At 62.5% G+C, this 56,802-nt stretch carries 49 protein-coding genes and 10 pseudogenes (1 of these 59 only partly in view); 21 read left to right on the forward strand and 38 right to left on the reverse strand.

Going from position 1 to position 56,802, the window contains the following annotated elements:
* From H2O14_RS24355 to H2O14_RS28100, 5 genes are all read left to right on the forward strand, one after another.
* A partial coding sequence (locus H2O14_RS24355) for a sugar-binding domain-containing protein (protein WP_281410063.1) occupies window positions 1-259 on the forward strand: 259 nt, incomplete at its 5' end.
* Window positions 256-1,482: a sugar ABC transporter ATP-binding protein gene (locus H2O14_RS24360; protein ID WP_246697785.1), complete on the forward strand. Its 1,227-nt coding sequence runs from the start codon at window positions 256-258 to the stop codon at window positions 1,480-1,482. The genes H2O14_RS24355 and H2O14_RS24360, both read left to right, overlap by 4 nt.
* The gene (locus H2O14_RS28095; RefSeq protein WP_246697786.1) at window positions 1,461-1,748 is read left to right on the forward strand and encodes a hypothetical protein; all 288 of its coding nucleotides are present in this window, start codon (window positions 1,461-1,463) and stop codon (window positions 1,746-1,748) included. Before H2O14_RS24360 ends, H2O14_RS28095 begins: the two co-directional genes overlap by 22 nt.
* Window positions 1,741-2,604, forward strand: coding sequence for an ABC transporter permease (locus tag H2O14_RS24365; RefSeq protein WP_246697787.1), 864 nt, complete (start codon window positions 1,741-1,743; stop codon window positions 2,602-2,604). The genes H2O14_RS28095 and H2O14_RS24365 overlap by 8 nt, the downstream gene beginning before the upstream one ends.
* On the forward strand, window positions 2,580-2,738 hold the full coding sequence (locus H2O14_RS28100) for a hypothetical protein (protein ID WP_246697788.1): 159 nt from the start codon (window positions 2,580-2,582) through the stop codon (window positions 2,736-2,738). Before H2O14_RS24365 ends, H2O14_RS28100 begins: the two co-directional genes overlap by 25 nt.
* 162 nt (window positions 2,739-2,900) lie before the next feature.
* Here H2O14_RS28100 and H2O14_RS24370 read toward each other — a convergent pair whose 3' ends face one another.
* From H2O14_RS24370 to H2O14_RS24405, 8 genes and pseudogenes are all read right to left on the reverse strand, one after another.
* Window positions 2,901-3,791 carry a LysR family transcriptional regulator gene (locus H2O14_RS24370; RefSeq protein WP_182829953.1) on the reverse strand — a complete coding sequence of 297 codons (891 nt, stop codon included), beginning with the start codon at window positions 3,789-3,791 and terminating at the stop codon, window positions 2,901-2,903.
* 418 nt (window positions 3,792-4,209) lie between these two features.
* Window positions 4,210-4,674: a nuclear transport factor 2 family protein gene (locus H2O14_RS24375; protein WP_182829954.1), complete on the reverse strand. Its 465-nt coding sequence runs from the start codon at window positions 4,672-4,674 to the stop codon at window positions 4,210-4,212.
* Between the two features lie 88 nt (window positions 4,675-4,762).
* Window positions 4,763-5,289: pseudogene (locus tag H2O14_RS24380) on the reverse strand (carboxymuconolactone decarboxylase family protein); the annotation flags it as partial.
* A 135-nt stretch (window positions 5,290-5,424) separates the two neighbouring features.
* Window positions 5,425-7,488, reverse strand: a pseudogene (locus H2O14_RS24385) (pyridoxamine 5'-phosphate oxidase family protein).
* A 58-nt stretch (window positions 7,489-7,546) separates the two neighbouring features.
* A complete protein-coding gene (locus tag H2O14_RS24390; protein WP_182829955.1) occupies window positions 7,547-8,161 on the reverse strand; it encodes a glutathione S-transferase family protein in 615 nt (204 codons plus the stop codon).
* Window positions 8,162-8,246: 85 nt separating this feature from the next.
* On the reverse strand, window positions 8,247-8,717 hold the full coding sequence (locus H2O14_RS24395; RefSeq protein ID WP_182829956.1) for a hypothetical protein: 471 nt from the start codon (window positions 8,715-8,717) through the stop codon (window positions 8,247-8,249).
* A gap of 91 nt (window positions 8,718-8,808) precedes the next feature.
* Window positions 8,809-9,284, reverse strand: a pseudogene (locus H2O14_RS24400) (AtaL-like protein).
* Window positions 9,285-9,316: 32 nt separating this feature from the next.
* Window positions 9,317-10,186, reverse strand: a complete 870-nt coding sequence (locus H2O14_RS24405; RefSeq protein ID WP_182829957.1) for an NmrA/HSCARG family protein — start codon at window positions 10,184-10,186, stop codon at window positions 9,317-9,319.
* Between the two features lie 105 nt (window positions 10,187-10,291).
* Between H2O14_RS24405 and H2O14_RS24410 the strand changes: the two genes are divergently transcribed.
* Entirely contained in the window at window positions 10,292-11,182 is an 891-nt protein-coding gene (locus tag H2O14_RS24410; RefSeq protein WP_182829958.1) for a LysR family transcriptional regulator, read from the forward strand.
* Window positions 11,183-11,261: 79 nt separating this feature from the next.
* Here H2O14_RS24410 and hydA read toward each other — a convergent pair.
* The 5 genes and pseudogenes from hydA to H2O14_RS24435 form a co-directional block, all read right to left on the reverse strand.
* A pseudogene (gene hydA, locus H2O14_RS24415) lies at window positions 11,262-12,688 on the reverse strand (dihydropyrimidinase).
* 22 nt (window positions 12,689-12,710) lie between these two features.
* Window positions 12,711-13,976 carry a cysteine desulfurase-like protein gene (locus tag H2O14_RS24420; protein WP_182829959.1) on the reverse strand — a complete coding sequence of 422 codons (1,266 nt, stop codon included), beginning with the start codon at window positions 13,974-13,976 and terminating at the stop codon, window positions 12,711-12,713.
* 30 nt (window positions 13,977-14,006) lie between these two features.
* Complete coding sequence (locus H2O14_RS24425; protein WP_182829960.1) at window positions 14,007-14,756, reverse strand: amino acid ABC transporter ATP-binding protein; 750 nt, start codon at window positions 14,754-14,756, stop codon at window positions 14,007-14,009.
* Entirely contained in the window at window positions 14,756-15,427 is a 672-nt protein-coding gene (locus H2O14_RS24430) for an amino acid ABC transporter permease (RefSeq protein WP_182829961.1), read from the reverse strand. The genes H2O14_RS24425 and H2O14_RS24430 overlap by 1 nt, the downstream gene beginning before the upstream one ends.
* Window positions 15,428-15,489: 62 nt before the next feature.
* Window positions 15,490-16,287, reverse strand: a complete 798-nt coding sequence (locus H2O14_RS24435; protein ID WP_182829962.1) for an ABC transporter substrate-binding protein — start codon at window positions 16,285-16,287, stop codon at window positions 15,490-15,492.
* 153 nt (window positions 16,288-16,440) lie between these two features.
* On the opposite strand from H2O14_RS24435, the pseudogene H2O14_RS24440 reads away from it, so the two are divergent.
* From H2O14_RS24440 to H2O14_RS24450, 3 genes and pseudogenes are all read left to right on the forward strand, one after another.
* Window positions 16,441-17,138: pseudogene (locus tag H2O14_RS24440) on the forward strand (FadR/GntR family transcriptional regulator).
* Window positions 17,139-17,354: 216 nt separating this feature from the next.
* The gene (locus H2O14_RS24445) at window positions 17,355-18,236 is read left to right on the forward strand and encodes a Ku protein (protein WP_182829963.1); all 882 of its coding nucleotides are present in this window, start codon (window positions 17,355-17,357) and stop codon (window positions 18,234-18,236) included.
* 15 nt (window positions 18,237-18,251) lie between these two features.
* Complete coding sequence (locus H2O14_RS24450; protein WP_182829964.1) at window positions 18,252-19,061, forward strand: Ku protein; 810 nt, start codon at window positions 18,252-18,254, stop codon at window positions 19,059-19,061.
* Window positions 19,062-19,084: 23 nt separating this feature from the next.
* On the opposite strand, the gene H2O14_RS24455 is transcribed toward H2O14_RS24450, so the two are convergent.
* The 4 genes and pseudogenes from H2O14_RS24455 to H2O14_RS24470 form a co-directional block, all read right to left on the reverse strand.
* Complete coding sequence (locus H2O14_RS24455; protein WP_182829965.1) at window positions 19,085-19,594, reverse strand: DUF4334 domain-containing protein; 510 nt, start codon at window positions 19,592-19,594, stop codon at window positions 19,085-19,087.
* A gap of 55 nt (window positions 19,595-19,649) precedes the next feature.
* Window positions 19,650-22,280, reverse strand: a pseudogene (ligD, locus tag H2O14_RS24460) (DNA ligase D).
* Between the two features lie 2 nt (window positions 22,281-22,282).
* Complete coding sequence (locus H2O14_RS24465; protein WP_182829966.1) at window positions 22,283-22,591, reverse strand: hypothetical protein; 309 nt, start codon at window positions 22,589-22,591, stop codon at window positions 22,283-22,285.
* Window positions 22,592-22,764: 173 nt separating this feature from the next.
* Window positions 22,765-23,856 carry an aldo/keto reductase gene (locus H2O14_RS24470; protein WP_312858726.1) on the reverse strand — a complete coding sequence of 364 codons (1,092 nt, stop codon included), beginning with the start codon at window positions 23,854-23,856 and terminating at the stop codon, window positions 22,765-22,767.
* A 94-nt stretch (window positions 23,857-23,950) separates the two neighbouring features.
* Here H2O14_RS24470 and H2O14_RS24475 point away from each other — a divergent pair.
* Window positions 23,951-24,837: pseudogene (locus H2O14_RS24475) on the forward strand (LysR family transcriptional regulator).
* 60 nt (window positions 24,838-24,897) lie between these two features.
* Here the strand turns inward: H2O14_RS24475 and H2O14_RS24480 are convergent.
* The 3 genes from H2O14_RS24480 to H2O14_RS24490 all read right to left on the reverse strand — a co-directional run bounded on the left by H2O14_RS24480 (window position 24,898) and on the right by H2O14_RS24490 (window position 26,954).
* Window positions 24,898-25,356, reverse strand: coding sequence for a DUF1330 domain-containing protein (locus H2O14_RS24480; protein ID WP_246697789.1), 459 nt, complete (start codon window positions 25,354-25,356; stop codon window positions 24,898-24,900).
* The gene (locus H2O14_RS24485; protein ID WP_182829967.1) at window positions 25,344-26,033 is read right to left on the reverse strand and encodes a YafY family protein; all 690 of its coding nucleotides are present in this window, start codon (window positions 26,031-26,033) and stop codon (window positions 25,344-25,346) included. Before H2O14_RS24485 ends, H2O14_RS24480 begins: the two co-directional genes overlap by 13 nt.
* Window positions 26,034-26,198: 165 nt before the next feature.
* Entirely contained in the window at window positions 26,199-26,954 is a 756-nt protein-coding gene (locus tag H2O14_RS24490; RefSeq protein WP_182829968.1) for an SDR family NAD(P)-dependent oxidoreductase, read from the reverse strand.
* Between the two features lie 483 nt (window positions 26,955-27,437).
* Between H2O14_RS24490 and H2O14_RS28105 the strand changes: the two are divergent.
* The 4 genes and pseudogenes from H2O14_RS28105 to H2O14_RS24505 all read left to right on the forward strand — a co-directional run bounded on the left by H2O14_RS28105 (window position 27,438) and on the right by H2O14_RS24505 (window position 30,745).
* A pseudogene (locus H2O14_RS28105) lies at window positions 27,438-27,859 on the forward strand (AraC family transcriptional regulator).
* A 169-nt stretch (window positions 27,860-28,028) separates the two neighbouring features.
* Window positions 28,029-28,208 carry a helix-turn-helix domain-containing protein gene (locus H2O14_RS28110; RefSeq protein ID WP_246697790.1) on the forward strand — a complete coding sequence of 60 codons (180 nt, stop codon included), beginning with the start codon at window positions 28,029-28,031 and terminating at the stop codon, window positions 28,206-28,208.
* A gap of 1,285 nt (window positions 28,209-29,493) precedes the next feature.
* On the forward strand, window positions 29,494-29,703 hold the full coding sequence (locus tag H2O14_RS29645) for a helix-turn-helix domain-containing protein (protein ID WP_409526977.1): 210 nt from the start codon (window positions 29,494-29,496) through the stop codon (window positions 29,701-29,703).
* Window positions 29,704-29,845: 142 nt separating this feature from the next.
* On the forward strand, window positions 29,846-30,745 hold the full coding sequence (locus H2O14_RS24505) for an EAL domain-containing protein (protein ID WP_246697822.1): 900 nt from the start codon (window positions 29,846-29,848) through the stop codon (window positions 30,743-30,745).
* Here H2O14_RS24505 and H2O14_RS24510 read toward each other — a convergent pair.
* The 17 genes and pseudogenes from H2O14_RS24510 to H2O14_RS24590 form a co-directional block, all read right to left on the reverse strand.
* The gene (locus H2O14_RS24510) at window positions 30,718-31,419 is read right to left on the reverse strand and encodes a response regulator transcription factor (protein ID WP_210275615.1); all 702 of its coding nucleotides are present in this window, start codon (window positions 31,417-31,419) and stop codon (window positions 30,718-30,720) included. The genes H2O14_RS24505 and H2O14_RS24510 overlap by 28 nt on opposite strands.
* Window positions 31,420-31,502: 83 nt before the next feature.
* Entirely contained in the window at window positions 31,503-31,853 is a 351-nt protein-coding gene (locus H2O14_RS28120) for a response regulator (RefSeq protein ID WP_246697792.1), read from the reverse strand.
* A gap of 98 nt (window positions 31,854-31,951) precedes the next feature.
* A pseudogene (locus H2O14_RS24520) lies at window positions 31,952-33,121 on the reverse strand (ATP-binding protein); the annotation flags it as partial.
* A 116-nt stretch (window positions 33,122-33,237) separates the two neighbouring features.
* Window positions 33,238-33,522: a circadian clock KaiB family protein gene (locus H2O14_RS24525; RefSeq protein ID WP_281410064.1), complete on the reverse strand. Its 285-nt coding sequence runs from the start codon at window positions 33,520-33,522 to the stop codon at window positions 33,238-33,240.
* Window positions 33,523-33,628: 106 nt separating this feature from the next.
* Complete coding sequence (kaiC, locus tag H2O14_RS24530; protein WP_182829974.1) at window positions 33,629-36,091, reverse strand: circadian clock protein KaiC; 2,463 nt, start codon at window positions 36,089-36,091, stop codon at window positions 33,629-33,631.
* Between the two features lie 22 nt (window positions 36,092-36,113).
* The gene (locus tag H2O14_RS24535; RefSeq protein ID WP_182829975.1) at window positions 36,114-36,362 is read right to left on the reverse strand and encodes a hypothetical protein; all 249 of its coding nucleotides are present in this window, start codon (window positions 36,360-36,362) and stop codon (window positions 36,114-36,116) included.
* Window positions 36,362-36,826 carry a chemotaxis protein CheW gene (locus tag H2O14_RS26895; protein WP_210275616.1) on the reverse strand — a complete coding sequence of 155 codons (465 nt, stop codon included), beginning with the start codon at window positions 36,824-36,826 and terminating at the stop codon, window positions 36,362-36,364. Before H2O14_RS26895 ends, H2O14_RS24535 begins: the two co-directional genes overlap by 1 nt.
* Complete coding sequence (locus tag H2O14_RS29115; RefSeq protein WP_210275617.1) at window positions 36,823-39,132, reverse strand: chemotaxis protein CheA; 2,310 nt, start codon at window positions 39,130-39,132, stop codon at window positions 36,823-36,825. The genes H2O14_RS26895 and H2O14_RS29115 overlap by 4 nt, the downstream gene beginning before the upstream one ends.
* The gene (locus tag H2O14_RS24550) at window positions 39,129-39,500 is read right to left on the reverse strand and encodes a response regulator transcription factor (RefSeq protein WP_182829976.1); all 372 of its coding nucleotides are present in this window, start codon (window positions 39,498-39,500) and stop codon (window positions 39,129-39,131) included. Before H2O14_RS24550 ends, H2O14_RS29115 begins: the two co-directional genes overlap by 4 nt.
* The gene (locus tag H2O14_RS24555; protein ID WP_182829977.1) at window positions 39,497-40,354 is read right to left on the reverse strand and encodes a protein-glutamate O-methyltransferase CheR; all 858 of its coding nucleotides are present in this window, start codon (window positions 40,352-40,354) and stop codon (window positions 39,497-39,499) included. Before H2O14_RS24555 ends, H2O14_RS24550 begins: the two co-directional genes overlap by 4 nt.
* On the reverse strand, window positions 40,351-40,947 hold the full coding sequence (locus H2O14_RS29120) for a HEAT repeat domain-containing protein (protein ID WP_210275618.1): 597 nt from the start codon (window positions 40,945-40,947) through the stop codon (window positions 40,351-40,353). Before H2O14_RS29120 ends, H2O14_RS24555 begins: the two co-directional genes overlap by 4 nt.
* Before the next feature lie 61 nt (window positions 40,948-41,008).
* Window positions 41,009-42,064 (reverse strand): chemotaxis-specific protein-glutamate methyltransferase CheB, encoded by a 1,056-nt coding sequence (cheB, locus tag H2O14_RS24565; RefSeq protein WP_246697794.1) that lies wholly within the window; start codon window positions 42,062-42,064, stop codon window positions 41,009-41,011.
* Between the two features lie 47 nt (window positions 42,065-42,111).
* Window positions 42,112-43,653, reverse strand: a complete 1,542-nt coding sequence (locus tag H2O14_RS24570) for a chemotaxis protein CheW (RefSeq protein ID WP_182829979.1) — start codon at window positions 43,651-43,653, stop codon at window positions 42,112-42,114.
* Between the two features lie 12 nt (window positions 43,654-43,665).
* Window positions 43,666-45,552 (reverse strand): methyl-accepting chemotaxis protein, encoded by a 1,887-nt coding sequence (locus tag H2O14_RS24575; RefSeq protein WP_246697795.1) that lies wholly within the window; start codon window positions 45,550-45,552, stop codon window positions 43,666-43,668.
* A gap of 283 nt (window positions 45,553-45,835) precedes the next feature.
* Window positions 45,836-47,152: a methyl-accepting chemotaxis protein gene (locus H2O14_RS24580; protein WP_182829981.1), complete on the reverse strand. Its 1,317-nt coding sequence runs from the start codon at window positions 47,150-47,152 to the stop codon at window positions 45,836-45,838.
* 23 nt (window positions 47,153-47,175) lie between these two features.
* The gene (locus tag H2O14_RS24585; RefSeq protein ID WP_182829982.1) at window positions 47,176-47,544 is read right to left on the reverse strand and encodes a response regulator; all 369 of its coding nucleotides are present in this window, start codon (window positions 47,542-47,544) and stop codon (window positions 47,176-47,178) included.
* Between the two features lie 260 nt (window positions 47,545-47,804).
* A complete protein-coding gene (locus tag H2O14_RS24590; protein ID WP_182829983.1) occupies window positions 47,805-48,797 on the reverse strand; it encodes an AraC family transcriptional regulator in 993 nt (330 codons plus the stop codon).
* Between the two features lie 118 nt (window positions 48,798-48,915).
* On the opposite strand from H2O14_RS24590, the gene H2O14_RS24595 reads away from it, so the two are divergent.
* The 3 genes from H2O14_RS24595 (at window position 48,916) to H2O14_RS24605 (ending at window position 52,091) form a co-directional block, all read left to right on the forward strand.
* Entirely contained in the window at window positions 48,916-49,686 is a 771-nt protein-coding gene (locus tag H2O14_RS24595) for a 3-hydroxyacyl-CoA dehydrogenase (RefSeq protein WP_182829984.1), read from the forward strand.
* 10 nt (window positions 49,687-49,696) lie between these two features.
* Window positions 49,697-50,887, forward strand: a complete 1,191-nt coding sequence (locus H2O14_RS24600) for an acetyl-CoA C-acyltransferase (RefSeq protein WP_182829985.1) — start codon at window positions 49,697-49,699, stop codon at window positions 50,885-50,887.
* A gap of 85 nt (window positions 50,888-50,972) precedes the next feature.
* Complete coding sequence (locus H2O14_RS24605) at window positions 50,973-52,091, forward strand: branched-chain amino acid ABC transporter substrate-binding protein (protein WP_182829986.1); 1,119 nt, start codon at window positions 50,973-50,975, stop codon at window positions 52,089-52,091.
* Window positions 52,092-52,152: 61 nt separating this feature from the next.
* Here H2O14_RS24605 and H2O14_RS24610 read toward each other — a convergent pair whose 3' ends face one another.
* A complete protein-coding gene (locus H2O14_RS24610) occupies window positions 52,153-53,010 on the reverse strand; it encodes a LysR family transcriptional regulator (RefSeq protein WP_182829987.1) in 858 nt (285 codons plus the stop codon).
* A gap of 99 nt (window positions 53,011-53,109) precedes the next feature.
* On the opposite strand from H2O14_RS24610, the gene H2O14_RS24615 reads away from it, so the two are divergent.
* The 4 genes and pseudogenes from H2O14_RS24615 to H2O14_RS24630 all read left to right on the forward strand — a co-directional run.
* Window positions 53,110-54,447 carry an aspartate aminotransferase family protein gene (locus H2O14_RS24615; RefSeq protein WP_182829988.1) on the forward strand — a complete coding sequence of 446 codons (1,338 nt, stop codon included), beginning with the start codon at window positions 53,110-53,112 and terminating at the stop codon, window positions 54,445-54,447.
* A gap of 12 nt (window positions 54,448-54,459) precedes the next feature.
* Window positions 54,460-54,921, forward strand: a complete 462-nt coding sequence (locus H2O14_RS24620) for a cobalamin B12-binding domain-containing protein (RefSeq protein WP_182829989.1) — start codon at window positions 54,460-54,462, stop codon at window positions 54,919-54,921.
* The gene (gene meaB / locus H2O14_RS24625) at window positions 54,918-55,910 is read left to right on the forward strand and encodes a methylmalonyl Co-A mutase-associated GTPase MeaB (protein WP_182829990.1); all 993 of its coding nucleotides are present in this window, start codon (window positions 54,918-54,920) and stop codon (window positions 55,908-55,910) included. Before H2O14_RS24620 ends, meaB begins: the two co-directional genes overlap by 4 nt.
* Window positions 55,831-56,802: pseudogene (locus tag H2O14_RS24630) on the forward strand (methylmalonyl-CoA mutase family protein) (it continues 806 nt past the right edge of the window). Before meaB ends, H2O14_RS24630 begins: the two are co-directional and overlap by 80 nt.

The following is a 56,802-nucleotide window of genomic DNA, read 5'->3' on the forward strand; positions in this document are numbered from 1 at the left end:
CCGCCTCAAGGATCTCAACTCGGTCGGCGACATCATGGGGCGCTTCGTCGACGCCAAGGGCCGCATCGTCGACCGCCAACTCGACGACCGCACGATCGGCTTGCGGCTGAACGCGCTGGCGCGCAAGGAGCGGGTCATCGCGGTCGCCGCCGGCGAAGACAAGCATTTTATCGCCGCCGCCTGTCTCAAGGCGCGCTACATGACCGACCTCGTGACCGACGAGGGCACGGCGCGGCGTATTCTGGAGGAGGCGGCATGACCGACCATGTTCTGGAGATTTCGGGGCTTTCCAAACGCTTCCCGCCCAATGTGATCGCCCTCGAACAAGCCGATCTCAATGTGCGCAAGGGCGAAGTCCATTGCCTGCTCGGCGCAAATGGCGCGGGCAAGTCGACCTTTCTGAAGCTGATCGCCGGGGCGCTCGCGCCGACCGGCGGCGATATCCGCATCGACGGCCGCCCGGTGAATTTCCGCAAGCCGTCGGAAGCGGCGGCGGCCGGGATTTCCATGATCTATCAGGAACTCGATCTGGTGCCACAGCTGACGGTCGCCGAAAACCTGTTCCTCGGCCACCCTCCGGCCCGTTTCGGTTTCCTTCAGAAGCGCAGTCGTCGGGCGCGCGCGGCTGAAGCGCTGGCGCGCGTCGGCGCGGGCTTTTCGCCCGACGACCGCGTCGGCAGCCTGTCGGTGGCCAACCAGCAGCTGACCGCGATCGCCCGCTCGCTGACGCGCGAGGCCAAGGTCATCATCATGGATGAACCCTCGGCGGCGCTCAACGAGACCGAGCTCGAAGCCGTCTTCCGGATCATCCGCGAACTGACCGCCCAGGGCGTCGCCATCCTCTATGTCAGCCATCGCCTGGGCGAATTGCGCGAGATCGGCGACCGAGTCACCGTGCTGCGCGGCGGGCGCACGATCGAAACCTTCGGCGTGCGCGACACGCCCGATACGGCGCTGGTCGAGGCCATTCTCGGCAACAACAGGACGCTGGTGGAGCGCCGGGACCGTCCGCCCGTCACCGGAGAGGTCGTGCTCGATATCGACAGACTGACGGGGCCGCACGGGCTCGACATACGCGATTTCCAGCTGCGGCGCGGCGAGATCGCCGGTCTGACCGGCCTCAACGGCTCGGGCCGCACATCCTTCCTGAAAGCGCTGTTCGGGGCAGATCCCTGCGCGGCGTCGATGCGGCTCTACGGCAAACCGTTCTCGCCGAGATCGCCGCGCGATGCGATCGCCGCCGGGCTCGGCCTCGTGCCGGAAAGCCGCAAGACCGAAGGGCTCATCCTCGACGCGCCGATCTATCGCAACGCGACGCTTCCGGCCATGCAGGGACGCTTCCTCGCCCGACATGGGGAGCTGAAGGCGCGCACCGTGCCGGTGCTCAAGCAGCTGTCGACCAAATACGGCGCGCCGGAGCAGAAGGTCATTCAGCTCTCGGGCGGAAATCAGCAAAAGTCGTGCTGGCGAAATGGATCATAAAGGGCGCGCGGCTCTTGCTGCTCGACGAGCCCTCGCGCGGGCTCGACATCGGGGCCAAGGCCGATCTCTACCGCCTGGTGGAGCAACTCGCGGCGGACGGCGCGGCAGTCATCGTCGCCTCATCCGAACTCGAAGAACTCTACGCCGCCTGCGACACGATCTGGGTCTTCCACGAGGGGCGCAACATCGCCCGCTTCGATCCGTCGAAGACGGACCAAGATGAGATCCTAAAGCAGCAGATCCTCGGGACACAACATCATGACTGACACAGCGACGGGAACACCGCCCATGCAGATTTCAGCACGCCGCGCGATCGATCTGGCGATCGAATATAATTTCATCCTCATCTTTCTCGTGGTCGTCGCCATTGCCGCGCTGTTGTCGCCGAGCTTCCTGACGGTGACCAACATCGCCAATCTCTTCCAGCAGGCCGCCGTCGTCGGCGTGGTCGCGATCGGCATGACCTTCGTCATCCTGACCGGAAATATCGACCTGTCGGTGGGATCGGTCACGGCGCTGTCAGGCATGCTGGCGGCGGTGATGATGGCGGCGGGCATGCCCGTCGCGCCCGCGATCCTGATCACCATCCTGGCGGGCGCCGCCGCCGGCGCAACGATCGGCCTGATCACGGCTCTCGCCGAGGTGCCGAGCTTCATCGTATCGCTGGCGGGACTGGTGTCGTTTCGCGGCGTCACCTATCTTCTGACCGACGGCGTGCCGGTGTCGGGCCTGCCGCCGAGCTTCGGGGCGATCGCCTCGACCATGGTGCCGGTGTTTCCCGGCGTCGCCGTCAGCTCTATGGGTCTGATCTTCGTCGCGCTCTGCATTCTGGCCGGCGCCCTGCTGAGGCTCACCGTCTTCGGGGAATCGGTTTACGCGACCGGCGGCAATGCGGAGGCCGCCCGCCTGTCGGGCCTGCCGACCACCCGCATCCTCGTGCTCGTCTTCACCGTTTCCGGCATCATGAGCGCGCTGGCCGGCATTCTCCTGACCTCGCGCCTGCGCATCGGTCAGCCGACGGCGGCGCAGGGACTGGAGCTCGACGCCATCGCGGCGGTGGTGCTCGGCGGAACGTCCCTGTTCGGGGGCGCGGCGGGGTGCTGGGCACCTTCTTCGCTGTGATGCTGTTGCAGGTGCTGCGCAACATCTTCAATTTGCTCGGCCTCGGCTCGTTCTACCAAATGACGGTGACGGGATTCATCATCGTCGCCGCCATTCTGCTCAACCGGTTCATCGATATTCGGCGCGGCCGCTGAGAGCGAAATTTGCGGGAAAAGGCGGCGCATGAGATGGCGCCGCCATCATTGTCCCTCAAGTGCTGCTCGGCGTGGGTTTTGCCGTGCCGCCGACGCCCACGATCCGCTGCAGCCCGGACCGCGCCTCCCTATTTTTGGCCGCTGCGCAGCAAGATCGGCCGTTCAATTCAGTAATCTGTTGTCTCTCAGGATCGGCACGGCCATGTCGATGAAGGCCCGGACCTTGGCGGGGGCGCTTCGGCCTTCGGGATACAGAAGATGGATGGGTAGCGGCGGCTCCTCGAAATCGCCGAGCACGATCTGCAACTCGCCTGCGACCAGAGCCGGGCCGATCTGGTAGTGCAGCACACGGGTGAGGCCCCAACCTCGACGCGCCGCAGTGATCGCCGCCTCGTTCGTATTGCACTGGAGCGTGGGCGTGGTCGTCACCTTGTGGTCGTCGGCGAAACGCCATTCCGGCGACGCCCAGGCGCTGGTCGCAGCGGCGATGCGGTGATCCCGCAGGTCTGCGGGCGTCGCGGGAACGCCATGCCGTTCGAAATAGTCGGGAGCGCCGCAGATCACATGCCGGACCGCTCCCACTTTGACGGCGGTAAAGCCGGAATCCGGCAGATGGCCGATACGCACGGCCACATCCATCCCGTCTTCGATCATGTTGATCGGGCGATCGACGAAGAGCGTTCGGGCGCGCGCGTCGGAATAGGCGTCGAGATAACCGATCACGATCGGCAGCACATACATTTGGCCGAACAGCGCGGGCGCGGTTACTGACAGCGTGCCGGTCGGCGTGGCATAGGCGCCGCCGGCGGTCGCCTCCGCCTCGGCGATGTCGGCGAGGATCCTCCGACAGTCGCCGAGGTAGCGACTTCCCGCCTCGGTCATCTTGACCGAGCGGGTTGTGCGCACGAACAGGCGGGCGCCGATCAGGTCCTCCAGGGACGCGATCGTTCGGGTCACCACAGGCGCGCTCATATTCATGTGTCGCGCCGCCTCGGCGAAACTCTCGGTCTCCGCCACCTTGACGAAGATCCGCATCGCCTGCCATCGATCCATGATCCGTTTCCTTTGAAACCCCGCAAGGCACATTTGCACCGATCGACCCTTCGCGCCAGCCGTAAAGCGACGCTGCCGGGCGGCGCTTCGGGCCGTCTCAGGAGCGGTCGCCCGATGAACCCGCTGCATAATCTTCGATGGCCCGGCAGTCTTGTTCATCGAGGCCGGCGCGTCGGGCGCGGCCCCGGCTTTCGGCGCCCGGGGAAATCGCCAGCCCGATCGCCCGCGAGAGGCGGAAGTCGAAGCTCGACCCGTTGTGGAGCGCATCGAGCTCCGCTCCGGTCAGGCCGAGCAGGCGGGCGGCCTGCTCTCCGCGACGCAGGCGCTCGCCGTCGCCACCTGCGGCGGCGAGAGCGATATCGATGGAGAGCTTTGTCCGATCATCAAGCCTGAATTGGCCATGGTGGAATCTCGCGCCTTAGAAGCCGAAATGGCTGAGGCCCGGATGGTCGTCGGGGCGCCGCCCGAGCGGCCAGAGGAACTTACGGTCGGCCCCGGCGATCGGTTGCTCGTTGATGCTGGCGTGGCGCGCGCGCATCAGCCCATCCTCGGCGAATTCCCAGTTTTCGTTGCCGTAGGCGCGGAACCAGTGGCCGCTGTCGTCGCGATATTCGTAAGCGTAGCGCACGGCGATGCGGTTGTCCTGAAACGCCCACAGTTCCTTGATCAGGCGATAGTCCAGCTCTTTGTTCCACTTGCGCGTCAGGAAGGCCTGCGCTTCGGCGCGGCCGACGAGAAACTCGGCGCGATTGCGCCAGCGCGTGTCGAGCGTATAGGCGAGCGCGACCTTGGCCGCGTCGCGGCTGTTCCAGCCATCCTCGGCGAGGCGCACCTTTTCGATGGCGGATTGTTCGTTGAAGGGAGGAAGAGGGGGACGGGACATCAATGTCATCCTTTGAAGGGCGAAAAAGGGAAGAGTGGCTGCGGGGGCGTAGCCACTCGTTGTGCTCAGGCGGCGAGAGCGGCGATCCGGGGAAATCGATCTCCGTGCCCAGCGCTTCGTTGACGTAGTTGGTGAAAGTGTTCAGCGCGACATGGGCGATGATCTCAAGGATTTCTCCGGGTCGCTATAGCCGGCGGCGCGCACCGTTTCGATTGCGCTTGCAGGAACCGCTCCGCGCGAAAGCGTCAGCGAGCGGGCGAATTCAACGGCCGCCGCAGCCTTTGCGTCAAGCGATGTGCCGCGGCGATTGGCGAGGATTTCGCCGTCGTCCAGCTTGGCGAATTTCGCGCCAGTATAGGTATGGGCCGAGAGGCAGTAATCGCAGCCGTTTGCTTCGGCCACGGCCAGCGCGATCCGTTCGCGGGTCGCGGGCGGAAGCTTGCCCTTGCCGAGCGCTCCCTGCAGCGCAGTTAGACCATTGAGAGCGGCCGGGCTGTTCGACACCAGGCGAAAGATGTTGGGAAGCGAGCCGATCTGCTTCTGAATGGCTTCCAACACAGGGCGAGAGGCTTCAGGCGCGTCCTCGATACGGACAGGGGTTGGGATGCGTGACATGTTTTTCTCCTTGTTTTTCAGCGGCGGAAGCGTTTCCGCGACGCATTCAAGATGTGCTTTTCCCGCTGGACCGTGAATGGCTCAAATCCGGAAGTCACCGTTGCTCGGACCGCATCAATCACGATGTCGTCGCCGTCAGAGCGCCAGTTCGATGCGGTTGGCCGCCTCGCCGTCCATGGCCGCGGGCACGGCCGAGCAGAGCAGAACCTCGCCGGCGCCGATGCTGGCGGTCGGCGCAGTGGGATAGGTTACGGCGCCGGCCAGCAATGTCGTGCGGCAGGATCCGCAAGAGCCGGCGCGGCAGCTGAAGGCTGGGTCGAGACCGCGGGCCTCGGCAAGCTCCAGAAGGCTCCCGGAACCGGGCGTCCAGCGGGCCTCCTTGAGCGACGCGGTGAACAGAACCGGCACCGGCTGTGTCGAAGCAGCGGGCTGCATCGATGGTGCGGAGCCCGGATCGGCGCGCCGCGAGAGTGAAGAGGGACCGAAGGCCTCGGCGTGGATGCGATGATCGGCGACCGCATAGCTGCGGAGCCCGTCATAGAGCGCCTGCGTGAAAGACGGGGGCCGCAGAGGTAGAAGTCGTAATCGCCGAACGGCAGGGAGCGGGTGAGAAGCGGCATATCGATGCGACCCGCCGCATCGTAATCGGCGCCCTCTTCGGCGCCCTGCGTGTCGCTCAGCACCCGGACGAGCCGGATCGCCCCACGGCCTGCGTCCACGAGCTCGTCGATTTCGGCGTCGAATGCGCGATCGTCCCGAGATCGCGCAGCCTGAAAGAGAATGACCGGACGCATGCGCTGCCGACGCAGCCCCTCGTAGACGACATGGCGCAGCATGGCGAGCAAGGGGTAATGCCGATGCCGCCCGCCAGAAGCACGGCCGGCCGGGTGGCGTGCGCATCGATGGTGAAGGCGCCGGCCGGCGCCCGCGCGTCGATTACGTCGCCGACACGCACTGTATCGTGAAGATGAGTCGATGCTAGCCCGTCGCGTCGGACACTGATCCGGTAGAGGCCATCGGAGGGGGCGGCCGAAAGGGTGTAGGTTCTGAGGGTCGGCTTGTCCATCCCGGGAATGTTCAGGCGGATCGGCAGGTGCTGGCCGGCAAGATGCGGAACGAGGCCGGCGCCATCTGCGGGTTTGAGATAAAAGGAGCGGATCGCCGCAGTCTCATCCACGATCCTTGTGACTGCGAAGGTGCGCCAGTCGTTTGAACGCGCCGCCGCTTTCAGGCGTTTTGCCGCCTGATCCCAGTCGCCGGTCATCAGCGAGCTGGGCGACCAGCCGTCCGTCTCGAAAGTCCAGCGGAGCGCGAGCGCGTTGCGCCGTCGCAGGATCCGTCGCGGCGTGAATGTCCAGAGACGTTCGGCGCCTTGGAATGCCGCGATATCAGGGGAATCGAGAATAATCTCGGCGTCACCCGTCATCTGCAACAGGTCGCCGGTTGCGAAATCGACGAAGACGAGCCCGGCCTTGCCGTTGAGGAGGATATTGCCGAGCGTCGAAAAGAACAGATTGCCGTCGAAATCCGGCACTGTCAGCACGCCGTCCTGTCCGATGCGCACGAAACCCGCCTTGCCGCCGCGATGCGAGACATCGACCTGTCGCCGCGCCTCCCGATCGGCATAGGATGCGACGAAGAAGGCGTCGGCGTCGCTGATCAGGGCTCGCGCCTCGGCGTCGAGGACTTCGAGGGTTTCCAATGCGCCGTCGGACCTCTGACCCGGAGCGCGCGAGAATGTGAAATCGCGCAGTTGGATGTAGCGCGGACAATTGCCGAAGCTCTGGTCGACTTCGACGCGTATACCGCCATCCGCGCGCGTCACGACACCGTTCATGCGATTGCGCCGGCGGGTGTGAAGTTCGATTCCCAGGAGGCCGATCGACTTGCCCGGGGAGATCCCGACCGCCGCCGGGTCCCCGGGTCGGCGACTGCGCCGATATCCAGCATGGTTGCGGATGGCGAATTCATGAAGCCGGGTCCACCTTCCAGCAGCGTCGCCCATGCGTCGTCCGCGTCGTCGACGCTGCCGACCACGATGACGGGCAATTGGGCGTAAAACGCCCGGTGCTGATCCGGCATGAAATCGCGCACCACGCGCGCGCCGACCGACGCCATGCGCTCCACGGCGCCCGCACGTTCCTGCAGGCGACGTTCGCCTTCATGCCATGTCTGCATTTCTTGGAGGTCTTCGCGCATGTCCGACTCCTGGGTTTCGACGGGGGCGGGAGCGCGCAAGCGCTCTCCGCCTGATGGCTCATGCTGCTGCAAGCCCCGCGCGGGTCTCGGCGAAGGGCACGAAGCCGGGCAGAGCCTCGACGCGGCGGAGGAAGCTGTTGACGGCTGGATAGGCGCCCAGATCGACATTTCCTTCGGGCGCGCGGGCGATATAGCTGTAGATGGCGACGTCGGCGATCGTCGGACCCTCGCCAGCGAGCCAGTCATGGTCGCCGAGACGGCTCTCGAGCCGGCCGAGAAGCGTATGCGCCCGGCCGATGACTTCCTCCGGATTGAACTTCGCGCCGAAGACGGTGATCAGGCGAGCCGCGGCCGGACCATAGGCAATTTCGCCCGCGGCAACCGAAAGCCAACGCTGGACGGCGGCGGCGGCGGCCGGCTCTTCCGGCAACCAATCCGTTCGTCCGGCCTTTTTGGCGAGATAGACGAGGATGGCGTTGGAATCGGTGACGACGACGCCGTCATCATCGAGAACCGGCACCTGACCGAACGAGTTGAGGCTCAGGAATTCGGGCTTCTTGTGGGCCCCGGACGCCAGATCCACCTCGATCAGGTCATGCGGCAGCTCCAGCAGGGACAGAAACAGACGCGCTCGATGCGCGTGCCCGGACAAGGGATGATGATAGAGTTTCATGATGCGCTCCTGTGTGTCAGTCGGGTTGAGCCCCGATCCGCGATTGAGAATGATCAAAATCAGCGTTTCTGAGAACGCGCGACCTTCACAGTTCACTGTTTCGGAAAATGAAACAGTCCAGGCTTGCCGCGCATTTCCTTTCCGCGCTTTCATGAATGTGATCGAGCTGCGATCTCAAGCGGCGCTCGGCCATGAAGTGAATGCTGCTCAAGAAAGCCTCGGCTGCGTATGCGGCGACAGGTGGAGCGGACATGACGCGCGCGGTCGAGAAATTTATCCGCATCACCATCGGCCCTCCCTCCGATTGCGAGAGGCCGTGCCGCAGGCGTTTGCGGGCGACCGCGGCGAGATTGCTGAGGGACCGCTGGAACGGAGCTGAGAGACGATGCTCGATCTTCGCGACAGGATTCGCCTCTGATCGTTGACGCCTGCTTGACGGAGAGATTGCCGAATGGCGGGTCAGCGCAGCTCCTGGACGCGCCAGCGAACGAATATTGATCCGGCTGATGACGTCGGCGAGCAGGCCGGCCGCCGGAGAGGACAAATCGATTTCCATCGTCTCATCATCCTCCGAACAGGGCGGCCGCTGGGTCGGATCGCGTCGATCGAGCCCAACCGGTCGCCCTGCCATGGATTGATTGTGGTGATCAGAGCCGGCCCTGTGCGAGCAGCTCGCGAGTCCGTTTCAAAGTGGACAGGAGGGCCGATCTGTAGCCCTTGTCACTGTCGAACTGCATCATCTGTTCGGCCTGCTCCTCGGGACCATTCGGCTGCTTGTCGCGGAGGCCGAGATAGCAATAGAATTTCAGCTTCAGGGCTCCGTCTTCATCCTCGAACAGCTCGTTGATGATGGCGCCTTCGCGGGGGCCCGTTGCTTGGAAGAAGGTGACCTTGCTCTGCGGCTCGAGCGTGATGATCTCCTTATGGCGGAACCGGCGATCGTGGCGTCGCGCACGAAGTGGGTCGCGGTCTCTTCCACGACGTCGCATCGGGTGCAGAGGCCGGGCGGGAGAAACAGGCGTGCATCGCGCGCCTTCAGCTCAAGGCCCTTCCAGACCTGATCCCGAGTGAGCTTCGTTTCGCCTTCCGGGTTTACCAAGACTGTCGCGGTCGAATAGATCATGTTGTTTTTCCTTCTTTGAAATGTGCAGCGTCTCAGGCGGAGGCGGCAATCTGCGCGGCGAAATCGCGATAGGAGTGAAGCGGCCGACCGAGAAGCGTGGTCAAACGCTCGACATCACCGCCTTCGGGCAGCATGCCGTCGGTCAGGAACCGATCGCCCATCATACGCATGTCGTAAGCCATCCAGGGCGGCATGAACTGCTTCAGATTCTGCTCGAACGCGGCTGTGTCGCCGCCGCCATAGCTGACCGGGCGAGCGAGCACATCCGACCAGATGGCCGCAATGTCGGCGCCTGTGAGCGTGTCTGGACCGACCAGATTGAGGCGGGTCGGCGCGAGTGGCCGTGCGGCCTGCTCACGGCGCAGCAGTTCAAGGGCGGCGATCTCCGCGATATCGCGCACGTCGATCATCGCCAAACCTTTTTCACCGACCGGCATCGGATAGACGCCATGACCGGTGACGACGTCCTTGATCGACAGATCGTTCTGGATGAAATAGGCCGGGCGGAGGATGGTGGCGTTCATGCCCATATGTTCGATCATTCGCTCGACGCCGAACTTGCCGGCGAAGTGCGGAACGTTCACATAGACGTCAGGATGGATCACCGACAGATAGACGATGCTTTCGACGCCGGCCGCGCGGGCGACGTTCAGCGCGATGAGCGCCTGAGTGAATTCGTCGGATACGACGGCATTCAGCAGGAACAGCGTGGACACTCCGTCGAAGGCGACGCGTAGCGAGTCGACGTCGAGGAAGTCACCTTTTGCGACGCTTACGCCTGCCGGAAAGCGGGCTTTGGAAGGATCTCGGACGAGCGCGCGAACGTCTGCGCCGCGCTCGACGAGATGCTGGATGACTTGGCTGCCGATATTGCCTGTGGCGCCGGTAACGAGGATCGTCATGGGATTGCTCCGAGGTTGGAATTGCTTGACACCCTCACTATGTACGGCTCAATATCGATCCAATAGTCCGCAAATCTAGACGCTTCGTCTCACTGGTGGAACGACATGGATCTCGTCGCACTTGCCGATTTCAACCTCGTCGCCCGACATGGCGGCTTCGGAAAGGCGGCGCGCGCGACCGGGCGGCCAAAGGCGACGCTGTCCAGACGCGTTACGGAATTGGAGGCTGCGCTTCAGCTCCGACTGTTCGAGCGTGGCGCACGCGACCTCAAGCTCACGGAGGAGGGGCGCGCCCTTCATGAACGGACGACGGCGCTGCTCACGGAGATCGACGAGACGGCCGCAGCCATCGCCTCCGGTGCAGAGAAACCGCGTGGCCGTCTTCGGATCAGTGCGCCGCTTCTCCTGTCACAGACCGCCATGGGAAAAATAGCCGCCGGCTTCGCGCTCAGATATCCCGAGGTGCGGTTGGAAATCACCACCGAAGACAGGGCGGTAGACATGATCGAGGAAGGCTACGATCTGGTCATTCGCGTCAATCCGGAACCGGACGAGACCCTGGTGGGTCGAGCATTTCTGCATGATCGACTGGTCGTCGCGGCGAGCCCCGAGCTGCCCCGGCCAGTCGGCGACCGGCCGGCGCCAGGCGTCGTGCGGGGAGGCGGCGGTTCGCAGACCTGGAAGGTCATAAAGGCCGAACAAACCGCCACTATAAGGATCGAGCCCGTCCTCGTTTTGTCGTCGCTGATCATGGTTCGGGACGCCGCCAGGGCGGGCGTCGGCGCGGCCAGCCTGCCGATCTCGTTGGTGAGCCACGACCCAGCCGACGGCGCGTTGGTTCACTGGGGCGATGTAGAGGGATCGGAGATCGCTTTATGGGCGCTTTATCCGTCACGGCGCCTGTTGAGCCCGCGCGTGTCTGCCTTTTTGGACTTCCTCAAGCAGGCATTCCCCGGCGGAACGCCCGATGAATTGGCTGCATACATCGCCAGATGAGCGGCGCTGCCCGATCTGGGTCCTGAATGACGGAGCTTCCCGGCAGCGCTTGCGCGGTATTTTCTTTTGGGGCGAGCGCTTAAGTCGTTTTGCGGCCACCAGCGCCGTTCCTGGTCAGGTTCGACCGCTCGCGGCTCTGGTAGCGGCCTGTCGCCGGCTCCACCAGCGCGCCGCGCTCCATGACGGTCTTGCCGCGAACCAGAAGGCGCACCGGCCAACCTGTTATGTCCAGCCCCTCATAGGGGTGTAATCGGCCCCATGCTGCAGCATGTCGTTGGTCAGAGTCATCTGCGCGGTCGGATCCCAAAGAGCAATATCGGCGTCCGAGCCGATGGCGATCGTCCCCTTCTGCGGATAGAGGCCGTAAAGCTTGGCGTGGTTGGTCGATGTGACAGCGACGAAGTGGTTGATGTCGATCCGGCCTTTCATCACGCCTTCGGAGAAAAGGATCGGCAGCCGGGTGCCTACGCCGGGAATGCCGTTCGGGATCCAGCGGAAATGCCGCTTGCCCTTCTCGTTCAGTTTGCCTTCGGGATCGTCGAAACGGAAAGGGCAGTGGTCGGAGGAGAACAGGTCGAACACGCCCTGTTCGATGCCTTCCCAGCAGGCGTCCTGGCTGGCCTTGTCGCGCGGCGGCGGCGAGCAGACATATTTGGCTCCCTCCAGGCCTTCCAGATCGAGGTCGTCTGCGGTGAGCATCAGATATTGCGGGCAGGTCTCGCCGGCGATCTTCTGACCGCGCTGGCGCGCGCGCCGGATTTCCTCCATCGCCTCGCGGTTGGACACATGGACGATGACGATGGGCACGTCGACGATTTCGGCGAGCGACAGGGCGCGGTGGGTCGCTTCACGCTCGGCGGCCGCGGGTCTGGTCGACGCGTGGTACTTGGGCGCGAACTTGCCCTCTTCCTCATGCCGGCCGATCAGGTAGCGGATCGCGTCTTCATTCTCGCAATGAACCATCACCAGCGCGCCGGTGCGTCGCGCCGTATCCAGCGTCGCCAGAATCTCGTCGTCTCGGAGGCGCAGGCCCTCATAGGTCATGAACACCTTGAGCGAGGTGTAGCCATCCTCGACAAGCGCCGGCAATTCCTGGCCCAGCACCTCGGCGGTGGGATCGGTGATCACGAGATGGAAGGACACGTCGACATGGCATTTTCCGTCGGCCTTGGCGTGATAGACCTTCAGCGCCTCGCGCAGGGACTGGCCTTTCTCCTGCATGCAGAAGGCCAAAACCGTGCTGTTGCCGCCGATGGCCGCCGAACGCGTGCCGCTGTCGAAATCATCGGCCATCACGATGCCGTCACCCGACGGCTGGTCGAGATGAACATGACTGTCGATGCCGCCGGGCAGCACGAACAGGCCGCTGGCGTCGATCACCTCGTCCGCGTCGTCGAGCCCGGCTGCCAGCGCTGCGATCCGGCCATCCTTGATGCCGACATCGCTCGGGAACGTATCGCTCGCCGTCGCCACCGTTCCATTGCGGATCACCGTATCGAAGCGCATCAGCCCATCCTTTTCGTTGTGTTCAGCTCGCCTTGGCGAGGCCGGCGTCCCCGGCGAGGATCCGGTCGAGCGCCGCGGTGAAACGATCGACTTCCTCGATCGTGTTGTAATGGACCATGGACACACGCAGCATGCCGCCATGGTCGGTCAGGCCGAGATATTCGGCGAGCCGGCGCGAGTGGAAATCGCCGAAGCGCATGGCGATTTTTTCCTGGTCCATCGCCTTGCAGAGATCGGCCGCCTCGCGCCCGTCAAAGCGGAAGGCGACGGTCGGCACGCGGCTTCCGTCGCGGTTGACGGGCTGGCCGACGATCCGGCAGTCGTTACGCGAGCGGAGATAGACGAGCAGCCGCTCGGTCAGCGCATTTTCCTGGATCGTGATGGCGGCGAACGCGGCTTCGATCTTCTGGCGCGCCCCGCCCGTTTCGCCGGCCTGTTCGCCGAGGCGCATCAGGTAGTCGACGATCCCGCAGGTGGAATAAGCAAGTTCGTAGTTGGGATTGCCCGGCTCCAGCTTGCCCGGCACTTTGTCTTTGCCGTAGAAATAATGGTAGAGCGTATCGAGCTCCAACAACAGGTCATAGCGGCCATACATCAGCGCATAATGCGGGCCGTAGGTCTTGTAGAGGCTGAAGACATAGTAATCGACGTCGAAGGCCTGCACGTCGACGGCGCGGTGCGGCGCATAGGCGACCGCGTCGACGCAAATTTTGGCGCCATGGGCATGGACGAAATCGGCGATCTCGCGGATCGGATTGATCGAGCCCAATATGTTCGAGCAGTGTGTGACGCAGACGAGTTTCGTCCGCTCGGTCATCAACGGCGCGAGATCGGCGAGATCAAGCGTCAGCGTCTCCTTGTTCAACGGCCAGATCTTGAGCGTTACGCCCCGTTCCTGCAGGCGATCCCATGGGCCGATATTGGATTCGTGGTCAGAGACGGTGATGACGATCTCATCGCCCGGCGAGAGTTGGCTCTGCATGGCGCGGGCGAGGTTTTGTAGAAGAGCGGTGGTGGAGTTGCCGAAGACGATTTCTTCGGGCCGCGTCGCGTTGACGAGATGCATGGCGGCCGTGCGGGCCTCATGGAGCGCGGCTGCAGCCGCCTGCGAGACTTCGTAGGAGCCGCCGATCTGGACGTTTTTTTCAAACAGGAACGTGTTGATCCTCTCGACGGCGCCTTTGAGGATCTGGGAGCCGCCGGCATTGTCGAAAAAGGTCCAGCCGCGGGAGAGGCCTGGAAACTGGCTGCGCACGAAATCGAGGTCGAGCGCCTTGGGAGTGGGCATTGCGGTGTGTCCTCCGGTTCTTGTTTTTGTTCAATGATTGAGGACCGCGCGCAGAAATCCGCGCGTCCGCTCATGTTTCGGGGCGTCGAAGATCTCCGCCGGCGCGCCGCTTTCGACCAGCCGCCCGCCATCCATGAAGATCACGCGATCGGCCACCTGGCGGGCGAAACCCATTTCGTGAGTGACGACGACCATGGTGACGCCGGAGCCGGCGAGCCTGCGCATGACATCCAGCACCTCGCCCACCATTTCCGGATCGAGCGAAGATGTCGGCTCGTCGAACAGCAACACACGCGGCTCCATGGCGAGCGCGCGGGCGATCGCGACCCGCTGCTGCTGGCCGCCCGAGAGATGACCTGGGAATTTCTCCGCCTGTTCGGCGATGCCGACGCGGGCCAGAAGCTCGCGCGCCTTCCGTTCGGCGTCAGCTTCCGCCACGCCGCGCACCCGCATGGGGGCGAGCATGACATTCTTGAGCACAGTCATATGGGGAAAGAGATTGAAAGACTGGAAGACCATGCCGACTTCGGCGCGGACCTTGGCGAGCGCCGGGCCGGGTTCGACGCGGATGCCGTCGACGATGATCCGGCTTTCCGCCGCAAAGGCTTCCAGATGGTTGATGCAGCGGATCAGCGTCGACTTGCCGGAGCCCGAGGGGCCGATGACGCAGACGACTTCGCCTTCGGCGATGTCGAGATCGATGCCGTGCAACACGGTGAAAGTCCCGTAGGCCTTGGTGAGGCCGCGAATGGAAATAAATGGCGTGCTCGGCTGTGACATCAGCGCTTTCCTCGGCTGTAGTGTTTTTCGAGGCGCGAGACGACGCCGACCATCGGCCAGAGCAGGGCGATATAGATCAGCGCAGCCCCGATCAAAGGCGTCGGATTGGCTGCGAGCGCCTGGGCCTGGGTCGCCTGTTTGAGCAGATCCGGCATGGCGACGACGGAAGCGAGCGCCGTGTCCTTGAGCACGTTGATGCAGTTGTTGGTCAACGGCGGGATGACGATGCGGATCGCCTGCGGCAGGATCACGTCCACCATCGTGTCGCGGTTGGACAGACCCAGAGCCGCCGAGGCCTCGAACTGCCCATGCGGGATGGCCTCGATGCCGGCTCGGAAGATTTCCGCGGTGTAAGCCGCCGACACCAGCGACAGGGCCGTGACCGCCGAAAGAAACGGCGACAGCCGGATGCCGATGAAGGGCAGGGCGTAATAGACGACGATCAGCAGCACCAGAAGCGGGATCGAGCGGAAGATGTCGATATAGATCTTGAGAAGAACCTTGACCGCGGACGGCGCATAAAGCCGCGTCACCGCAAGGAACAGTCCGCCGGCGAGACCGACAAGAATGCTGGTCACTCCGATCTCGAGGGTCACGAGCAAGCCCCAGAGCAGGGCCGGCAGGCTCGTCGCCAGGACATCGAGGTTGAAGAAGGTGTTGATGAGTGTCATGCCGCGGCGGCTCCGGGACGGGCCGGCGGAACCAGATCGTTCCGCCGGTCGCGTTTTGACGGTTACTTGCCCTTGGGCATGTCGAGCACGGTGACGGTCGAGGTCGTGTCCTCGGCCTTGGCGCCGAACCAGGTCTCATGCAGCTTGGCGATGAAACCTTCCTTCTTGAGTGTGGTGATGACCGTGTTGACTTCAGCGGCGAGCGGATCATCCTTGTTGAACATGATGGAGTATTTTTCCCCGGTCGGGATGCGCTCGACCACCTTCAGCTCGGGCTTGTCCTTCACATAGTAGAGAAGCGCCGGAATATCGGAGATATAACCGTCGACGCGGCCGGCGACGAGATCGAGCATGGCCGGCTGCAGGCCTTCGAAACGACGGATCTCGCCGAACTTGTACTCCTCCTTGTGGCCCTCCGCCCACATGTCGCCGGTCGAGCCGGTGTCGACGCCGACGACCTTGTCGCCCATGTCCTTCAGGCCGGTGATGCCGGAGGCCGCAGTTACCGTCAGCGACTGGTCGCTGTCGTAATAGGGCTGGGCGAAGGACACGGATTGCAGGCGATTCTCCGTGATGGTGATCGACGAGACAGCCATGTTGATGCGGCCGGACTGAACGGCCGGGAAGAGGCCGTTGAAGGGCGTGTTGACGAACTCGACGCTTTTGCCGAGACGCTTGGCGATCTCGTTGACGAGATCGACCTCGAAGCCCGTAACTTTGCCGCTGGCGTCTTCGAATTCCCAGGGGACATTGCCGATATTGGCGCCGACCGTGAGATCGGCGGCATGGGCCGCAGTTGTGGCGAAGACGCCGAACAGGCCGGCGAATAGCGTCGTCTTGAGCATGGACAGGCGTGTCATGAGAGTTCCCCTTGTTTTTGAACGTGACTCAATCTACATTGGTCTAACTGGTCAGACCAGTCAGGCCAAACAAGCATGCTGCTTTGTACTTGGCAAGGGGCTGGTGGAAAAAATAGATTGCGCATCGAAGCACGCCGCCAGAGAAGGGACCGCATGTTCAATAAGACGCTTGTTCCGCAATCTGTTGCGCGCGAGATCCAGACCATGATCCAATCCGGTCAGTTGAAGCCGGAGAGAAAATCCCGTCGCAACGGGAGTTTTCCCAGAAATTCGGCATCAGCCGCGCTTCCTTGCGCGAGGCGCTGCTGACCCTGGAAACGCTGGGCCTTCTGAAAACCGAGGCAGGGCGGGGCACTTTCGTCTCCGGTCCCGCCGCGCCATCCTCCGGCGCCCCGGGCCATATGGCGCCCTGGCGTTATTCCGACAGCTATTCCGTCTTCGACGTCTTCCAGACCCGCATCCTGCTCGAAGGCGAGATCGCACGGCTGGCGGCGGGGCGCCTGACGCAGTTGCAGCTCGACAAGATGGAACAGGCGACACGGACGATGGAGGAGTGCTGGGCAAGCCAAGACCTTTTGGCCAATGTCGAGGCCGATCTCGAATTTCACGCCGCCATCGTATCCGCCTGCTCCAACGCCATGCTCAAGGCGCTCTACCAGACGGTGCGCGATCAGGTGACGGAAACCCAGCGTCAGCCCATCCCGATCACCGATCCGGAGCGCATGCGGGATTCGATCGCCGAACACCGCAAGATTATCCGCGCGCTCCGCGCCAATGACGGCGCGCAGGCGAAGCACGAGATGGAGGCGCATATCCGCAATACTGCGCGTTGCGCAGGCCTGGAGCCGTGACACACGGGCAAATTGCCGCTCAGAACACGCCAGTTCGATGTCCGCCGATGAACCTGTGGCGGTAGGAGCAAAATCCACTGCTGCTTCTCGACCGGACACCGGATCTAGACGCCACGTGCTCCCGCCGGCGCAGGAGGGGCAACAAACTCACTCTCGTTCGGGAACGATCTCGCTTGTGCCTACTTGATTGACGAGTTCAGTCTGGAGGGTTGTCGCATGCCGGGTCACCGAGCGAATTGGAAAGGACATATCAGGTTTGGCGACGTGAGTTTTCCGGTCGCGCTGTATACGGCTGCGTCGACTGCCGAACGGATCGCCTTTCACACGCTCAACCGCAAGACCGGTAATCGAGTTAAACGCGAATTCGTGGACAGCGAAACGAGCGCGATCGTCGACCGTGAAGAGCAGGTGAAGGGCTATGAACTCGACAGCGGCGACTATGTCGTCCTCGAGCCGGAGGACGTTGCGGCGGCCGTGCCGGAAAGCGACAAGACGCTGGCGATCGAGGCATTCATCCCCTGCTCGCAAATCGACGCCGCCTATATCGACAAGCCCTATTACCTCGCGCCCGACGACGTTGGCCGCGACGCCTATGTGTTGCTCCGCGACGCCATGCAGAAGGAGGGCGTCGTGGCGATCGCCCATACGGTGCTCTTTCGTCGAATGCGCACCGTGCTCATCAGGGCGCATGGGCGGGGGCTGATCGCCTCGACGCTCAATTCCGACTATGAGGTCCGCTCGGCCGAAACGGCGTTCGAGGATTTGCCCGATCTGAAGATCGAAGGCGAGATGATGGAGCTGGCCAAGCATATCATCGGGGCCAAGACAGGGCGCTTCGACGCCAGCGCCTTCGACGATCGCTACGAGGCAGCGGTGGCGGATTTGGTCCAGGCCAAGATCGAGGGTCGCGCTTTGCCGAAAAGAGCCGCGCCGGTCGCTTCCAAGCCCGGCGATCTGCTTCAGGCGCTGCGGGACAGCGCAGGCTCCGACGTCAAAAAGCCGAAGCTCAAGCGCGCCGCAAACGCCAACAAGAAGGCGGTCCGGAAGAAGCAGGGCGAGGACAAGAAAGCCGCGACGCCCGCACGGCGCGCTCGTTGACCGAAGGAGCCGACTATGGCGCAACGCCCCTATTGGAAAGGCTATCTCAAGTTGTCGCTGGTGACCTGTGCGGTGCAGATGACGCCGGCCACCTCCGAAGAGGAGAAAGTCCGGTTCCACACACTCAATCGCAAGACCGGCAATCGCGTCCTCAGTCGATATGTCGACAGCGTCACCGGCAAGGCCGTCAAGCAAGAAGACGAAGTCAGAGGCTATGAGCGGGCCGAGGACGAATATGTCGTTCTCGAAGACGAGGAACTGGAAAATGTCGCGCTCGAAAGCGCGAGAACGCTGGACATTTCCCTGTTTGCGCCGCGCGACAGCATCGGATGGATCTGGCTCGACAAACCCTACTACCTGTCCCCCGACGCATCCATCGGGGAAGAGGCGTTTTCCGTCATTCGAGACGCCATGGCTGCGGAAAACATGGTCGGCATATCGCAATTGGTGATCGCCCGGCGCGAACGGGCCGTCATGCTCGAGCCGCGCGGCAAGGGCATCGTCGTCTGGACCCTTCGCTATGGCGACGAGGTCCGTGGGGAGGGCGAGTATTTCAAGGACATCGGCGACGCCAGGGCCGATCCCAAGACGATGCCGCTGATGCGCAAGCTCATCAAGAAGCAGACGAAGGAATGGAGCCCCGTCATGGTCGCCGATCCGGTCCAGGAGCGGCTGCTGGACATCATCGACGCGAAGAAGAAAGCCCGAAAGAAACCCGCCAGGGGCAAGGCCAGGACGCAGCCGGCCGCCGAGCCGACCAATGTCGTCAACATCATGGACGCGCTGAAGAAATCGATCGCCGCCGAGACGCGGAGCAGGCGGTGAGCGGCGGCTTGCCGGCTGCCGCCTCAGCTTTCCTCGACGCGCTCCAATTCGAAGAAATAGAAAAGATTTTCGTCGGCCACCATCATCGCTCCCATGATCCTGCGGTCGTCGATGCGTCTGAAGTGATCCGTGATCGGCTGCCGGTCATAGATCATGGCGGCACTTTCGACGCCGTGGAACGTCCGGATACCGATGTCAGCGACCGGCCCTCTCGCCCGAAGCCGACCCTGCAGATAGGAAAACAGATTATATGCCATGCGTGTCCGGCCCAACGCCTGCAAGCGCATAGCCAGATGCAGCGGGATCCATTTGGGATCGACGGCGACCAGGCGCCGATCGCCGGCGCGAAACAACAGGGCGTCGGCCCGCATATCTGGTCGGAACCGCTTGCCGAACCAGCCGAGATTTTCAAGCACCCCATCCAGCGGATGACCGGCGGCGATGCCGCGACCTGCCCAGAGACCGATGAGATCCCGGCGCGCGACAGCGTCCAACTTTCGAAATTCTTCCAACCGCCTTTGCTGGTCTGGCATGTAAACATCCCCCGCAACGCCGTGACAACTCATTGCCGGCATTTCCTGTAAAGCGTCACCCGGCGTCTTTCATCTTGGCGAGACGTCTGATCGCCTGTTCGAGCGAACGTTCAGCGTCCGGATAATCCTGCCATGCTGATGTTTTTCCATCAACTTGGGGACGGTGCGGATGGTGAAACGCTTCGGATCGAGGGCTGATGTGACCTGCGTCCAGGAAAGCGGCATGGATACGGTGGCGCCCGACCTTGCTCGTGGCGACAAAGGCGCAACCGCCGTGGCCATACGGTCGTTGCGGAGATAATCGAGAAAGATCCTGCCTTGGCGCAGACTCTTGGTCATCTTGATCAGGTAGCGATCGGGGTTGTCGCGCGCCATTCTCTCCGAAAGGTCATGGGCGAAAGCCTTGGCGACATCCCATGTCAGGGACTTGCGCCTTTCCGCGGCGAGCGGAACGACCACATGCAACCCCTTGCCGCCGGTCGTCTTGCAGAAGCCGATCAGGCCGAGATCGTCCAGTCGATCGCGCAATTCGCGGGCGGCCTCGACCACCTTGCTGAAAGGGACATCGGGACCCGGGTCCAGATCGAACACCAGACGACCGGGTATCTCCGGTTCGCCCGGCCGGCAATTCCAGGGATGCAGTTCCAGCCCGCCGATCTGCGCGATCGCCGCCAGGCCTTCGATCCGGTCGACCTGCAGATATGGTTTCCTGTCGCCTGCGACCTTTACCAATTCGACGAGGTTGGAGGTCCCGGACATCGCATGGCGCTGAAAGAACTGCTCGCCGCCGATGCCGTCGGGCGCGCGAATGATGGAACAGGGCCGCCCCCGGATATGGTCGAGGAGCCAGGCACCGACGCTTTCGAGATAGCGCGCCAGATCTTCCTTGGCGACGGGCTCGCCATCCCCCGCATCCGGCCACAGGGCTTTGTCCGGATTGGAGATCAAGACGCCCATGACCTCTGCTTTCGCGCCCTTGCGTCGGGCGGGTCTGGTATCGGCTGTCGTCTCCAGTTCGGGGGTTTCACCTGCGCCGGCGCCGCCGGCTCATCGGCCCGCGCCTCCTGCGCAGGTTTGTCGTCGCGGAGGCCCTTGAACGCCGCCTGCCGGACGAGCCCGTCGGTTGTCCATCCTTCGAATTCGATTTCGGCGACGAGTTCGGGCTTCAGCCACACCACCTCGGCCTGCTGCTTCGGCGCGCCCACTCCGGTGAATGGCGATCTATCCGCCTCCATCGCCTTCAGTCTCGGCATGAGCATCTCGACCATGCGAGCGCCGTAGCCGGTTCCGACGCGACCGACATAGATGAACTGCTCTCCGCGATGCAACCCGACGAGGAGGGATCGGAATTTGCCATTGGTCTTGGCGTAGCCGCCGATCACCGCCTCATGCCCCGACCGGCACTTCGATTTCACCCAGGCGTCGCTGCGTCCGGAGTGATAGGGCGCGTCGTTCTGCTTGGAAATGACCCCCTCCAGATTGAGCTTGCAGGCGGATCGAAGCACGGCGTCTCCGCCCGTCTCGAAATGCTCGACATAGCGGATCGCGGGAGTATCGACTGCATCGGCGAGGCGTTTTTGCAGGCGCTCCTTTCGCTCCATCAGAGGCAGAGCTCGCAAATCTTCCGCTCCGTCGAAGAGAAAATCGAAGGCGAAATAGACCAGGCCGCCGCTGTCGCCGTCCGACAACGCCGCTTGCAAAGCCCCGAAATCAGGCGCGCCGCGCTCGTCGAGCGCACAGATCTCGCCGTCGATGATGCAATCCGGAAGATCCGCGGCGAGGCGGGCGATGTCCGCGAACTTCGAGGTCCAGTCGAGGCCTTTGCGCGTCTTGAGCGTGACGGCGCCGGCTTCGACCCGCATCTGAATTCGGTAACCGTCGAACTTGATTTCATGCAGCCAGTTCTTTCCCGTCGGCGGGCGTGTGAGACGTCCGCATAGCTGCGGCGCGATGAACTGTGGAACGGTCTTCGACGTCGGCGTTCCATTCTTACGAACTTTTTTCCTTCGTTTTTCCGCCGCCAGGCCTTGTGCGCTGTCCCACATCGCATCCGCAGCGACATCCGCCTTGGCGGTCATGAAGGGCGCGGCCTGCGGCCCCGGCCTTCGGCGATTTCCTCCATGCTACGGCCAGAGGCGACGGATGTGGCGTTTTCATCCAGGATCCTGGCGCCGTCTGTTGTAACCGCATGGTCGTCGCGATGCTTGATCAGGAGCCAGTTGGTTCTCTTGCCACTTTCGCGATCCCGGCGCATCCGCGCCAGGACGAAGCCGCCGCGCAGCCGCTTGCCCTGAAGCGTGAACTTGAAATCGCCTTTCGCCAAGGCTTCTTCGGGCGACAGGCCGCCCTCGGGCCGCCAGTAACCGCGATCCCACAGCATCACCGTGCCGCCGCCATACTGGCCCTTGGCGATCGTTCCTTCGAAATCGCCGTAATCGAGCGGGTGATCCTCGACCTCCACCGCAAGACGCTTGTCGTGCGGGTCGAGCGAGGGGCCGCGGGTGACGGCCCAGCTCTTGAAGACGCCGTCGAGCTCGAGCCGCAGGTCGTAGTGAAGTCTTGTGGCGTCATGTTTCTGGATCACGAAGCGCAGCCGTTTGGATGGCTTGACGGATGCCTCGCCCTTGGGCTCGCGCGTCTTTTCGAAATCGCGCTTGCTTCGATAGGTCGAAAGCCTATCGGCCATCGTCATTGATCCGACAGTTCGACCGCGCCCGCTTCCTCGAAGCTACGCCGCACGGCGGCGAGCTGTTCCGGCGCGATGTCCGCCGACACTTCGATGTCGCCGCGGAGCGGCGCATCGCGCCTTGCCCCGTCCGCATGGGATGCGTCCCCTCCCGAGGGCGCTGATCCCGCGCTGTTCCGATCGCTCACGGGTTGGATGAACACATCGGGCCGCGATACGCCATATTGTTGCACGAGGCGTTCGACGGCGAGTTCGGCCGCCTCGCGCGTTTTGAAAGTGGCTTGGATTGTCGTCGTGCTGTCGTCGGCCATCGGAACGCTCCTGATCATGAGGGATACAGGCGGTAAACGTATCCGGCGGACAGTGGTTGCCGTCGGAAATGCCCGTCTTCGATCCAGATCATTCCGATGACGAGATCGGAAAGCCAGGCCCTTGCTCTTCCGGACGTTGACGCATGAGCCGCAGCGCCGATCTGCTGTTGTCGTCAGTTGACCCGACGGCCGAACAGGCGGTCTATCGGCATTTGGAAGATGAAGTAGGGATTGATGGGCGGCAGGGCCGTCGCATCGTTCAGGCGGCGCGTTTGCTCAGCCGAGATCGCGACGTCCAGCGCCCCGATATTGTGTTGCAACTGCTCGACGCGGCTTGCGCCGACCAGAACGGAGGATACGCCTTTGCGTTCCACGACCCACTTCAGCGCGACTTCGGCGGGGCTTCGACCAATTTCGGATGCGACCTCTTTCAGCACATCGACCACGCCGAAATTTCGTTCCGTGAACAGCATGCCGCCAAAGGGATTGTCGCCGTTCAACCGACCGTCGCCGCCTTCACCTCGCCCATCGCTCGCTTTATCGGGAAGCGCTGGCGCGAGACCCGCGTCATTCAGTTTTTCGCGACTGTATTTGCCCGTGAGCAGGCCGGCGGCAAGCGGGCTCCACGGGGCCATGCCCAGGCCGAATTCTTCGCCGAGCGGGAGGATTTCCAGCTCCACCCCGCGATCGATCAGGGAATAGGCGTATTGCAGACCGATCGGCTTCGGCAGTCCATGCGCATCGGCCAAAGTGGCGATTTTCGCCACATACCAGGATGGCGTGTTGGAGAAGCCGTAATGGAGGATCTTGCCGGCACGGACGGCGTCGACCAGCGTTTGGAGCACTTCCTCGCAAGGCGTCGTCCGATCCCAGACATGCACCCAATACATGTCGATATATTCGGTCCTCAGCTGACGAAGTGACGTTTCGAGCGCCAGGCGGAAATTCTTGGCTCCATTTCCGCTCCAGAGCGGGGTTGGCCCGCCCCGCGAGAACCCGCTTTTCGTAGCCACGACGAGGCGATCGCGGTTGCCGGCGTCGGCCATGAATTCTCCGATCATCTCCTCGCTGGCGCCGCCGGAATAGATGTCCGCGGTGTCGATGAAGTTGCCGCCACCGGAAATGTAAGCATCGAAGAGCGCATGCGCGGTCTTCTGATCGGCGCCCCAGCGACCGGCGCCGAAGGTCATCGTTCCGAGGGCGAGCGGGCTGACGATCAGCCCTGATCTTCCGAGCGTTCTGTAATGGGTGAGATCCATGATCATTCTCCGATCCTGCTGCGATATCCCGTATCTATCCTGTCGCCGCATCTCCGATTAGATCTTGCCGATCGCGTGGGTTTGTGAATTATTTGCAGCAATGACACGCGGTGAATTCAATGATCTCCTGGCTTTCGCCGCGGTTGCGCGGGAACGCAGCTTCACGCGCGCCGCAGCCGTGCTCGGCATCTCCCCGTCAGCGCTCAGCCATGCGATGAAAAGCCTCGAAGAGCGCCTGGACGTACGACTTCTTGCCAGGACGACCCGCAGCGTATCGCCCACGGAGGCTGGAGAAAGGCTGCTCCGATCGTTGAACCCCGCCATGGCCGAGATACGCGAAGGCTTGGATGCTCTTGCCGAATGGCGCGGCGAACCGGCAGGCGCGCTGCGCATCACCACGTTCGCCTATGCCGCGGAGCTGGTGTTGGCGCCTAGGCTTCCGGCCTTTTGCTGTCCCACCCGCAGGTGCGCGTCGAAGTCAATGTGGACGACGGGCTGGCCGATATCGTCGCGGCAGGTTTCCATGCCGGCATACGGCTCGGCGACACTGTCGAAAAGGACATGGTGGCTGTGCGCCTGGGTCCGCCCTTGACGTCGGCAATCGTCGGAACACCCGATTATTTCGAGCGCCGACCGGCGCCGCGCGCGCCTGAAGACATCAGCGCGCATGACTGCATAGGCTACCGCCTGAGTACGTCGGGAGGCCTTCTGCCGTGGGAGTTCGAGAAAGACGGCAAGAAGGTCAGCATTCGGCCCAGATGTGTTTTCGTCGCCAATGACGGCGGGCTTGCAGCGGCGGCGGTGCGCGCCGGCGTGGGACTGGGATACCTGATGGAGCAGGACGTTTCAACGGATATCGCGGCCGGGCGGCTGGTTCAGGTGCTGGCCGACTGGTGTCAGCCATTCGCGGGTTTTCACCTCTACCACCCGGGCAGGCGTCAATCTCCGCCGGCGCTCAAGGCGCTGATCGCCGCGCTGAGAGCGTGATTGACGACCAGACTCGATCACCTTGATTCCCTCGGGCGTCGCGCTGGTCGTCATCGCAATTCAATCCAGGCTGTGAAGCTGCTTCAGCGGCTGCAGGACGATATCGGAGATCGCGGCGATCCCGACTTGAAAGACTTTCTGATAGTCCGGATCCGCGATCATATCCTGAAACGCCGACCGACGCGGATATTGCACCAGCATGACGGCGTCCCATCCTTCCAGGTCTCCCGCCGTGAGGGCCGGCAGACCCTTTCCTCGGAAGAGGATCCTCGCCCCGAATCGCGCGAGGATCGGCTCGGCCAACTTCAAATATTCCAGATGCCTTTCCCGCCCGCCGTCGGGATGGAATTGCAGGAGATTCAGCATGACGACTGCGGAATCGTCTGGTTCGGCAAAAAAATGATCGAGGGCGGTGGGCGACAATGAAACCATCTGATTATCCCTTGGCTTGACGCGTGAGTTGCGTGCGACAGCCGGTCGATAGCATCGTCGCCTGTCAGAAACTGTCAGGAACGCCAATCCCGATCCTGTTGTCGCCAACGCTCCATGATGACGTGGCGTCGTCCGGGATATCGCTCCTCCAAGACCGCGCAAGCGCGAAATCGATCCAGCCGAAAGTGACGGAAGGCCGATCGCTGTTCGCACCAGGCCGCCAGTACGCGGACACCGTCGAAATAAACGATCGCAACCGGCCAAATTGTTCGGTCCGAAAACGCGCCCTGCGCGTCTTCATAGATGATCGCCACCTTTCTCTGCCGACGGATGGCGTCTCGCAATTGCGCCGCGTCAGCGGGATCGCTGGTTCCGGACAAGGGAGCGGCGGTCAGGAGCGCGGGCGGCTCCTGGCCTGTCACGAGACCATCTTTTCGAGCGGACTGAATTTTTGCCAAAGCGCTTTCGCTGCTTCGGGCGAGAGCTGGGTCCGCGCGCTGTTGCACCCATCCCAAACCGAGCGCGATCGCGTCCAGTTCGTCCGGCGAAAAGGCGAATTCGGGGAGGAAGAAGCCCTGCCTCAAACAGTAGCCGACGCCGGCCTGGCCATCGATCGGCGCTCCCAGCAAACGAAGCGTATCGATGTCCCGGTACAAGCTCCGTTCCGAGATCCCCAATTCACCGGCGAGAAACGTCGCCGTGACCGGCGTTCTGCGTCCCCTGAGCAGGCTTATCAATTCGAACAGCCGACCCGTTCTCGACATCGATCAATCCAAGTTCGCGTTCTGGCCGTGACGAAACGTCAACCAGCCGTCGTGAATGTCATGGCGACCGATTGAATTATCAAGAGGCGGCAAGACATTGGCCTCACCGTGAGCGTTACCCGAAACGCCGCCGCATATCGCGCAGCGGCGTCCCGGCGCCGTAATTCAGATGGTCTGTCCGCCGGAGACTTCGATCCGCTGCGCGGTGATCCAGCGGTTGTCGGGACCCAGAAGGCTCGCGACCATGGGGCCGATATCATCGGGGACGCCCACGCGACCGAGTGCGGTCATTCCGGCGAACTGTGTGTTGAGATCGGGCATGTCGCGAACGGCCCCGCCGAGAAAATCTGTTTCGATCGCGCCCGGCGCCACCGTGTTGGCGGTAATGCCGCGGGCCGCGAGTTCCTTGGCCATGTATATGGTCAGGATTTCGACGGCTCCCTTGGCGGCGGAGTAAGCGGAGAAACCCGCGGCCGAGACCCGGGTGAGGCCCGATGAGAAATTGACGATCCTGCCGCCGTCGGCCAACAGCGGCAACAGCGCCTGGGTGAGGAAGAAAACGCCCTTCACATGAGTGTCGAAAAGAGCGTCGAACTGAGCCTCGGTAGTCTCGGCAAAGCTCGCCATTTCGCCCTGGCCGGCATTGTTGATCAGATGGTCGAACGTGTCGCGGCCCCAGGTGGACGACAGAGCCTGGCGAACATTGTCCTTAAACGCCCTGAACGAGGCGACGTCGGCGACGTCCAGCTGAAGCGCGACGGCCTTGCGCCCGAGAGCTTCGATCTCGGCCACGACGGCTTGCGCGTCCGCAGCGCCGCTACGGTAGGTCAGGATCACGTCGCCGCCATGACGGGCGATGCTGACCGCGGTGTTGCGGCCGAGGCCACGGCTTCCGCCGGTGACGATGGAAACTGTATTCATGTCTGGTGTCCTTCAATCCGTTTGTTGGTGACCGGGATGTCATGACATGGCGCTCGGCGCGACGGTTGCCGGATCCTCGGCGGTTTTTGCCTGATTCTCCAATTCGATCCATGAGCCTGCCGGATGAGCACGTCGATCCGCAAGGCAGAGCCGACGTGATAAGCTGGGACGTCGATGAACGCCGGCGGGATCGGTGCGGCGGGTCACATCCGCAAGACCGATCGCCGCCGCCGCCGAGGCTGCAGCCGAGCCCGATCATCGTTGCCTTGGACCGTGCTTCTTTGCCTAATTCGCCGAGTGGGGTTGCGGTCAGACGCCGACCGGCTTTAAGATGTGCGCCTGCCATGATTGGAGCGCACCACAATGAACAGCACTCTGCTCGACTGCGTGCGCCGTTTCGCTGACGCCCAGGCCGACGCATACGGCGTTGCGCGCACGCCGATCGCCGGGCTTTTCGCCATACGGGCGACGTCGCCGAGCGAAATGCAATATGCGATCTCCAAGCCTCTCGTGGCGCTCGTGCTTCAGGGCGGCAAGCGCGTGACGGCGGGCAACGCGACCTTCGATTTCGGCGCCGGAGACTCCTGTTGATTGCCGCCGACGTCCCCAATGTCAGCCAGATCACGCAGGCCACCGTCGGCGTTCCCTATTATTCGCTGGTTTTCGATATCGATCCGGCGGTGACGCAATCGCTTGTGGTGGACATCGGCATCGCCCAGGCGGAAGCCGGCGTTCCCATCCGTGTCGATCCGACCGAAACGGAAGTCGCCGATACCGCTTTGCGGCTGATGCGCCTTCTTGATCGCCCGGCGTCGATCCCGGTCCTGCAACACCAGCTGATCCGCGAACTGCATTATTGGCTGCTGACGGGCGCCACGGCGCCGGCATTCGTGCGCTGGGCCTAACCGCCAGCCATGCCAGCCGGATCGGGCGCGCCGTCGCGCTCATCAGACGCGACTATTCTCGGAGCCTGTCGGTGGATAGGTTGGCCGAAGTCGCCGGTATGAGCCTTTCTTCCTTCCACTTCCATTTTCGCGCGGTCACATCGCTGTCCCCCTGCAGTTTCAGAAGCAGTTGCGCCTGATCGAGGCGAGACGGATCATGATGTCCGAAGGAGCGCCGATCAGCAACGCGGCTTACGCGGTTGGCTACGAGAGCGTTCCCCAGTTCACGCGCGAATATGGTCGCTTGTTCGGGAAATCACCCGCACGGGATGTGCGGCAGAGTTTCGGCAAGGTTCACGTCGCGGCATGAAACGGTCGATGTGACGAGGGTCGACGGCTTCTTTGTTCTGGTCCGACACGGACAAAGAAGGCGCTCTTCAAGGCGTGGAAGCGCAGATAGGGATTGTCGACCCGGTCGGTTCGATGGTTCTGGTCCCCTGATTCATCGTTCTGACCCGACCAAGGCAGGCGCTAATGACATTTGCGCCATGCGCGTCCCATCGCGGGGTGAAAAATTGCGTTTTGCAAAGAAAACTGCGCTGCAGATAGATAGATCCCCTTCCTAGTATCCTTCGATCTCGCCTAGAATAACGACATATACATAAAGTATCATAGAGTTTCAAATTCGCATATATGCGCGTATATCTAATTGAATATAACTCTAATTTGATGTTATGTGAATGTTAGCGATGTCCGACGGTGCATTATTTCTCATTATGCTGAGTTTTTGATAGGTTTTTGTTTGAAAATACAACCTTACAATTTCCGAGAGGCGATTTAATCAATGAGAGATGAGAATTCTAATTTCATTTATAAATTGAAGACGCCTGACTGAGACGGCAAATTAGCTATGGTCGTAAACATCGCAGTATCGCGCGAGAGCAAGTCCGAAACAGTATTTCGGGGATACCGGAACTTGGATTTTCTGGTTTCGGACGCTAGCTCCGTCCAGATAATCGGAAGCCAGCTGCAGATTGACGAGATTTCCGTTCAGTGGCGCAGGGTCAGCGGTGATCTGAGGATGTCCATCCACCCGGAGGAAGAAGCAAAGATATTCTTCTTTATGATCAAGGGCGGGATCCAGCGGACTTCCGGCTCAGCCGACGACATGCCCCATTTGAATGCGGCATTTCCAACGGGACGACTGGAAACAATAGGGCTGGACGACGGATGCGAATTTATTTCGGTCTGCGTTCCCAATCGTCTGTTTCAGAGAAGGCTTTCCGAGTTGATGGGCAGGCCGATCGAAAAGCAGATCGCCTTCGTCGATTTTCCTGCTCCGCACCTGGAATCCCTGCAAATCCTGCGAGATCATCTCAATGACTTGCAGTCTTCGAACATTCAAAGGACCTCGAAATATCTCGGCTCCCGCAACGAAAGTCTGAGAAACCTGGTGGTCGATTGCATTCTGATGATGTTTCCCAACAACTTCAGTCCCGTTCTCAGCCAGGACACCCCCGCGTGTCGCGCCGCGGCATGTCAAGCGCGCCCTCGATTACATTCACAGCAACCCGAACCACCATTCAGAACCGCAAATGCTCGCCGACTTGAGTTCCGTGAGCAAACGGACGCTACAATATTCGTTTTTGTCGGTGATGGGTCAAACCATCAGCGATTATCAAAGATTGCTCAGGTTGCACCGCGCCCAGGAAATGGTTGTTTCCAGTCCCGACATACCCCTCAAGGTGATCGCCGAAATGTGGGGGTTTCGTTCGCATGCCGCCTTCGGCCAGAGCTTCAAGAAGGCTTTCGGCATACCGCCTTCGGAAGCCAGACGCGACAGGTTGGGATCCTCGATGGGCTGACCTCGCCTCAGAATCCTGCGGGGATGCCGCCAAGCGGCGCCGATCGCCCTCGCGCTTTTACCATTTTTTACTTTTGCGACAGCATCGCTTAACGGACTCCCGGCATCCTTGGAGCCAACATAGGCAACAGGAGCGTAATGCGATGATCTCTCAAGCGTTCAGACTGGATGAAACCACTCATTCCGGACACCGCCCGAAGACGCGATACAGCGCTCCGATTTCAAACATCCCCAACCTATCCGCCGCTCGCAATGTCGCGGTCCTGCAACGGATCGATATTTTCGGCGCCGTGTGGCAGGGATCTGTGCGCACGACACTCGCGCCTCGGTTCGACATTGCGTCACGACGGATCTCGTCTGTCGAACTGTTGAATTGCCTTCATCATCCGGATTTCGGCGTGGTCGATTCCACGACGTTCCTGCCCTGCCTGAACAGCGAGCAGGCGCGCACGCTGTTTCTCTGCGACCTCGCCTATGTGCAGGAAAAGCTGCGGATCGGCAGCAACGAAACGCGGGAACTACTGGTCGACATTCCGACCAGTGCGGCGGCGCTTTCGACGCTCGGGAGCGAGATCCGGATCATCGCCCAGCACACGCCGGACCTGTTTCGGAGGCTCGAACTGACCTTGGAGGAAAAAGCGGTGGCCGCCCTTTCCCAGGATCAGACCGCACAACTGCGCGACCTCACCAAATATGGGTTGCGCTTCACTCTCCGCTGCGCCGGTCAGGGCGCGGGCGGGCAGATCGATCTGCCGTTCCAAGCCGTCAGGATCGATGCAGCCGTCACCCGCGGGATCTCGAAATCCGCCGATCAACTGGAGATGATGCGCGTCCTGGTCGCCGACGCGGCCAGACTGGGGGCCCGCGTGATCGTCGACGGGGTCGACCACGCGGCGGATTTGATGGTCGTGAGACGGGAAACCTGTGGCGAGGCTCAGGGCGACCTGTTTGGCGCACCTGCGGGCATCGAGGATTTCAGACTGCAGCTGGCCGAGCGTCCCGAAACGCCTTCTGGCTATCGCACCGCTTGTTCCAGCCGATAACCAGCGCCGCGGGCCGTCATGAGGAAGTCCGCCCCGGATGTGTCAAGCGCAGAGAGTTTCTTGCGGATTCGGCCGACATAGACATCTAGCGTCTTATCGCCGGGGACGTAGTTGCGGAAGAAGGCATGCTTGTAGATGGCTGACTTACTGCAGTTGCGGCCAGCGTTTTCGTGGAGATAGCCGATAATACGCGCTTCCGCATCGGTCAGCGTCTGCGATTCGGAATCGAGCCGTAATTGTTGCTTCTGGAGATCACACTCGCAACGGCCGATCATGAAGACGGCAGCTTGCCGATCGACGCGCGTCGAATTGCGGACGCTGACCAGTCGTGACACCCTGGCCTGAAGCTCCCGCACGGAAAACGGTTTCATCAGATAGTCGTCGGCGCCGACATCGAAGATGCCGGCCCGCGTCTCCGGCGTTCCCGAGCCGGAAATCATCACGATCGGAACCGAGGAGTTCGAGCGGATCGTTCGCAATATCCCGAGACCGTCTCCGTCCGGCAGGTGTATATCGAGCACCACGGCGTCGAAGCGCATCAATTCCGAACCGAATATCAAATTGAGCGACTGGGCGTATGTGGACACGAAATGAAGGCTGTCGCCAGGCATCGGCCATGCGGCTTTCACGGTCTTGCAAATCAGGATGTCGTCTTCCACAAAAAGTATATCCATCGATATCGCCTCATTCTTATAAATCTGGTGCGTCCGGCTGGGACGATCCGTCCGCGCATTGGACGGATATCGCGCGTCTCGGTTCAACGAGATCCGCTTGCGCCGCGCTGCGGCAGAAGGGCTTTCAGCTTCGCCGCAAGATCGCGTTGCCTGTAGGGTTTCGCCAGAAGGTGATCCGCAAACTTCGCCCGCATGGCGGCGTCGAGCGCATCGGCATAGCCCGACGTGATCAGAAATGGCATTGCCGGATAGCGTTGCCGAACCGTTTTCACCAGAGTCAGACCATCCATGTCGCCGGCCATGACGATATCGGTAAACAGCAGGTCGAAACTGTCATCGCCGCTGAGCGAGGCGAGGGCCTCTGCGGCGTTCGCCACACCAACCACCCGGTAGCCGAGATTGCAGAGCTGACGGCTGACGGACCGCCTGACCATGTCGTCATCTTCGACGAGCAGAATACGATGGTCGGAACCTGACGTGTCGGGCGCCCCGGCGGGGGCTCGGGAGAAACCACGATATCGGCGCGGGGCAGCCAGAGTCGCACCGCCGTGCCAACATCGGGCGTCGAGGCGATGGATACATTGCCTCCGGATTGTTTGATGAAGCCGAATACGACGCTCAACCCGAGGCCGGAACCCTTGCCAGCAGGTTTCGTGGTGAAGAACGGTTCGAGCGCGCGCGCCAGCGTCGCCGCATCCATGCCGCAACCCGTGTCCGAAACCGTCAAGGCGACATACCGGCCAGGAGGCAGATCCGGCTTGCCCGGCATGTCCATCGCCGTGACATCGACAGCCTCCAGCCCCATGGTGACGGCGCCCCCTTTCGGCATGGCGTCGCGCGCGTTGAGACAGAGATTGATGACCGCGTTCTCGAGTTGAGACCGATCCGCCAGGACCGAATGCGATTCGATTCCGGTCGGCAACACGATCCTGACATTCTCGCCGATGGTGCGACGAAGAAGCATCTCGATACCGGCAAGCAGTTCGCGCAAATCGATCGCCTGGGGCGCGAGCGTCTGGCGGCGTGCAAACGCCAGCAGGCGATTGGTGAGCGCGGCGCCACGCTCTGAGGCCATGACGATCAGCTCCGCCGAACCGCGACGCTCCTCGTCATGTTCGAGGCTGGCCAGCAGCGCTTCGCCATTGCCCATGATGACCATCAACAGATTGTTGAAGTCATGTGCGACGCCGCCGGTCAACTGGCCCAGCGCATCGAGCCTCTGCATCTGCCGGATCTGCTCTTCATTCGCCTTTTGGTCGGTGATGTCCACATGCATGACGACGGCGCCTTTCTCGGCGCTTTCGGCGAGGGGGGCGACGATCAGGCGGAACCAGGGCCGTGACGCCAGGCCTTCGATCCGATATTCGGCCGCGAACTGGGATTGCTCGCGACTCAACACCGCTTTCACGCCGGAGGCGACCGACGCGACATCGACGCCGCCGAAGATTGCGCCTGGCTTCCAGAAATCGAAGTAGTTTTCACCGACCGCGAGCCCCGGGCCTTTCGAGAGCGTTTGGGCGAAGGCGAGCCATACGGCGTTGATGGCCCTTACTTCGCCCGTTGCGCTCAACAAGGCCACATGTGCCGGAAGCGCGTCGAGGATGGCCGGCTGTTCAGCGGCGAACGCCTGATAGGCCAGCGCCTGATCGCGGAAATGCGTCTGTGTCTCCGGGAGCAGAAGCAGGTTGCCTGACGCCGGCATGACGGCGTCGACCAGTCCGTTGGTCAGGGCCAGTATCTGTTGCTGCGTTTCCTGGAGCCGTTCGACAAGCCGCGCCAACTCGTCGTCGAAGTCTTCGAGCGCTCTCCGGGGCGCAGTCACGAGCGTCCCGCTCCACCGCCGATCACGTCGATCAGGACGGACGTCTCGCTGAGATCACCGGCGATCCGCCTCGTCTTGCCGCCGACGGTGACCGCCAGCATAGGCGTCAACAGAACCCGTTCGCTCAGCGCCCGTTGAGGTTCGTCGAACAGGTCGACGATTTCGATTTCGTAGCATTCGGCAACATGGGAATCGCAGAAAGCGCGAAGGTTCATCACCGCTTTCTGCGAATTCGGGGCATTTCCCGCCACATAAAGTCGAAAGTGAACGTTTGCAACCATCAGGAATGACCTTGCGGATTAGAACCGATCGCGTCCCCTCGGCGCATTTGGCGTAGGGTTGTGAGGCTGTCGACGGCCGTGACTTCACTTTGGCCAATTCCGGCGATCAGCTGTGCAAAGTCTTCTTTTTACCCGCGAGTTGCTGTTGCAAGGCGTCGATCTGGCTTTGCAGGATGACGGTTTCAGTCGATAGCGCATTTGACTTTCGCTGCAACATCGCCTTGCGCTCGATTTTCGCTTGACGATCGGCGGATTCTTTTTCCCACCGCAAGGCCCCCATCAGGACTTCGCCGCCTGCGGTGTAGACGTCGGCGAGCGAAATGCCCGAAGCGCTGAGAACGAGTTCTCGCACCTGGTTGGAATGATTGCTGCCGCGCGACTTGATGATCGACAGGGCGCGATTGCGTTCACCGGCATGAACCAGATAATTGAGATGGATCCAAGTGTCGGCCAGCGTCGAGATTTGCGCGGCTGTGCCCTCGGAAAGCGGATTGTCGCCTTCCAGCAGGCTCGTGCACACCAGGGTGATGCCCTCCGCCTTGGACCAATCGATGAGACGCTCGATGACGTTTCTGGCTGTGCCGGAATTGCCTGATTTCGACAGCGCGGAGATAGGGTCGACGACAACGCATCGCGCCTGGTGTTTATGCGCGAGCTCCCGGATCCGCATGAGGTGAATTTCGGCGCTCGCAGTGGTCGAACGCGACGTCTTGAACAGCAAGACGCCGGACTTCAGATGGCTGTCCAAGTCGAGGTTGACGGCAGCTAGATTGCGCACCACTTCTTCCTCCGGCGAATCGAGCGTCACGAACAGGGTTCTCTCGCCACGGCTGCAGGCGCTCACCGCGAAAGCGCCGGCCAATGTCGTCTTCGCTGTGCCGGGCGATCCGGTCAGGAGAATGCCGGCGCCGCGATAATAGCCGCCGTCGAGCATCGTATCGAGCCGGTCCACACCGCTCGACATACGCTCGGTCGACGCCTTGGGGCGCTGACTGCGCGCCTCGTTTCCGAACGCGACCTCGATCCCCTGAGGCCCGATCCCGAAAGGAGTAGCGTTCTCCTCGAAGGAGGATCCGCGAAACTTGCCGATGCGGATATTGCGCTGGGATGTCGACTCGATCATGTCGTGCCGCAGGAAGATCGAGCAGTCGACCATGAATTGCAGAAATTCCAGTGCTTCGGACGTGGCTCCCGCAGCCAGCGGACTGGCCTTGGCGGTGATCAGCGCCGTCAGGCCATGGTCGTTGAGCCATTCATGCAGACGATAGGTTTCGCGCCGCGCCAACTGTCTGTTTTCGAAGAGATCGAGGACCATGTCGATCGCGTCGAACACCACGCGCTTCGCCCCGAGTTCCTTTACCTTGATCTCCAGCGCGGCGAGCATGCCTCCGAGATCGAAGCGGCCGGATTGAAGGAGTTCGTAACTCGGCTGGGCGTCGATGAAGAAGAGGTTTTCACGCTGCAGCTCCGCGAGGTCCCAACCGAAGGAATTGGCGTTCGCCAAGATTCGCTGCGAACTTTCTTCGAAGGCGACGAAGATGCCGGGCTCTCCGCAGAGTTTGGCGCCATTGACCAGCGTCTGCAGCGCGAGCACGGTTTTGCCGGAGCCGGGCCCTCCTTCGATCAGCGTTGTCCGCCCCGTCGGCAGACCGCCGCGCATCACGCCGTCTAGTCCGAATATGCCGGTCGCCGATTTGCCGACCGAATCCATAACATTGTCAGTCATTGACTGTTCCTTTGAAATTAAATGCATCTCGCCCCCTGGCGACGTTTGATGGGGAAACCATCGACCCAGTATGGAGTGCGTCAATGCTGCATAATCCTGAGCGCCACGGCCCGAAGGCATGTAGTCGTAAATCGGCTGGCCCGCCGCGAAAGCCTCTGCGAGCCGTATGTCCGAGCGGATGGGATCGAGGATTCGACGCTCGCCGAAGTCATGGCGCAGCGTCTCGATCATCCGACGGTGAACCAACACTGTCGGATTGGCCATGACCGGCAGCAGAGCCACATGGTGGAGGCGCTGCATCGCGCCGAGGCGCACCGAGAGGAACACCCTGCTGAACTGGCGCACGCCCTCGATGGCGAGCGGATGGGGCACGAACGGCACGATGACGGCGTTGGACGCGGCCAGCGCGGTCACCATCAAGGCATCGAGGGAAGGAGGCGTATCGATGACGACGACGTCATAAGCCTCCCGCATGCGCGGTGTCGTGAGCGCCCTTGCGAGCAGGTCGGGTGAAACATTGCCTCCCGGATGCGTCGAGCCGATGTCGGCCGGTGCGATGTCCGGCCAATCCCTCCGCGCCGTCTGCATGCGAATGGACGCCTGCAAGGCCTCGGGACCGTTCGAAAAGACCGCGTGGGCGGTCGGTTCGCCACGACCGGCGACCGCGCCGAACGCCAGACCCGAATGCCCCTGGGTGTCGAAATCGATCAGTAGGCTGCGCAAGCCGCTGCGGGCGAAGCCGGCCGCCAGGTTGACGGCCGTCGTGGTCTTGCCCGTTCCCCCTTGCGGTTGGCGACCGATATCACGAAAGGAGCGGTCGTTTCGATGGTGGCGCGCATTCATCGCTCCTGTCCTGAGCTTGTCGTCATAGCTTGGCTGGGCCGCCTGTCAGGCGCTGGAGGGCTTGGGCGCTGAAGCGATCGTCGGGAAGCGTTGTCACGCGGACGCCGGAGGCGACGATGGCCTGGAAGGCTGCGGCATGCAGATGGGTGACGCCGGTCATATCCAACTCCGACTTGGAGTTGCCGATCAGCCACTGGAAAATCTCCTCGGCCTCTTCCACGGTGCAGTTGCCCGACAGGACGGTCTTTTTCTTGAGTTTGCGTATCGGCATCACAACAACTCCTTCAGGTTTAGCACCAGCAATACGCTGCCGTCGCCCAGCAGGGCGCTGCCGCTGAAGCCTCGGATATTGGCGAGCGGGCCTTCCAGCGGCTTGAGGATGACGTCGATCGTCTGGGCGAAGCCATCCACGATGATCCCGACCGTCTGGCCGGCGACGCGCACCACCAGGATCGCATATTCATCATCCGCGTTGGGCTGTGCTGCGCTGGCGCAGCGGAGCAACTGGCTGGCGTCATAGAGTGGCACGATCCGTCCGCGCAGCACCGCGGTGCGCTGAGCCTTGAAGGCGTGGATGTCCCTGCTGGCCACGCGCACCGTCTCGACCACGCTTTCCATCGGCACGCCGTAATGTTGCTCGGCGATCTGGACCATCATCACGTTCGAGACGCTCATCGACAGAGGCAGCGACAACAGAATGCGGGTTCCTTTGCCCTTCTCGCTGGTCAGCCTCACCTGGCCGCCGACTTTTCGAGGCTGGACTTGACGACGTCCATGCCGACGCCGCGGCCGGAGAGATTCGATATTTGGTCCGCGGTGGAGAATCCGGCGGCGAACACCAGCTGGACGGCCTCCGCGTCGGTCAACGTCTCGAGCCGCGCCTCATCGATCAGCCCCTTTTCGAAGGCCTTCCGCTTGACCACGTCGGGGTCGATGCCTTTGCCGTCGTCCTCGATCTCGATGAGGACGCGGTCGTCTTCCTGGCTCGCGCGCACCGTCAGTCGGCCTTCTTCTGCCTTGCTGTTGGCGCGGCGCACTTCCGGGGTCTCCAAGCCATGGTCCAGGCTGTTGCGCAGAATATGGATCATCGGATCGGACAGGGATTCGACGATGTTCTTGTCGGCTTCGGTTTCCTCTCCTTCGACAACCAGCTTCACGACCTTGCCGAGCTGACGGGCGACATCGCGCACCAGACGGGGAAAGCGTTGAAACACCGCGCCGACTGGCAGCATACGCACCTGCATGATGCCGTCCTGCATTTCCTCGGCGATACGGTTGATGATCGCATATTGCGACTTCAGTTCCCTGCTGAGTTCACGCGAGCCAAAGTGGTCTTCCGCCCGGGCGGCGAGATAAGGCAGCGCATTCTTGGCCACGACCATTTCACCGATCAGTTCCATCAGCCGATCGACCTTTTCCTGCGGCACCTTGAGGACACGAACGCCCCGATCGCCTCCGCCGGGCTCGGTTGTTCTGCGCCCGGCCTCGCCGACGTCGGGACCCGGCAGGGCCTGTGGCGCCGTAGCGCCGCTCATGGCCGTCTCGAGCGCCCGCTCTGGCGTCGCCCGCAGTTTCTCTTGGGCCGGTAGAACGCCTTCCATGGTCTCGAGCGCGGGCGCCAGGGTAGGCGCAGCCGCTCTTTCCCTGACGATCGTATCGCCGGTCCGGATGTCCTCTATGAAGGCGAGAAGCGGCTCGACCTCGCCGGATTGCTGCGCACGCCGTGTCGCGTCGTCGAGCCGTTCCATCACGTCCACGCGTCCGGCCACCGTCAGCAGACTGGCCAGGACGTTGCGAGCCGAAAGGACGCGCCCCGGCCGTTCTGAGGCATGGGCCGAGCACGACAGCATCGACGCCTGCGCGCCGACGAGATCATTCCAGGCTTCGAGGTCGTCGCTATCGAGCGACGGCAGCGGCGGAGTCTGGGGCCGAACGACATCGTCGGCTTGATCCTCGACGTCCGGCTTCTCCGCGGCCGCCGCCATTTCAGGCAGTGACTTCCAATCCGGGAGTTCATCGGCTGCGAGCGCATCCACGAGATACGAGATCGTATCGCGAGGGACGCCGGCATCCAGCAGCCGTTGCAGCCAGCGCAGACCCGAAGCGGCGCGCAACACGGGATTGATCATGTCCAATGCGGCGTCGACTGCAGCTCGCAGGCCTGCAAGATCGTCGGCCGCCAAGCGTTCGCGCGCCTCCTCGATGAATATCGGACCGATCATCGAATTCTGCTCCAGTTCTTCGCCGCCGGCGGGCAAAGCCAGGGCGAAGACGGGCATGTCGTAGATTGCGATCTGGTCCGGGACATATCGGAAGTGATGTTCGATGGCCTCCCGGTCGGCTGAACTGACCAGGTCGAATTGAAGATTGCAGCGGTAGACGTCGAGCGCGTCGGCGTCGGGCCAAGGATCCGGCGCGATGACGTCGAACAGCACCATCCCGGGCGAATTGCGTATCAGGAGCAGCGGGTCCTCGCCCTTGAAGAAACAATCGGGCTCAGGGCGATACCGGACCGCGATCGACAGGTCGACGCCTCCAAACGCGTCGAAAGCGGAAGCCCGTTCGTCATCGGCAATTCTCGCCAGCCATGTCCAGTCCGACGGCGGCGGCATCGCCTCGGGTTCTTCCAGATGCGCGTCGACATCGATATCGTCACGCTTCGGAAGCAGGCGTCGAAGACTGGCGGCGATCTCGCTCGACGGTTGCAGGTATCTCTGCGGAATCGTCCCGTCGTCGCCGACGTCGTTGAGCAGATTGCTGACGAAATCCATCGCGTCCAGCAAGGCGTCGGTGAGTTCCGGATCCATTTCTAGGCTGTGGTCGCGGACGCGATCCAGCAAGTCCTCGGCGGCGTGCACGACGCTGGTGAGGATCGGCATGTCGAACAGACCGGAATTCCCTTTAAGCGTGTGAACCGCCCGAAATATCTCGCCGATCAAGACTTCGTTGCCCGGGCGTTCCTCCAACAGCAGCAGTTTATCACCGATTTGTTCGAGGAAGTCGCGCGCCTCGATCAGGAATTGCTCGAGAAGCGGGCTCACTGGACGTCTCCCGTCAGAAGATTGGCGACGCGCGCCAGGGCGCTCGGCTTGGTAGGTTTGGTCATGTAGTAATTGGCGCCGGCCGACCACGCAGCTTTGCGATCCTTCGCCTCGGCCTCGGTGGAGACCATGATGGCCGGAGCCTGATGGAGATCCGCATGGGAGCGCAATTCGCGCAGAAAGCGGTAGCCGTCCATCTTGGGCATATTGACGTCGACGACGAACAGATCGTAGCGCTTGGCGAGAGCCTTTTCGAGCGCCTCGACGCCATTGATGCATTCGTCGACGGCAAAGCCCGCATCGGTCAGGATCTGGCGATGATACATGCGCACGGTCGTCGCATCGTCGATAATCAACGCTTGTTTCATGCGAATGCATCTCCTGTGAGGGGCTTCTGATAGACGATCGTGCTGCCGAAACGGCGCACCTTGAACAGGCTGGAAATACGGCTCATCGATTCCGAATGGCCGAGGCATATGAAGGCGCCGGGGCTCATGGTTTCATAGAAGGCCTCGGCCGCTGCGCGCCGGGACATGTCGTCGAAATAAATGAGCAGGTTGCGGCAGAAGATCACGTCGATGCGGGTGAATCGAGCGACATCGGCCGGCTGATTGAGGTTGGCGCGGAGAAATTCGACGGAATCGCGCAGATCCTGGCTGATCTGCCAGTTGCCGTCGCGCAGCTTGGTGAAGTATTTCTTCAACTGGTGCGGCGGCACGCCCTGGACGGAGCGGGGCGAATAAATCCCCGTACGCGCGTTCGCCAGGATCGAGGTGTCGATGTCGGATCCAAGGATCTCGACATCGTAGCGATCGATATGCGGCCAATGCTCCATGAGATGGATCGCAAGCGAATAGGGTTCTTCGCCGGACGAGCAGGGCATGGACCATATGCGGATCGGATCGTTGGCGCTCTTGTAGCGGACGACCTCGGCCAATATGGAATCCGTCAGACAATCGAATTGATACGCTTCGCGGAAGAAGTAAGTTTCGTTGACGGTCATCAGATTGGTGAGGATCTGCGTCTCGCTGCCCGTCGGATTCAGCCGGAGCAGGCGAAAGTAGCCGTTGAAGTCCTGTGTTTCCGTTGCTGCGATGCGATCTGAAAGCCGTCTGTCGACAAAGTACCGCTTGCTGGCGTCGAAGTGTATTCCGGTGCGACGGTAGAAATATTCGGCAAATCGAGTGAAATCGTCGGCGGAGATCGCCTTCGTAGTGCTCATGTGGAACCCTCGATGCGCCTGAGGGCGTTCTCGGCGGAAAATGCGATGAACGGCTCTTCGCCAAATCTGGCGACTGCCCGGCGCAAAGGCTCGACCGCTGCGGTGGTGCCGACCTCGTTCAAGAGATCCAGCGCGGTGCCGACGACGTTGATATTGGCGTCCATGGTGATTACGGCGATCAGCCAATCCTCGACGGCCGGATGACGCAGGGCTTCCAGGACGTTGACGAGGAAGATGCGAACATCGGGGTCGGGGTCGTCGAGCAGCGCCTCCATACGCGGCGCGACGTCGGAAGGCAGCTCCTTGAGGATGTCGATGGCGATGTTGCGCAGCGCCGCATCATCCGATCTCAGCAGCGGCATCAGTCCGTCCACGACGGCTTCGCCGCCCAGATGGGCCAACTCGACGGCGATGACCTCGCGACAAGCCCGCTCGTCATCCGCAGCCAGCGCAATGCACAGCGCGTCGACCGCGGCCCGCCCGCCACGCGCCGAAAGCGCCCGGATCGCGGCCAGGCGTTCGCCGAGGCTCCCCGCGCTCAACACGGCGATCATCTCCTCCAGAGGGCGAGGGTCGGCAGCGTCTGCATCCACCCTGCTATCCGCCTCCGGTGCTTTCGGTTTCTTGATCGGCATTTGGTCGGTCCTTTGAAAATCAATGCGCCCGGCTGACCCATTGGCGGATTTGCTGGGCAATCTTGCCGCTCGGCAGAACGCAGCCCGCCCCGCCGCGCTTGATCAATTCGGCCGGCATGCCGAACACCACGGCGGTTTCCTCGCTTTCGGCGACGGTGCGCCCTCCGGCGCTCTTCAATTCGGTCATAGCCTGGGCCCCGTCATGTCCCATGCCGGTCAGCTGGACGGCGATCAGGTTTTGCGCCGGCACGTTTTCGAGCGCGGTCTGGACCATCAGCTCGACCGAAGGATGCCAAGTGTAGTGCGGCGATTCCGGTCGGTTCATGACGATGAGCTTGCCCGTTCGCTGGGCGACGACCATGTCCGAGCCGCCGCGCGCTATGTAGACGCGGCCCGGCCGCAGCTCTTCCATGCTGACGCTCTCCCTGACGTCCAGGCTGCAAAGACCGTTCAGTCGCGACGCCAGGGACGCGGTGAACGACGCCGGCATATGCTGGGCGACCAGAACAGGCCATGGCAGATCAGCCGGCAGGTTGGGCAGAATCTCCTCGAGGGTTCGAGGACCACCCGTCGACACGCCGATCAGCACCAACCCGAACGGACTGCCGCTGGCCGAATAGATCCGCCTGCGCGGCGCCGCCGGTTCGACGACGGAGGTTCGCGCCGGCCGCGGGGCGGCTGGTTGCGGCGCCTCTGCGCCACGACCGGGGCGCCCGCGAATGCGTGCATTGGCGGCGGTCCGCACCTTCTCGACGATGCTGGAGGCGATCGCGTCGATGCTCAGCGAGATCGTCCCACCCGGCTTGGGAACATAGTCGACTGCGCCCAGAGCGAGGGCTTCGAGCGTCGCCAGCGCCCCTTTCTCGGTCAGGGACGACACCATGACGGTCGGGGTGGGCCGCTCCGTCATGATGTGCGAAAGAGCGGTCAGGCCGTCCATAACCGGCATATTGATGTCGAGCGTGACGACATCGGGTTTGAAGATCGCCAGTTCCTCCAGAGCCTCCTGACCCGTTCGGGCGATCTGGACGTCGAACCCTTGCTCGGTCAGCAGGGACGTCAGGTGTTTTCGCATCAGAGCGGAATCGTCTACGACCAGAACTTTCAGAGGCATTGGAACGACTAAGCCTCCAGATCCGCGAGTTCCGTCTCCGTGAGCAGCGCGTCCGGATCCATCAACATGATCATCCTTTTCTGCTTCTCAAGGTTGGCGACGCGACCGAGGATGCGGTGTTGATCGAGCGACAATTTGGGCGAAGGCTCGATGGCGTTGCGCGGAATCTTGAGGACCTCCGTCACCGAGTCGACGATGAAGCCCGTGCGTTTGCCGTTCAGCGCATAGACCATGATCCGCTGACGGTCGTTCCTCTCGATATCGTCGAGATCGAGCCGCCGGCGCTGGTCTATCACCGGCAGAACGGCGCCCCGGAGATTGATGACGCCGACGACGAAGGTCGGCGCCTTCGGAACGCGCGTCAGGCTTTCGGGCACCCGAACGATTTCGTGCACCGCCGCGATCGGCACGCCGAACTCCTCGCTGCCCAGACGGAAGACGACGACCTGTTCCTCGTCTTCCGGCGCGTCGTGATCATCCACTTCGAAATCGGCGTCGTGCATGTCCCTCTCCATTTCTGTGGCCGTCGCCAGTGCGTTCTTCATGTCCGCATTGGCGAACATCCGGTTGGTGTCGAGCACAGAGACCAGCCGTTTGCCGCCATCCAGCCTACAGACGGCCGAGATTTCCTCCAGACCGCCCCGACCGGATAGGATCTTGGGAAGGGTGTCGGCCTGCTGACGCGAAACCCTGAGAACTTCGTCGACGGAGTCCGCCACGACGCCGACGGCTTGGCCTTCGCCGAGGCCGAGCACGATGATGCGCTGAGTTTCGTCCTCGTCGGTTTCTGCGAGGCCGAGCAACGCTCGAAGGGACACGAGCGGCAGCAGCCGCTCGCGCAATGTCATCAGACCGAGTACATGGACCGGCGCATTCGGTATGGCGACCACGCGCTCGGGCATCTGGACGATTTCCTGAACGGCGGCGATATCGGCGGCATATTCCTGCTTTTCGACCTTGAAGGACACCAACTGCATCTCGTCGGTGTCCCGCTCCTCTTCGGCGGCCTCTTCCGAGGGGTCCAGATCCGAGGATGCGACGAGGTTGGCCTGACGACCATCGATCGCGGTGCCGGCGAATTCGCGGGCGATCAATTCGGCGAAATCGAGGATCATGACGATCTCGCCGTTGGCCATCTTGACGACACCGGTCAGCAGTCTTGCATCGACGCTCGCTCCGATGGACGAAGCCGGTTCGATATCGGCCTGATCCACGGCGATGACGCTCGCAACCCGGTCGACGACGAAGCCCAGAGGGGTTCCCAGATTGATGACCAAAGCCCTCGTCGCGTCGGTGTCGCTGACATCCGCCAGCCCGAAGATGCGTCGCAGGTTGACGATCGGCAGGATTCGGCCCCGCAAATTTGCGAGACCGAGGAGCGATGGCGGGGCGAGCGGAACCTGCGCCAGCCCGGGCACACGAATGATTTCCTGAACCGGCGCCATGGGCGCGGCGAAGACTTCTCCCTCGACCGAAAACGTCACGAACTGATTGTCGCTGGTTTCGATCTCGGGCGCTTCTTCTGTCGAGACGACTTCATCAAAGGACATGGCGTGCTCCGATCACGCTGCTGTCTGCAATTCGTCGGCCAGGGAGGCGATCTCCTCGACGGCCTTGACGAGTTCCTCGGCGCCCTGGGACTGCTGTCGGGCAGCCGTCGACGCTTCCTCTGCAGCGCGTTCAGCTTGCTGGGAAGCAGCCGAGATCTGGTCGATGCCCCGCTTGGTCTGAGCGACCGCGGCGGCAATTTCGTTTGCGCTGGCGAGTATTTCCGATGCGCCGTTCTGCACGTCGGCGACTTCCACTTCGATGCTGACCAGGTTCGCAGTGGTCGTCTTGGCCTTTTCGACCTCGTCGAGCGCCGCTTCGACAATCTCGTCGAGATCGCGGCTCACGGCCTGGATCTGATCCTGCACCGATTTGACGAGATCCTTGATGCGGTCGGCGTTCTCGGCGGAATCCCGGGCGAGGTTGCGGATATCCGTTGCGACGACCGCAAATCCCTTGCCGAATTCGCCTGCGCGCGCCGCTTCGATCGAGCCGTTGACGGCCAGCATATTGGTCTGCACGGAGACCGTTGCGATCGCCTCGACGATTTTGTCGATCCGGCGCGAGACCACTGCGAGATCCTTGACCTGATTGATGCTCGTCCGCGTGGCTGTAGCCGAACCCTGGATGCCTTCGATCAGCTGGTCTACCGAGGTCTTGTTGGCGCCGAGCAGCGATTTCATGCTGGTGAGCCTGTCGACGCTGTCCGTGGCGCGGTTCTGAGCGATGTCGAGGCCTCGTTCGATCTGGCCCATGGCGGCGGCGGATTCGGCGGTTGCCGAAGCGGATGTCTGCGCACCGCGACGGATCTCGTCCAGCGCCGTCATCACCTGACTGGCGGAGCGGTTGATTTCCTGGATGGCGGAAGACAGCTCTTCCGACGACGACGCCATTTCCTCCGAACTCTTGGCGATGTCGGTCGAGTTCTTCAGATCCTCGGCAAGCTCGGTCAGCGCCTGGGCTGTCTGCTCGCATTCGGCGAGCGCCTGCGATTGCTCCTGCACCGATTTGGCCGACTCTTCGGCTGCGGCGGATTGTTCCTCGGCCGCGGCTGCGATTTCTTCGGAGCCCTTCAGGGCCTGGAGCGCGGCAGCGTTCGACTGCACGGCGCCAGCGGCGATTTCGCGGATGCCGGTGATGACGTCGATCGCGTCGGTGCGGATCTGGTCGAGCTGGGCAGTGATCATCTTGCCCTTTTCAATTTCGCCCTTGATGGAGTCCGCCGAGGTGTTGATCCCCGACGTGATCGCCTTGACGTCCACCTGTATCTGCCCCACGAGATCGGCGATCTGCTTGGCGGATTTTTCGGACGTTTCGGCGAGGGTGCGGACTTCGTCGGCGACGACTGCAAATCCCTTGCCGTGCTTGCCGGCCCTGGCAGCCTCGATCGCGGCGTTGAGCGCCAGAAGATTGGTCTGGTCGGCGATCCGGCCCACCGCCTTCACGATATCGCCGATATTGGCCGCCTGTTTTTCGAGCTCGGCGATCAACTCCACCGAAGCCTGCTGGCGAACCGCGGCGACGCCGACATTGGCGATCAGCACGCCGACATCTGCGCTCGTCCGCTGCACCAGCGCCTGGGTGCTTTCCATCTTGGTCTGGCCTACTTCGGATGCCCGCAGCTGACGCGTGATGGAATCGGTCATCTGCCGGCAAGCCACCAACGATTCCTGGGCTGCGTTCGACGCTTCCGAGGCGCCCGAGGCGATCTGGTCGGAGGCGCGCTTCAGCTCTTCGGCAGCCGATGCCGCCTCGTTGATGCCGGCCGAAATCTCGGCCGTCGCCGCGGCGATCCGTTCCGCGGCCTGTTGTTGCTTGGCCAATGTGCGAGCGCGCTTGCGCTGCTGGTCTGCGTCGCGCGACGCAGAGCCATTGCCGCGCGTCGAGGCGGGTGTGCTCATCGCGTCGCTAATCTGTTTCTGATATTTTTTAACAAGTGTCATCAATCGTCTCCGCCGAGTGGGCCTCTCAAAATGGCCAGCGGATGGTTTGATTTCGGAGCTTGTGCGAGCTTGTATTTATACTTGGAGATCGCTCGCGAAATAAGGAATATTGCATCCTGGAAACAGATATTCATTTGAAGTATAAATATATATTCGTTATATGTATTGAAAATAAATTAGTATATATGGGTATGGCGAGGGCGACTGCTTCTCCGGTCAGGGAAGTCTGATTGACTGTGCATTAGAAGAGCTCGATCATCGCGACCGGCGCTTCGTCGACAGAATTGTCGCTCAGGACCGTGTTGTGGATTTGCCTCTGTTCGCGCATGACATAGGACGACGAGAGCCGATCGAGCGTCTCGGCGAGCGCTGCCAGGCCTTTCAGCCTCGACGGCTCCAACAGCCCGTCGCGCACCGAACCGATATGCGACTTGACCTCCGTCGCCATCGAAATGACCTGCTCGATCTGCTGCCGAACGATATCCTGGAACTGGATGCTGCCCATCATGGCCATGATCGGTTCGGCGATATCCTCGTTCTCCGTCTTGACCCGAACGAGCACTTCGCGCTGGTGTTGAAGCAGCAGCATCAGATTGGTGGTCAGCAGTCCCAGCGCATCGGAGATGTTGTTCATCGCCGCCGTTTCGCTGTCCTGTCGCCGCTTGGACTGGTCCTCGAGGTCCGTGTTCACCGAGGACATAAGGCCCGACACGCGATCATGCACGTTGTCTGCCAAATGCTGTACTTCGCCCGCGAGCGATCGGATCTCCTGAGCGATGACCGAGAAACCCTTTCCGACCTCGCCGACCCGCGCCGCCTCGATCGAAACGTTCAGCGACAACATCGTCGTCTGCCGCGCGATCCGTTGGACGCCATTCAGCACGGTAAGGACGTTCTGGGTTTCGTCGGACAGGCGCTGCTGGAAGGCGACGGCGTCCGAGGCGGATTTCTCCTGCTGATCGCCGAGTTTGGCAAGGTGCTGCCGGCACCCCAGAAGCTGCTCTTCGATCTGGCCGAGAATGCGCTCGGAACTGTCGTTCGATCCGGCGCTCTTGAGGAAGTCCATCAGCGCGGTCACCCGGCCATCCACTTCGAGCAGGCTTGCGAGCAGGTTTTCTGCCGCATCCTGACTGACATTCGTCACCGACTGCAATTGCATCCGCAACAGATCGACATAGGCGGGATAGTCGTCGAGGCGGGTCGCCGCCAGAGCGAGGTCACCGCGGCTCGACTCCTGAGACGGTTGTGGCTTGGCGGGGAACGGAATGACATTGTCGTTGATCGCTTCTATGTCCGCATCCTTCTCTCCGGGTTCGGCAACCGCGCCCGTCTCCACTGCCGCGCGAAAATCGTCTGAGGCCTCGGAACGCCGTATGATGACGACGGGGTGACGTCTGCCGACAATAAACCCGCACAACAATCCGGCCAGCACCAGGCAAGCCCCAGCCATCGTCATCGCGATGCGGGGCGTCGCCGAATTGAGACAGGCGGCTCCAATGACGCCGCCCAAGGGAAATGCGAGCAGGACCTGTGGTCTGGTAAACCGGGAAACACGCATGGCCACTCTCTCATTTCATCGGCCTAAGCGGCCGTCACCTGGCGGACGACCTGCAAAAGGGCGGTCGGATCTACCGGCTTCACCAGCCATCCCGTGGCACCTGCCGCCTTGGCGGCCGCCCGTTTGTCTTGTTGCGAATCCGTGGTGAGGACCAGCATCGGCGTAAAACGCGTTTGAGGCAGCCGGCGTAGACGGGAAATCAACTCGACGCCATGCATGCCCGGCATATGGTAATCGGTTATGACCAGCGATGGCGACAGGCCGCGATTGACGCTGTCGATCGCGTCCTGGCCGTTCGACGCGGTCGAAAAGGAAAGCCCCGCCTTCGTGAGAATGCTGGAAAGGCTCGACAGCATGGTGGTGGAGTCGTCCACAAGCAGGATTGGTTTCATTGCCGTCCCCTAATGCAATGCTTCAATATCAGGATGCCTAGGGGCGCTCGCTCGGATCAAATCGGACAGGATTGACATGAACGAATGCCGGCTGGCGTCCGGCTCATCGGAACACGTGCACGACAAGTGGTTTATGATGGATTATGTCGCCGACGGCGAAACTCTTTTCCTGCACGTCGTCTAGAATATTGCATTCGCACAAGAATTCGGAACCAAATCGGCGCGTGTCGCGACCTGCGGGCCGATTGGGGCTGCGCCGCTCAACGCGCGCCCTGATCCCTGCGAAAGCGCGCCGGGCTCAGACCCGTCCACTTTCGGAACGCGCGGTGAAAGGCGCTCGGTTCGGAAAATCCGAGGGCGGTCGCGAGATCGGCGATGCCGGTGTTTCCTTCCAGAAGAGCCTCCGTCGCCAATGAACGCCGGATATCGTCCTTGATCGAGCGATAGGTCTGGCCTTCGAGCTGCAATCTGCGGCGCAAAGTCGGTGCGCTCATGCGCAGGCGGGCGGCAAGCAGGTCGAAAGTCGGCCAGGTCGCGGGCGTAGTCGCCCTCAACCTTTGGCGGATGGCGGCCGAGAGGCCTTCGTCATGGCGGTAGCGGACGAGGATGTTTGCCGGCGCGTGGCGCAGGAATTCCCGCAATGCGCGTTCATCGCGGATCGGCGGCAGTTTCAGGAATTCCGCGTCGAAGACCAGCCGCGTCTGCGGTTGGTCGAAACGGACCGGCGCCCCGAAGAACAGGCGATAGTCGGCGCCGACGGCCGGCGCGCCACAACGAAAATCCACCCAGCGGATCGGCAGCCGACGGCCGACGAGCCAGCAATTGACGCCATGCACGATGATCCAGAACGTCCGGTAGGCAAAGGCCGAGCGGACGGATCCGGCATCCTTCAGCACGATCTGCGCCAGTCCATCCTCAACGACCAACTCGCCATGCGGATCGTCCAGCGCCACGCGCAGGAAGCGGAGCGCGCGCCTGAGCGCATGTTCCAACGTTTCCGTCGACAGGATGGCGTGGCAGAGCAGGGCGAAGCTTCCTGCGCGCATCGGGCGCGCGCCTTCACCGAAGAACTCGTCGTCCATTTCGCGCGCCACAGCGCGCCAGAGAGCGCCATACTGTTCCGACGAGATGGGGTCGCTGATCGTGCCCGACAGGCCGACCCGGGCCAGCAAGGGCGCAGCGTCGACGCCATGACGGCGCAGACAATCGAGCGTGTCGTCCATGAAACAGGGGGCGATCATCCGGCGTTCCATCATCCGTCTCCTGTGGCGAACATGGCAAAAGCGATCAAGGAAACTCGCATCTCCTGTCATTGTATACCACTTTTCTTCGCCGCAACATGTGTCGATGGCATGGGGTGTGAGAGCGGGAATGAAAATCAAGGAACAGGTCTTTGTCGTCACGGGCGCCGGCTCCGGTCTGGGCAGGGCCGTCGCCCGGATGCTGGTCGCCGAGGGCGGTCGCGTTCTCGGCATCGATGTCGATCCCGCGCCCGGAGAAGACTTTGTGGCGGAACTCGGCGACAGCGTCAGGTTCAGCGCCGGCGACGTGACGGTGGAGCGCGATGTCGCCGAGGGCCTGGAGCTCGCGCGACGTCATTTCGGCGGCGAGATTCACGGTCTGGTCAATTGCGCCGGCGTGGCGCCGGGCGAAAAAGTGCTGGGGCGGAAGGGGCCGCACTCGTTGGAGAGCTTCGCCCGGGTCGTGTCGATCAATCTCGTCGGCACGTTCAACATGATGCGCCTGGTCGCCGATGTGATGGCGAAACAAGAGCCGGATGGAGACGGCGAACGCGGCCTCATCGTCAATACTGCGTCGATCGCCGCCTTCGACGGCCAGATCGGGCAAGCCGCCTATGCGGCCTCGAAAGGCGGGGTTGCCGCGCTCACTCTGCCGGTGGCGCGCGAGCTCGCGCGTCATGGCATCCGTGTCGTGACAGTTGCGCCGGGCCTGTTCGAGACGCCGATGGTGGCGGGCATGCCGCAAGAGGTGCAGGACGCCCTCGGAGCCAGCGTGCCCTTTCCGCCGCGCCTCGGCCGACCGGAGGAGTTTGCCGCCCTCGTCAAGCATATTTGCGAAAACACGATGCTCAACGGCGAGGTGATCCGTCTCGACGGAGCCCTGCGCATGGCGCCGCGCTAAGGAGATGGAGATGAACAACGCCGATCCAGTTGTCGTCGTCGGGGCCGCGCGCACGCCGCTCGCGGGCTTCCAGGGCGAGTTGAAGGATGTCGTCGCCTCCGAGCTCGGAGCGATCGCGATCCGGGCCAGCCTCGAACGCGCCGGCCTGCAGCCCGATGCCGTCGACGAAGTCCTGTTCGGCTGTGTGCTGATGGCGGGGCAGGGGCAGGCTCCTGCCAGGCAGGCGGCGCTCGGAGCCGGGTTGCCGGCTTCAGTCGGCGCCGCCACGATCAACAAGATGTGCGGCTCCGGCATGAAGGCGGTCATGCTCGCCCATGACCTGATCACCGCCGGCAGCATCGGCGTTGCGGTCGCGGGCGGAATGGAGAGCATGTCCAACGCGCCCTATCTGCTCGATCGGGCGCGGGCGGGCTATCGAATGGGCCATGGCAGGATCGTCGACCATATGTTCCTCGATGGCCTCGAGGACGCCTATGATCGCGGGCGGCTGATGGGCGCCTTCGCCGAGGATTGCGCCGACGCCTACCAATTCACGCGCGACGATCAGGATGCCTTCGCTTTGTCTTCGCTGGAAAAGGCCCAGCGGGCGATGCGCGACGGCGGTTTTGCGGAAGAAATCGCGCCCGTGGCCCTTAAGGCGAAATCCGGCGTCTCGATGATCATCGAGGACGAGCAGCCGCGCAAGGCGCGGGTCGACAAGATCCCGACCCTGAAGCCCGCCTTTCGCGACGGCGGCACGGTCACGGCGGCCAATGCGTCGTCGATTTCGGATGGCGCGGCGGCGCTGGCGCTCATGCGCCATTCGACGGCGGAGAGCAGGGGCCGCGCGCCGCTCGCGTTGATCCGCGGACATGCGACCTACGCCGATAGACCCGAGCTTTTCCCGACAGCGCCGATCGGCGCCGTCAGAAGCCTCTGCGACCGCATCGGCTGGGCGATCCGAGACGTCGATCTGTTCGAGATCAACGAAGCGTTCGCCGTCGTGCCGATGGCGGCGATGCGCGATCTCGACCTGCCCGCGGACAAGATCAACATTCACGGCGGCGCCTGCGCCCTCGGTCACCCCATCGGCGCCTCGGGAGCCAGGATCATCGTCACGCTGGTCTCCGCGCTCCGAAGGCATGGTCTCAGGCGCGGAGTGGCGGCGGTCTGCATCGGGGGCGGCGAGGCGACGGCGATCGCCGTCGAGGCGGCGGCCTGATCCACACTCGGTTTGCTTCGTTCGGGCCAGGCGGGCGCCGCAACGAAGCGTTTTCAACGGCCCGCTGCGATACTGGGAGGCATTCATGCGAAAGTCACTTCTGTCCTCGGCCGTGATCACGGCGTTGGTCGCCTTCAGCGGAACGGCGTGGGCCGATATGGTGATCGGAGTTGCGGGTCCGATGACCGGTCCGAACGCCGCGTTCGGCGCGCAATTGCTCAAGGGCGCCGAGCAGGCTGCGGCCGATATCAACGCGGCCGGCGGGGTTCTGGGTCAGCAGATCAAGGTCGTGGTCGGCGACGACGTCTCCGATCCCAAGCAGGGCATCTCCGTGGCCAATAAATTTGTGGGCGAAGGCGTAAAATATGTCGTCGGCCACTTCAATTCCGGCGTTTCGATCCCCGCCTCAGACGTCTATGCCGAAAATGGAGTGCTTCAGATCACGCCGGCCTCGACCAATCCGCAATATACCGAGCGCGGTCTGTGGAACACCTTCCGCACCTGCGGTCGCGACGATCAGCAGGGCACCGTGGCGGGCGATTATATCGCCGATCATTTCAAGGATGCGAAGATCGCGATCGTTCACGACAAGACGCCCTATGGCCAGGGTCTCGTCGATGTCGCCAAGAAAGTGCTGAACGACAAGGGAATCAACGAGGTCGTCTATGAGGGCATCAACAGCGGCGAAAAGGACTTCTCGGCGCTCATCGCCAAGATGAAGGAGAATGGCGTGTCGCTGATCTATTTCGGCGGCCTGCACACCGAGGCGGGACTCATCATTCGACAATCCACGGATCAGGGTCTGAAGGCGACGCTGTTTTCAGGCGACGGAATGGTGTCGAGCGAGCTGGCGTCGATCGCCGGAGACGGCGTGGTGGGCACGCTGAACACCTTTGCGCCCGATCCTCGCAGAAACCCCGCCGCCAAGGATATCGTCGAGCGGTTCCGCGCTTCAGGCTTCGAGCCGGAAGCCTACACGCTCTATTCCTATGCGGCCCTGCAGATCATCGCCGCCGCAATCGAGCGCACCGGATCTGCCGACGACGCCCAGAAGGTTGCCGAGGCCATCAAAGCCGGCGGTCCTTGGAAAACGGCGCTCGGCGACATAGGCTACGACGCCAAGGGCGACATCACCAGGCCGGACTACGTGATCTACGAATGGCGCAAGGGTGACGACGGCAAACCGACCTACTTCGAGAAATAACGATCGAGCGCATGATGGCGGATCGGCGCAGGCCGCAGGGGCAACCCGGCGGCCTGCGCTGCTATAGCGTCTTCAGCATCTTCCGGACATGCTCCGCGAAGGCATTCACAGGCGCGGATTGTTCGGCGTCCGGCAAGGCGACGAGAATGCCGAGATGCGGCAGTTTCGGGAGCGGTGCGCCAAGGATATGAAGGTCCGGCGGCACGGCCCCTTCGGTCATGACGCTGATGGCCAGGCCCGAGCGCGCTACTGCGATCAGGCCGGCGATGCTGTTGCTGGCGTAGGAGATGTTGTAGCGCAGGCCGGCGCCGTCCATCGCCTCGCAGGCGGCGCGATGATCCATGGCGTTCGACGCCGGAAGCGCCAGCGGAAGGATGGAGCCGAAATCCAGTTGCTCCACCGTCGGCTTGCCTCCCACCCAGACGAGCGGCTCCGTACGCACGATATTGACGGTGTCGCCCAGATTTGGCGTCGACACCAGGGCGATATCGACTTTTCTCGATTGCAGCAGGGCCTTGAGTTCCACGGTCGGGGCGGCGACGACTTTGATGTCGACATCGGGGTATTGGCGCCCGAAGCTCCGCAGCAGGCTGGGAAAGAAGGCCACGAGATAATCTTCCGGACAGCCGAAGATGATCGAGCCATGCAACCCTCTGCCCGAGAAGGCGGAGATGGCTTCGTCGTGCATTTTCAGGATGCGTTCGGCATGGATCAGGAAGCGCTCGCCGGCGCCGGTGAGACGCACGCCATTGCCGCTCCTGTGGAGCAAGGTCTGGCCGAGCGTCTCTTCCAGACGCTGCATCTGCATCGTGACCGCCGATTGCGTCCGTCCGACCTGGAGGGCGGTGAGGCTGAGCGAACCGGAATGCGCAGCGTGCACGAACGTCACCAGTAATTTTGGATCGAGCGGATTCCACATATCAATATTCCTTATATCGCAATCCAAGAACTATCAATTTTACACGATGTGGGCCAGCCGATAATCTTGCTCTCAATAGCGAACGGCCCGGAGGCGGAAATGTCGAACAATCAGGATTCCAGGTTTTGGGCGGCTGCGGACAAGCATCTGATCCGCTATGGCGGCAGCTTCGATCCTGCAATCATCGAGCGCGCGGAGGGTTGTTACGTTTACGACGCCGACGACAGGCCGATCCTGGACTTCACGTCCGGCCAGATGAGCGCGCTTGTCGGCCATTCGCATCCGAGAATCGTCTCGGCCGTCCAACGGCAGATGGGGAAGGTCGCGCATCTGTTCAGCGGTATGCTGTCGCGGCCGGTGGTCGATCTGGCGGAGCGCCTCGCTGCCCTGGCGCCCGGGTTGGATAAGGTGATCCTGCTCTCGACCGGCGCCGAATCCAACGAGGCAGCCATCCGGATGGCCAAGCTGGTGACGGGCAAGCATGAGATCGTCGCTTTTTCCAGGAGCTGGCACGGCATGACGGGCGCTGCGGCTTCCGCCACATACAGCGCCGGCCGCAAGGGCTACGGTCCGGGCATGGTCGGATCACTCGCGATCCCGGCGCCGAACGCGTTCCGTCCCCGTTTCAAGCATTCCGACGGCAGCCTCGACTGGAAGACGGAGCTGGACGATGCGTTCGACCTCGTCGACAGCCAGTCGACCGGCAGTCTCGCTGCATTCCTGGCGGAGCCGATTCTGTCGAGCGGCGGCATGATCGAATTGCCGGCGGGCTATCTCGCCGCGTTGAAGCAGAAATGCCGCGAGCGCGGCATGCTGTTGATCCTCGACGAAGCGCAGACCGGCATCGGCCGAACCGGCGACATGTTCGCCTTCCAGCGGGACGGTGTGACGCCCGATATCCTGACGCTGTCCAAGACCATCGGCGCCGGCCTGCCGCTCGCGGCGATGATGACGACGACGGAGATCGAAAAGGCCGCCCATGAACGCGGCTTTCTCTTCTACACCACCCATGTCTCCGATCCGCTGCCGGCCGCCGTCGGTCTCGCGGTGCTAGACGTGGTTGCCGAGGAACGGCTCGTCGAGCGAGCCGGCGTCGCCGGCAAGCGGCTGTTCGATGGATTGTCGGCGCTCAAGGACCGGTTCGAATGCGTCGGCGACGTGCGTGGTCGCGGACTGATGCTCGGGGTCGAGATCATCAAGGACGGCGGCGACAAGACTCCCGATCACGAACTCGGCAGCCAGATCGCCGCGGAGGCCTTCCGGCGCGGCCTGAGCATGAACATCGTCAAGCTGGCCGGCATGGGCGGCGTCTTTCGCATAGCTCCGCCACTGACGATTTCCGATGACGATATCGACAGGGGGCTCCGCATTATCGCGCAATCGATCGAGGCGGCGCTCGCAGCCCGGATGACGGCGCCCGGCATCGCCGCCGAATAGGACGATCGACACATGACAGACACGGATATGACGGCCCCGGCGTCCGGGGCCGCGACGAAGAGCCATGCGCCCGGCAAGATCCGGGTTCTCGTCGCCAAGCTCGGCCTCGACGGCCACGACCGGGGCGCCAAGGTGGTCGCGCGCATCCTGCGCGACGCCGGGATGGAGGTCGTCTATACCGGCCTCTACAAATCGCCGATCGAGGTCGTGAGGGCCGCGGTGCAGGAGGATGTCGACGTGATCGGGGTCAGCCTGCTCTCGGGCTCGCATGTGCCCCTGTTTCGAGAACTCGGCCGCTGCCTGCGCGAGGAGAAGGCGGAGCACATCTTCGTCGTCGCCGGCGGCGTCATTCCCGAACAGGACTATCCGGCTTTGCTCGATTGCGGCGTCGACGCGATCGTGCCCCAGGAAGCGCGCGCCGATCTGATTGTCACGACGATCATCGATCTCGTCTCCGCACGCGGTCAGATATGACGGCCGCGACGTTCACGAAAACGCCGCGGCGCACCCAGTATGTCCCGTCGATGGACCTCGTTCCCCAGGTTCTCGAAGGCCGGGTCTCCGCGATCGCGCGGATGATCTCGCGCGCCGAGTCCGCCTATCCCGAAGCCGCCGATGCGCTCGCGGAACTCTACAGGCGTGCGGGGCGCGCGCATGTCATCGGCGTCACCGGGGTTCCCGGCGCCGGCAAATCGACGCTCGTGTCCGCGCTCATCAAGGCGCTCGCCGTCGCCGGTCACAAGGTGGGCGTCGTCGCCGTCGATCCCAGCAGTCCGTTTTCCGGCGGCGCAATCCTGGGCGATCGCGTGCGAATGAGCGATGCAGCCGCGAGTTCGGGCGCCTATGTCCGCAGCATGGCGACACGCGGCCATCTCGGCGGCCTCGCCCGCGCGACGCTCGAGGCCGTCGATATTCTCGACAGCGCCGGCTACTCGCCCATCGTCATCGAAACGGTCGGCGTCGGTCAGGACGAAGTCGAGGTGGTGACCGCGGCGCATACCGTCGTCGTGCTCTCGGCTCCGGGGCTCGGAGACGACGTCCAGGCGATCAAGGCCGGCATCATCGAGATTGCCGATATCCATGTGGTCAGCAAGGCCGACAAGCCGGAGGCCGTCGCAACCGTCGCTGCGCTCAACGGAATGATGGCGCTGGGCGCCGGCAGGACCGATACGCGCTGGCGCCCGCCGATCATGGCGGTCAGCTCCGTCTCAGGCCAGCGTCTGGATGAGCTCGTCGAGACGATATCGGCGCATCGAGCGCATCTCGAAGAAAGCGGCGAGCTGGCGTCGCGGCGTCGCAGCATCGCCCGGACGCGCATTCTCGGCACGGCGCGGCAGATGTTCCAGCGGAAGTTCGACGAAGGGGACGACGGTCTGGAGAGACATGTCGACGCCGTTGTCTGCAGGACGATCGGGCCGACCATGGCCGCGAGGCGTCTTTTGGGATGGGAGGAGGAGACGTGAGCGACACGGGATTGTTTTCCGCCGAGGCTATCGAAAACATCGGCAAGCGTCGGGCCGAGTGGGAAGCGCGCGAGCTCGCTGCGGCTCTCAAAAGTCGGCCGGAGGAAAAACCGGTCTACGAGACCGAGAGCGGCATCCCCTCAAACGGCTCTATACCGCCGCCGACGTGGCGGATATCGCGCCGGAGGATCTCGGCTTTCCCGGCGCCTATCCCTTTACGCGCGGCGCCTATCCGACCATGTATCGCGGGCGACCCTGGACGATCCGGCAGGTCGCCGGCTTCGGCAATCCCGAGGCGACCAACCAGCGCTACAAATACATGATCCAGACCGGCCAGACCGGGCTTTCGACCGACTTCGATCTCCCGACGCTGCTCGGGCTGGATAGCGACGATCCCATGGCGTTTGGAGAAGTCGGCCGCGTCGGCGTTGCGATCGACACGGTGGATGATGATGTCGACAGGCTGTTCGACGGGATCGACCTCGAAACGATCTCGGTCTCCTCACCATCAACCCTTCGGCCTGGGTTATCTACGCCATGTTCGTCACCGTCGCCGAGAGACGCGGCTACGACCTCGGCAAACTGACCGGCACACTTCAGGCCGACCCGCTGAAGGAATATGTCGCGCAGAAAGAATGGATTTACCCGGTCCGGCCCGCCGTCCGGCTGCTCCGCGACCTCATCATGTACAGCGCCAAGGCGACGCCGAAGCTCAATCCGATCAGCCTCAGCGGCTATCATCTCTCCGATGTCGGCGGCAATGCGATCCAGGAAATCGCCTTCATCATGGCTTTCACCATCGCCTATTGCGAAGAGATCATCGAGGCCGGAATGGACATCGACGAATTCGCGCCGCGCCTGTCGTTCTTCTTCATCAGTCACCAGGATTTCT

The organism is Rhizobium sp. G21 (assembly GCF_014158035.1).
GTDB lineage: Bacteria > Pseudomonadota > Alphaproteobacteria > Rhizobiales > Rhizobiaceae > Rhizobium_E.

What these genes read in the sequence shown, in the direction of transcription:
- H2O14_RS24360 (WP_246697785.1), top strand. Translation starts at nt 256, where the DNA reads ATGACCGACCATGTTCTGGAGATTTCGGGGCTTTCCAAACGCTTCCCG.
- H2O14_RS24365 (WP_246697787.1), top strand. Translation starts at nt 1,741, where the DNA reads ATGACTGACACAGCGACGGGAACACCGCCCATGCAGATTTCAGCACGC.
- H2O14_RS24370 (WP_182829953.1), bottom strand. Translation starts at nt 3,791, where the DNA reads ATGGATCGATGGCAGGCGATGCGGATCTTCGTCAAGGTGGCGGAGACC.
- H2O14_RS24375 (WP_182829954.1), bottom strand. Translation starts at nt 4,674, where the DNA reads ATGTCCCGTCCCCCTCTTCCTCCCTTCAACGAACAATCCGCCATCGAA.
- H2O14_RS24390 (WP_182829955.1), bottom strand. Translation starts at nt 8,161, where the DNA reads ATGAAACTCTATCATCATCCCTTGTCCGGGCACGCGCATCGAGCGCGT.
- H2O14_RS24395 (WP_182829956.1), bottom strand. Translation starts at nt 8,717, where the DNA reads ATGGAAATCGATTTGTCCTCTCCGGCGGCCGGCCTGCTCGCCGACGTC.
- H2O14_RS24405 (WP_182829957.1), bottom strand. Translation starts at nt 10,186, where the DNA reads ATGACGATCCTCGTTACCGGCGCCACAGGCAATATCGGCAGCCAAGTC.
- H2O14_RS24410 (WP_182829958.1), top strand. Translation starts at nt 10,292, where the DNA reads ATGGATCTCGTCGCACTTGCCGATTTCAACCTCGTCGCCCGACATGGC.
- H2O14_RS24420 (WP_182829959.1), bottom strand. Translation starts at nt 13,976, where the DNA reads ATGCCCACTCCCAAGGCGCTCGACCTCGATTTCGTGCGCAGCCAGTTT.
- H2O14_RS24425 (WP_182829960.1), bottom strand. Translation starts at nt 14,756, where the DNA reads ATGTCACAGCCGAGCACGCCATTTATTTCCATTCGCGGCCTCACCAAG.
- H2O14_RS24430 (WP_182829961.1), bottom strand. Translation starts at nt 15,427, where the DNA reads ATGACACTCATCAACACCTTCTTCAACCTCGATGTCCTGGCGACGAGC.
- H2O14_RS24435 (WP_182829962.1), bottom strand. Translation starts at nt 16,287, where the DNA reads ATGACACGCCTGTCCATGCTCAAGACGACGCTATTCGCCGGCCTGTTC.
- H2O14_RS24445 (WP_182829963.1), top strand. Translation starts at nt 17,355, where the DNA reads ATGCCGGGTCACCGAGCGAATTGGAAAGGACATATCAGGTTTGGCGAC.
- H2O14_RS24450 (WP_182829964.1), top strand. Translation starts at nt 18,252, where the DNA reads ATGGCGCAACGCCCCTATTGGAAAGGCTATCTCAAGTTGTCGCTGGTG.
- H2O14_RS24455 (WP_182829965.1), bottom strand. Translation starts at nt 19,594, where the DNA reads ATGCCAGACCAGCAAAGGCGGTTGGAAGAATTTCGAAAGTTGGACGCT.
- H2O14_RS24465 (WP_182829966.1), bottom strand. Translation starts at nt 22,591, where the DNA reads ATGGCCGACGACAGCACGACGACAATCCAAGCCACTTTCAAAACGCGC.
- H2O14_RS24470 (WP_312858726.1), bottom strand. Translation starts at nt 23,856, where the DNA reads ATGATCATGGATCTCACCCATTACAGAACGCTCGGAAGATCAGGGCTG.
- H2O14_RS24485 (WP_182829967.1), bottom strand. Translation starts at nt 26,033, where the DNA reads ATGTCGAGAACGGGTCGGCTGTTCGAATTGATAAGCCTGCTCAGGGGA.
- H2O14_RS24490 (WP_182829968.1), bottom strand. Translation starts at nt 26,954, where the DNA reads ATGAATACAGTTTCCATCGTCACCGGCGGAAGCCGTGGCCTCGGCCGC.
- H2O14_RS29645 (WP_409526977.1), top strand. Translation starts at nt 29,494, where the DNA reads ATGGGTCAAACCATCAGCGATTATCAAAGATTGCTCAGGTTGCACCGC.
- H2O14_RS24505 (WP_246697822.1), top strand. Translation starts at nt 29,846, where the DNA reads ATGATCTCTCAAGCGTTCAGACTGGATGAAACCACTCATTCCGGACAC.
- H2O14_RS24510 (WP_210275615.1), bottom strand. Translation starts at nt 31,419, where the DNA reads ATGGATATACTTTTTGTGGAAGACGACATCCTGATTTGCAAGACCGTG.
- H2O14_RS28120 (WP_246697792.1), bottom strand. Translation starts at nt 31,853, where the DNA reads ATGGTCAGGCGGTCCGTCAGCCGTCAGCTCTGCAATCTCGGCTACCGG.
- H2O14_RS24525 (WP_281410064.1), bottom strand. Translation starts at nt 33,522, where the DNA reads ATGGTTGCAAACGTTCACTTTCGACTTTATGTGGCGGGAAATGCCCCG.
- kaiC (WP_182829974.1), bottom strand. Translation starts at nt 36,091, where the DNA reads ATGAATGCGCGCCACCATCGAAACGACCGCTCCTTTCGTGATATCGGT.
- H2O14_RS24535 (WP_182829975.1), bottom strand. Translation starts at nt 36,362, where the DNA reads ATGCCGATACGCAAACTCAAGAAAAAGACCGTCCTGTCGGGCAACTGC.
- H2O14_RS24550 (WP_182829976.1), bottom strand. Translation starts at nt 39,500, where the DNA reads ATGAAACAAGCGTTGATTATCGACGATGCGACGACCGTGCGCATGTAT.
- H2O14_RS24555 (WP_182829977.1), bottom strand. Translation starts at nt 40,354, where the DNA reads ATGAGCACTACGAAGGCGATCTCCGCCGACGATTTCACTCGATTTGCC.
- cheB (WP_246697794.1), bottom strand. Translation starts at nt 42,064, where the DNA reads ATGCGAAAACACCTGACGTCCCTGCTGACCGAGCAAGGGTTCGACGTC.
- H2O14_RS24570 (WP_182829979.1), bottom strand. Translation starts at nt 43,653, where the DNA reads ATGTCCTTTGATGAAGTCGTCTCGACAGAAGAAGCGCCCGAGATCGAA.
- H2O14_RS24575 (WP_246697795.1), bottom strand. Translation starts at nt 45,552, where the DNA reads ATGAGCACACCCGCCTCGACGCGCGGCAATGGCTCTGCGTCGCGCGAC.
- H2O14_RS24580 (WP_182829981.1), bottom strand. Translation starts at nt 47,152, where the DNA reads ATGCGTGTTTCCCGGTTTACCAGACCACAGGTCCTGCTCGCATTTCCC.
- H2O14_RS24585 (WP_182829982.1), bottom strand. Translation starts at nt 47,544, where the DNA reads ATGAAACCAATCCTGCTTGTGGACGACTCCACCACCATGCTGTCGAGC.
- H2O14_RS24590 (WP_182829983.1), bottom strand. Translation starts at nt 48,797, where the DNA reads ATGGAACGCCGGATGATCGCCCCCTGTTTCATGGACGACACGCTCGAT.
- H2O14_RS24595 (WP_182829984.1), top strand. Translation starts at nt 48,916, where the DNA reads ATGAAAATCAAGGAACAGGTCTTTGTCGTCACGGGCGCCGGCTCCGGT.
- H2O14_RS24600 (WP_182829985.1), top strand. Translation starts at nt 49,697, where the DNA reads ATGAACAACGCCGATCCAGTTGTCGTCGTCGGGGCCGCGCGCACGCCG.
- H2O14_RS24605 (WP_182829986.1), top strand. Translation starts at nt 50,973, where the DNA reads ATGCGAAAGTCACTTCTGTCCTCGGCCGTGATCACGGCGTTGGTCGCC.
- H2O14_RS24610 (WP_182829987.1), bottom strand. Translation starts at nt 53,010, where the DNA reads ATGTGGAATCCGCTCGATCCAAAATTACTGGTGACGTTCGTGCACGCT.
- H2O14_RS24615 (WP_182829988.1), top strand. Translation starts at nt 53,110, where the DNA reads ATGTCGAACAATCAGGATTCCAGGTTTTGGGCGGCTGCGGACAAGCAT.
- H2O14_RS24620 (WP_182829989.1), top strand. Translation starts at nt 54,460, where the DNA reads ATGACAGACACGGATATGACGGCCCCGGCGTCCGGGGCCGCGACGAAG.
- meaB (WP_182829990.1), top strand. Translation starts at nt 54,918, where the DNA reads ATGACGGCCGCGACGTTCACGAAAACGCCGCGGCGCACCCAGTATGTC.